Raw genomic sequence first — 54,017 nt, 5'->3', positions numbered from 1 at the left:
CGGACGTCGAAGCGACGATAGCGAGCATCCTCGAGCGACGACCGGACATCGACTTCGAGTTGAAGCCCGAGTGGTACGCGTCGATGCCGGCGGGCGCGACGCCGATACCGAACCCCGAGGGCCTCGCGCCGGGGTGCGTCGCGGAGAACGTGTACGTCCTCCCGGGCATCCCCGAGGAGATGCGGGCCGTGTTCGGGAACGTCGCGGACGAGTTCGGCGGCGACGTGGCGACGCGGACGCTGTACACGCCGGAACCGGAGGGTGCGGCCGCGGAACCCCTCGCGACGGTGGGCGGCCGGTTCGGCGTCCGCGTCGGGTGTTATCCGCGCAGGGACGGACACCGAACGCGCATCAAACTCACCGCGAACGACGAGGAGACCCTCGACGAGGCGGCGTCGTGGCTGATTGCGAACGCCGGAATCGAGATATTCGAGGATGCGGCGGAGACGGGGTAGGTCGGGCGGAGCGACGATTCAGCGCGCTTCGACCACGTCGGTCGGGTCGCGCGACCGGATGCTCGGGAGCGACCCCCGCGATTGGATGATGTTGAACGCGGTGACGAGGTCGGACCGGGAGATGAGGCCGACGAGTTCCCCCTCCCCGTCCACGACGGGGAGGCGGCCGACGTCTCGTTCCTGCATGGTCCCGATGGCGTCCATCGCGTCCGCGTCGGGGGTGATAGTCTGGAGTTCCCTCGACATCACGTCCTCGACGCGGTAGGCGTCGCGTTCGACTTCGTTCACCGTGCGCGCGTCGTTGAGCGTCACCATCCCAACGAGGCGGCCGTTGCGCATCACCGGGTAGCCCGTGTGCCGTTCCGTGAACATCCGGTCCATCAGTTCGGCGACGCTGGCGCGTTCGTCGATGGTGTCGAGTCGTTCGCGGGGCGTCATGATGTCTCGGACGGTCACGTCCTGGAACGCCGCCTTCATCACGGTCTGTTGGGCCTCCGACGAGGCGCCGATGTAGATGAAGAAGGCGAGCGCCACCAGAAACAGGTTCGCGAACAGGCCGACGATGCCGAGGACGAACGCGAACACCTTGCCGACTTCCGCGGCGATCTGCGTGGCTCTCGCGTGCGGGCGCGTCCGGGCGAGGAGGGCGCGGAGGACGCGCCCGCCGTCCATCGGAAAGCCCGGGAGCATGTTGAACGCCGCAAGCAGGACGTTCGTCAGCGCGAGGTAGCCGAGGACGAACTGAACCGACGGAATCGTGTTCGGGACGCCGCGGAAGGCGACGTACGAGACGACGCCGAGAAGGACGCTCACGATGGGACCGGCGACGGCGATGGCGAGCTCCTGCCGCCAGTCCTCGGGCATCTCCGCGAAGCTGGCGACGCCGCCGAACAACCAGAGCGTGATGGAGTCGATCTCGTAGCCGTAGTGCATGGCGACCAGCGAGTGGCCGAACTCGTGGAGGAGGACGCAGGCGAACAGCCCCAACGCCGCCGCCGTGCCGAGAACCCACGGCGTCGTCCCGGCGGTGAGTCCGGCGGCGTCGATACCAGCCCCGAACACCCCGTTTATCGCCCCGACGAGTTGTTCCACGTCCGACCCGATGAGCCACGCGAAAAGCGGGAGGACGAGGAGGAACGTAACGTCGAGCTTGATGGGGATGCCGAACACGCTCCCGATCCGAATTCCACGCATACCCTGATGTAGTCGCGGACGCCTCTTAAGTCCAATCGCGCAACAGGTCGTGTCGGGCGTGAGTTTCGATGGTGGCAACGCTTAGGCCGCCGGTGTGCGAACGGCGACGTATGAGCGACGCAGACTCCGCGTCCGACGCCGACGGCGCGTCGGACGCCGAACCGGTCGTGAAGCGAGCTTCCGAGGTGACGTACGACGAGGTGGACGCCGCCGAGGGGATGTCGAAGGGCGTCTTGCTGGACGCCTCCGACGGCGCGCCGAACTTCGCCGTGCGCCGATTCGTCCTCGAACCGGGCGCGTCCGTCCCGAAGCATACGAACGAGGTGGAACACGAGCAGTACGTCCTCTCCGGGCGGTACACCGTCGGCATCGAGGGCGAGGAGTACGAAGTGACGGCGGGCGACTCCCTCCTCGTTCCGGCGGGCGCGGTGCACTGGTACCGAAACGACGCGGCGGAGGAGGGGTCGTTCCTCTGTGCGGTGCCGAACGGCGACGACAGCATCGAACTCGTCGAGGAGTGAGCGGGTTCGCCGCCCGGTGGGGTCGCCCGGAGGTTGGCGAACGGTAGCACGCGACGACGGATAGACGAATCGCTGAAATACCCCGTCCGCGTACCACGAATCGTGTCTCAACAGGTCGGACGCGTCGACACGCTGTTTCTCCACCAGACGGGCGAGAACTACCTCGTCGTCGTCGAACGCGACGGAGAGCGCGTGTTCCGCGCCGTGCTCGAACTGAAGGAGACGAACGCCGGTCCCCGGCCCGCGAAGTTCCGCGTCAAGCGCGGGTCCAGCGACGAACCGCGGGACCCGAGCCAGTTCGTCGAACTCGCCCGTCGAGCGTCGCGTATCCGCATCTCCCAGCAGACGGCGCCGAGCGCCCGCGAGGAGTTGAAGGAGATGCTCGACGGCTACCAGTTGGAGGCGGTGGCGGTCAGGACGTGCCGATACTGCGCGTCGAGCGGTCGCTACTCGCCCATCACCGAGGAGACGGCCATCAAGGCAGACCGCGACCACATCTGCCCGGACTGCGCGAAGCGCGAACTCGAACGCGAACTCGACTTCTCCGGGGCGGGGTCGCTCACCGGCGCGGCGCAGGACCGCCTCGAAGACCTCCTCTTGGAGACGAAGGACTTAGACCGCATCGAGAACCTGCTGAAGGGCGGATTGGACCCCGACCTGACGCGCTTCGACACGGTGAGTGCGACGACGGACGACATCGACCTCGTTCCGACGTCGAGCCTCGACCTCCACCCGAAACTCCAGGGCCTCACCGAGGACCGCTTCGACACCTTGCTCCCGGTGCAGTCGCTCTCCGTCGACAACGGCCTGTTCGAGGGCCGCGACCAACTCGTCGTGAGTGCGACGGCGACGGGGAAGACGCTCGTCGGCGAACTCGCGGGGATAGACCGGGCGCTGAAGGGCGAGGGGAAACTGCTCTTTCTCGTCCCCCTCGTCGCCCTCGCGAACCAGAAGCACGAGGACTTCGAGGACCGCTACGGCGACCTCGTGGACGTGACCATCCGCGTCGGGGCCTCGCGCATCAACGACGACGGCAACCGCTTCGACCCCGGCGCGGACGTCATCGTCGGCACCTACGAGGGCATCGACCACGCCCTCCGGACGGGCAAGGACCTCGGCGACATCGGCACCGTCGTCATCGACGAGGTGCACACGCTGAAGGAGGGCGAACGCGGCCACCGCCTCGACGGGATGATATCCCGACTCAAGTACTACTGCGAGAACCGCGCGAAACGCCGCGAGAACTACGGCGGCGCGCAGTGGGTGTACCTCTCCGCGACGGTCGGCAACCCGGAGGTGTTGGCCCAGAGCCTCGAAGCGACGCTCATCGAGTTCGAGGAGCGTCCGGTGCCGATAGAGCGACACGTCACGTTCGCCGACGGCAGGGAGAAACCCGAGATAGCAGACAAACTCGTCACGCGGGAGTTCGACACGAAGTCCTCGAAGGGCTACCGCGGCCAGACCATCATCTTCACCAACTCCCGGCGGCGGTGCCACGAGATCTCCAGAAAGCTGCAGTACTCCTCCGCGCCGTACCACGCCGGCCTCGACTACGGCCAACGCAAGCGCGTCGAACGCCAGTTCGGCAATCAGGACTTGGCGGCCGTCGTCACGACGGCGGCACTCGCCGCCGGGGTGGACTTCCCCGCCTCGCAGGTGGTGTTCGACTCGCTGGCGATGGGCATCGAGTGGCTCTCGGTGCAGGAGTTCGAGCAGATGCTCGGACGGGCGGGACGACCTGACTACCACGACAAGGGGAAGGTGTACGTCCTCGTCGAACCCGACTGCGTCTACCACAACACGATGGAGATGACCGAAGACGAGGTGGCGTTCAAGCTGCTCAAAGGCGAGATGGAGGACGTGATGACCGTCTACGACGAGTCCGCCGCCGCCGAGGAGACGCTGGCGAACATCATCGTCGCCGGGAAGCGAGCAAAGCGCCTCAACGACCGGATGCTCGGCGACGTGCCGACGAAACACGCCGTCGGCAAACTGCTCGAGTGGGACTTCATCGACGGCTTCGAACCGACGCCGTTGGGTCGGGCGGTGTCCCGGCACTTCCTCTCGCCGACGGACGCCTTCCGCATCCTCGACAACGTCCGCAACGGCGTCGAACCGTACGACATCGTCGCGGACATGGAACTGGCCGACGAGGAGCGGTAAGCGCCGACGACTGCCCGGCGGGAGGCTCCGACTTCCGATGATTTTTCAGCCGACGGTGCGTCGCTCCCCGCGTGGTATCGATATCTCCGGGCGTCCTGGTCGTCTTCGCCGTCATCGTCGCCGCTCTCGCGTTGTTCGTGACGGAACCGGTCCCCGTGGACATCACCGCCATCGGCGTGATGATGGCGCTCATGCTCGCACAGCCGTTCTCGCAGTTGCTGGTCGGCAGCGTCCTCGCGGAACCGATCGTCTTCTTCGAGGACTATCCGGCGGACGCGCTCTCGGGGTTTTCGAGCACCGCGACGCTGACCGTCCTCGCCATGTTCGTCCTGAGCGACGGCGTCCAGCGGACGGGCGTCATCCAGTTGATCAGCGCGAAGATATCCCCGTTCACCGAGGATAGCCTCCTTCGGCAGTTGGGCGCGACCATCGGCATCGTCGGGCCGATATCCGGATTCATCAACAACACCGCCGCCGTCGCCATCCTCATGCCGATGGTGACCGACCTCGCGGAACGCGGCGGCACGTCGCCGTCGAAACTGCTGCTTCCGCTCTCGTACGCCTCGATGTTCGGCGGGATGCTCACGCTCATCGGCACCTCGACGAACATCCTCGCGTCGGAACTGTCGGGTCGCCTCATCGGGCGGACGTTCTCGATGTTCGAGTTCACCGCCCTCGGCGCACTCGTCTCCGTCGTCGGCGCGGCGTACCTGCTGACGGTGGGGCAGTGGCTCACACCCGAGCGGATCGAACCCCGGGCGGACCTGACCGAGGAGTTCGAGATGGCGGAGTACCTCACCGAAGTCGTCGTCCGCGAGGACTCGCCGCTGGTCGGCCAACAGGTCCAGCGCGCGCTGGTCGAGACGGATTTCGACGTCGATCTCATCCAACTCATCCGCGAGGGCGAGGTGTTCCTCGAACCCCTCGGCCCGAAGGAGATACAGGCGGGCGACGTGTTCGCCCTCCGGACCGACCGCGACACGCTCATCGAACTGCTCGACGTCGAGGGGTTGGACCTCGTCCCCAACGTGACCGTAGACGAGGAGGAACTCGAAGCGGCCGAGTCGGGCCAGAACCTCGTCGAAATCGTCGTCGCGCCGGGGTCGTTCCTCGTCGGCGAATCGCTCGTCTCCGCGGGGTTCCGCCAGCAGTACGACGCCACCGTCCTCGCCCTCCGGCGGGGTGGCGAGATTATCCGGCGGCGGATGGACAACATCCCGCTTCGCGTCGGCGACACCCTCCTCGTGCAGGCGACGACGAACAGCATCGAACGCCTCGACGTGAATCGGAACTTCATCGTCGCCCAGGAGATAGAGCGCAGCGACTACCGCGAGGAGAAGATACCCGTCGCGGTTGGCATCGTCGCCGCCGTCGTCGCCGTCGCCGCCCTCGATATCCTCCCCATCGTCGTCTCCGCACTCGCCGGCGCACTCGCGATGATAGCGACGCGGTGTCTGCGCCCCACGGAACTGTACGACGCCGTCCAGTGGGACATCGTCTTCCTCTTGGCGGGGGTCATCCCCCTCGGCATCGCCATGGAGACGTCGGGCGCGGCGGCGCTTCTCGCCGAGTTCGTCGTCCGGACGGGCGACGTGCTTCCGATGATAGGCGTCCTCGCGGTGTTCTACCTCGTCACCGCCCTGCTGACGAACCTCATCTCGAACAACGCCAGCGTCGTCCTCATGATACCCGTCGCCGTCGAGGCGGCGCAGACGCTCGAGTCGAACGCGTTCTCCTTTATCCTCGCGGTGACGTTCGCCGCCTCGACGGCATTCATGACGCCCGTCGGCTACCAGACGAACCTCTTCGTCTACGGCCCCGGCGGCTACCGGTTCACCGACTACCTCCGCGTCGGCGGGCCGTTGCAACTCCTCTTCGCAGCCGTCACGACGGTCGGTATCGCCGCATTCTGGGGGCTGTGATAGCGTCTCTCGTCCGATTCGACCGAACGAAACGTTTTACACCGGGACGGACCGAGGACTGTACGAGGGACCGTGGGTTAGCCTGGTATACTTCGGGCCTTGGGTGCCCGTGACCCCGGTTCAAATCCGGGCGGTCCCATACCCATTAAGGCAGAACCAGCGGCTCTTGCCGGTATTTTCGGGGCTTCGAGGTGGTCCGCGTGATGCTCCTCTCTACCGAGGCGCAGCTTCGGGAGTGCGAGTACTGCGGGTCCCACGTCACCCGCAACTTCCGCCGCGTCTACGGTGACGTAGACGGTGTTGTTCATCGGTGCCGCGAGTGCGATACTCTCGTTCGTCTCCAACAAGGTTCTGCGGCCGGACGTGACGTTCCGACGCCCGACCCGCAGAATACCCCCGGTCGTCACGGCGACGAACCTGCGAGGTGGTCGGAGTGAGGGCCGAGTTCGTTCGCGCCTCGGCACTCTACGACATCGCCAACGGGACGGTCATTCGTCATCCCGCGTTCGACGCAACTGACAAAGACGTTCGTCGCGCAGTCCGGGGTGGCGGGCGTTGAACCGTCCCGGTCTGGCCGTGGTCATAGGTCACGGCCTCGACGCGCTCACCACCGCGGTCGGAATCGCAATCGGCGTCCTGAAGGTCGCCGTCGCGGTCCTCGCGGCCATCGGTCTCATCGTCGCCGCTCGGTTCGTCGACGAGCGGTGCGTCTCGATATACGGTTATCTGCTCGGCGCCGTCGGTGCGGTGGTCGCTCTCGGGAATCTGGCGGTGATAGCGGCATGAGCCACGTCGCGCCGCATTTCCACGAGGTGGACATGTTCCTATGGTTCACCGATAATGGCCTCTCGCCGTACTGGGCGCTGTCGAACCTCTGTATTCGCGAGTTCGATGGTTACCGGAAGCTCACCTACGAGATCGGAGACGAGGTGTGGGTCGCACGGATGAACTATAATGCCGAGACAGGTATCGCCCCGCGCGACTCCGACCCAATTCAGTCTGAGCGCGCCTACGAGTTCAAGATTCACGCCGAGGGACCAGGCGAACAGAAGGCCGACTTCGTCTTTTCGCCGCGGTGGGATGGCCAGAAGAAACCCGACGGCGAGGAGATGAAACGCCCGTGGTGCGGTGGCGAAGGCGTTCAGATTCACGTTCAGGGGTCGAACCTGACCTACGACGAGTACCTGTTCATCCTTCAGCACACCCTCCAGGCGTTCGCCGAGGAAGCCCGCACCGACTTCTCTCGACGATACTTCAACCGGCCGCTCGGAGACTCGAACATTGCCACCACCGAACTGTACGTCCGGCTCGTCCGTGAGTATGCGAAGAAGCTCACTCGGTCGACCGGCGTGTTCTACAAAATCATGCACCTCCTCTCAGAGGAGAAAGACGCGCAGTGGGTGTACAAGGGCGACAACACCGACATCGTCGGGAAACGGCACGCATTTGCCCTCGACCCGCTCGCGTCGAGTAAGCTCGTAGAGAACCACTCGCTCGGAAAGCGGTTGAAGTGCTACCATCCGAAGTACGTCCGTTCGAAGGAGAGTCGAGACGACCCCCTCTCGTCACCGAAGTTCGCCGTCGCGTTTCACAAGTCGCTCAACACGACCGAAGGAATCGCCGGGGAGTACCGCTCGGGCGGGTCGGCGGTGAAGTGGCGTGACCGTGACCAACTCCTGCGCGAAGTCGAAGAGACGCTCATCAACGTCCTCCGCGGGGAAGTGGTGGTGAACGACAATGGCTTGGTTCGGTTCTCCTCGGAGAAGGTCCGCCAAGAGATCACCGCTATCGTCGAACGCGTCGAGTCGTTCGTGGAGGAGGGGGTGAACGCGGTTGCCCGTCTCGCGAACGTCGAGACGCGGTCTGCCGCGGACTCGGCTATCCAGCGGTGGATGAACAAGTACGGCGCATCGTTCGAGGAGATAGACGAGGACGGCGGGAAGATTCGCTTCGACACGGTCATGTCGACACTCGCCTCGTCGAAGGTTCCGACGCTCGAAGACGTCCTTCAGGAAGGCTTCGACGCGTGGTGTAACGCCGGTCGAGACCCGGCAGTGTTCACCTGCCTCAGCTACGTGGTGAAGAACCTCGACGGAACGGCAAACGTGGGCGGGAGCGTGGGGAAGAAAATCACCTGGTAACGCAGTGACTCGTGAGTGGCAACACTCGTCTGACCCTCTTTCTGTTATATGCGAACGTCCTGACGGGCGTCGCCGTCCGCTCACTCTCTCCAATATTCTTCTAAATCCGGCGTAAACGGCTCACTGAGCAGGTCTGCGAGCATCTTGGTCGATTAACTCACGGACTTGCTCACTCCTCAAGCTGACTTAATTAGACAGTACCCTTTATCTCGACATCTCATTTGGATGAATGAATGCGATTAAGATTCACTCATTCAACCACAATTGGCTTCGAAGGGTTGAAGCGACGTTAGTGAGGTGTACGTGTCCGAATATCGCCACAATCAGTGCTCCAACCGAGTTGAAGGTCAAATCCGCGATCGTATCGGCGAGACCGTGCTGAGCCAACGGCATCGTCAGTCCGGTTTCATCGGCGACGATATCGAGGCCGAACTCGAACAGCTCCCAGATGACTCCAAACGAGAGCACAACCACGAAAATATAGACGAAAAGGAACTTCCGGGGGATGATGATCTTCTCGTCATGGATGTCGATGGCCCGGGCGGCGGTGTATCCGACCGCTGCAACCAGGGAGGCCGACATCGAGTGGGTGAGGTGGTCCCACCAGTCGATCTGACCGTACAGCCCGGCTGACCCGAGCGTATGGAGAAATACGGCGGTCGTGACCCACAGTCCTAGCCACGGATCGAGCGGGAACCGATAGTTGCGCTCGAAGATAGCCGGAAGGAACGTCATGAGCAACGCAACCCCTCCGTTGACGATCGCCTTGGGTTGGCCTGCAACCACTCCATACGCAACGATACCAGCCAACACAAGCTGCATCCCCCGGGTCAGGCGAATCTGGTTCCGAGTCGAGGGGCGCGGTAGGAGACTCATCGTCGCACCACCTGCTGAATCGCCTGCCAGAGCTGGCGATCTCGACGGCTAAAGTACACGTCGAACAGAACGCCGGCCGTCAACCCAGCAAGTGTTACCCAGAGAAATTCGACCATGAGTACTTCGTTCGTCGAGAGGTAGGTGGTCTCGAACAGGCGGTCGAGGTGCCATCGGAGGATTCCCCAGGCTGCGGCCCACGCCATCGTGGTCAACACGACTAAGACGATGGCGAACCAGTGAGTGAGCTTGAGTGCGGTGAACATGTGTAGCTCAACAGTGACGAGCAACGCCAGTGCCGCCAGAGCGAGATACGAGGCGAAAATGCCGACGGTTCCGCCAAATAATCCGCGGACGAGAATCGGTAACAACGCGAGTAGCAGTAATTCCCAGGGAAGCATTACGCGCCAGTCACGGTAGACGCCCGGTGGCAGGAGAACAATGACGCCTGCTACCGCGACGAACACTATCCACTGGAGGTCGGAATCAAGGAGGCTCTCGACGAAAACCATCAAGAGAACGCTGATCAACAACCACGCGACGATTGCGTTCATCCGACCGCTTCGGAACAACCGTTCAAGAACGTCGTGAACGCTACCGTCGAAAATCCGTTCCCGGTCCTGGTCACTCATCACTCGTTCCGACGACTTAGACGGCTACTTAGTAAGTCACTCCGATGTCCTACTACAGAAGGACTAGGTCTGCGAGTAAGATCAGGCATACCTGTGAGAGAAAGTGAGGAGGGGGCCAACGCGAAATAGTCTCGGAGCTCTCTCGTCTCGTTTTCATAATCCCCTGCGTGATTCTCCCCGTCCATACGGTAGTCGTCGACATCCACGACGACTGGGAATCATAAGTCAGGGTGCAGTCAGTACGTGCTAATGGCGCGTTCCGACGAACTGCAAACCGATAGCAAAGTGAATATCGATGACGTGTTGACAAAATTGGCGGAGCTCGAGGCGATCGTCGATAGAGAGGAAGAGTTAGAACAAGTGCGGGAAACGATGCGAACCGCGCGACACGTTCGCCCCCACGGCGTGATCGGTCGATTCCAAGGCCAATTCGGCCCCCGTGATGCCGGGGAAGCGCTGGTCGGGAGTTTCGTCTTTGGGATGCCGATGATAGTCGAGGATGGCGCACTCGAAATTGGACGGTTCATTGCGGGTCGTCCGTCGTTTCTCTGCCTGACGGCCCTCCTGGGAATGGCTCTCGTTTTCGGTGTGTTGCACGCCGGTGAATTCGAACGGGTTGGCGAAGACCGGCTTTTGGGAGTCATGCCGTTACGGCCAGTTGCCATTATCAGTATCGCTGGAGCGTCGGCTATCGGCCTGATGACGATCTGGGGTCGGGTGTCGTGGAGTGAGCCGATGGTCGCGGGGAGTCAGACGTTGCTGATCGGTATCGTCATGAGTGTTGGTGCTTCTCTCGGTGATATTCTGCCAGAGTGATATTCAATAATGATGTACTTAAATTTTGATGCAAAGATGGGAATATAGGAGAGTAAGACACGTATCAAATCTATCTTCCGAGGTTGTGACAGAGATCCTGTCGTTTCCCTATGGCAATCACAGTAAGCGGTTCTCCGCAACTCGGGCAGTTGAGTTTGACTCGGGCGACGAACTCTTCATCATCTGAACTGGCTTCGACAGACGTCTCGGAGGAGTCGTATTCTCCAGCGAGTCCGTTGCCACAGGCTGGGCAGTCTAATGGATCCTCTCCCATGCTGTTGGGCTTTGCTAGCCCGTGGCATAATTTCACCTGCTAGACACGACGAGTGAACTCACGCTCGAAGCACCACCGTTATCTCGTCTACGATGTGGCCTACATGATCGGCAAGACGCAGAGCGACACTTCTACGCGAACTCACCACCGAGCACCGCGTAGCGTGTGCGAGGCCCGCGAGTCCGCGGTACGTGGGGTTACCACGGATTTGAACTAGGGAGTGGAGCGAAGCGGAACGACCGAAGTTCAAATCCGGGCGGTCGCATTTTCTGTGCGACGAACGCACGTGAGGAGCCAGAAATGAACAGCGGCCGGTTTGAGCCAGCGAGCGAACGGAGTTCTCGTGAGCCGGAGGCGAACGAGAGCACGGAAGAACGGAGTTCTTCCGGAGTGAGCGAGTGAGGTTCAAATCCGGGCGGTTCTCCCTCTTCCCGACGTAAAAACGGGGACGAGAGGACATACCGCGGCCTCTCGGGAGTCTTCCGATTCTCCGAACATCGGCAAATTTTATCTATATACTGAAACAATGTCCGACCCACACGTACATAGAGGACCCAAAACGGCCAAAATCCATTAATAGAGCGGCACTAGAGAGATAGTCCATGATTGATACGTTTGCGCGGCTGGCGACCGCGCTCGGCGTCCGTCCCTTGGCGGCGCGGGGGTACGGACTCGCCAAGGGCGTGGAGTACCGCCTCCACGGCGAGACGTACGCCGTCGAAGTCGGCGACGCCGCCGCGGAGTTTCGCATCCCGACGAGAAACGAGTTCTCCGACCTCGATACGCTCGAAGAACGGCCGGTGCTCGAAGCGCTCTTGGGCGAACTCCGCCCGGACGACGTGTTCTACGACGTCGGCGCGAACGTGGGACTGTACTCGTGTCTGGCCGCCGACGCGGTCGAACCGCCCGTCTTCGCCTTCGAACCCCACCCGGAGAACGCCGACCGGTTGGCGCAGAACGTCGCTCACAACGGCGCGAACGTCTCGCAGTACCGGTACGCACTCGCCGCCGAGGAGGGGACGGCCGAGTTGGCACTTGCGTTGGACAAGGTGGGGTCAGCGGGACACAGTCTCGTCGGCACGCCCGGAAAATCCGGATACGGGCGGGTGGAGGTGCGAAAACGCCGCGGCGACGAACTCGTCGAGTCGGAGGGACTGCCGGAGCCGACGGTGGTGAAGATCGACGTGGAGGGGGCGGAACACAAGGTTCTCGACGGACTGGCGGAGACGCTTTCTCGCCCGTCGTGCCGCCTCGTCTACTGCGAGGTGCACCCCGAACACCTCCGGATGGCCGGGTCGTCGGTGGCCGACGTTCGGGACCGACTGGAGGCGTTCGGGTTCGCCGTCGAAGACCGGTCGATTCGGTCCGGGCAACCGTTCCTCCGGGGCGAGAAGTGACGGCCGTACGTTCATAACCCATCGCGGGACCACACCCCGCGTGCCACCCGAGTCGATTCCGTTCTCTCACCTCGCCCGCGCGGCGTACTGTCCGCGGCAGTTGTACTACGCCGAGAAGTACGACGACCACGAACCGCCCGCGGAGGTGGAGTCGGTCCGCGAACTCGCGTTCCGATACCGCGAACTCGGCGACGCGTCCGCGGACGAACTCGCCTCCCTCCCCATCGACGTCTCGCCCGCCTCGTACCGCGAGCGTCTGGATTCGCTGGCCGCCCGCGACGACTGGGCTGAACTCGCCGACCCGACGACGCGGGACGCCTTCCTCTCCGGACGGGACTGTCACGGCGTCGCGCACAAACTCCTCGAAGTCGGGGACGGCCCGCCGATACCGACAGTCGTCTCGCCGGGGACGCCGCCGGAGAACGGCGTCTGGAAGCCCCAACGCGTGCGCGCGGTGGCGGCGGCGAAGGCGTTGGCGTGGGAGCGAGAGCGAGAGATACCCCGCGCACTCGTGGAGTACCCCGCCCACGGCATCGTGCGGACGGTTCGGCTGACGACCCGGAACAAGGGCGCGTACCGCCGGACGCTGTGGACCGTCCGTTCGACGGAAGGCGTCCCCTCGCGGGTGGAGAACAGAGAGAAGTGCCGCGAGTGCGCGTACCGAACGCGGTGCGGCACGAAAACCCGGTCGCTGAAGACGATGCTGGGGTTGTGAACCGTCTCGTTACTCCCGTTCGTCCTCGTGGGCGGCCAACCACGACTCCACCTCGTCGGCCATCGCGCCGCGCCGGTGGACGACGCCGCGCCCGGGGTCTACGACCGTGCTCGGGAGTCGTTCGTCCTCGTTTTCGTCGGCGGCGAGTTCGCCGATATCGCGAGACTGCGTCTCGCGGTTCGGTGGACGCAGTTCACCGATATCCACGACGGCCCCGACGGCCGACCGGAGTTCCTCGTCCAACCGGTCGGGGTGGGTGACGCTCGGTTCCCCGCTCACGTTCGCACTCGTCGCAGTCACCGGCGTCGGCGCGGCGCGGCGGAGGAGTTCGAGGGCGACGGCGTGGTCCGGGACGCGGACGCCCACCCGGTCGCCGCCCGCCGTGAGTTCGTCCGGCAGTTCGTCGCCGCGTTCGACGACGACGGTGACCGGGCCGGGGAGGAACTCGCGCATGAATCGCTCCTCGAACGGCGTCACCGAGACGTATCTGAGCGCCGCGTCAACGTCCGGAACGGCCATCGAGAGCGGTTTCTCCCGGGGGCGGTCCTTCGCCTCGAAGGCGCGTTCGACCGCCGCGGCGTTCGTCGCGTCCGCGCCGAGGCCGTACACCGTCTCCGTCGGGTAGACGACGAGTTCCCCGTCTTCGACGGCGGCGGCGGCGGCGTCGAGCTCCTCGTCGGTAGCCGTGGTGTCGTCGGTGGGCGGCATAGTCGTCGGGGACGAGGCGACGAACGAGAAAAAGCGTGCCGAAGCGGTCAGGCGTGCTCGGAGACCGCGTCTTCGAGTTCGTCGTAGTCGGGGAAGTCCGGCCACTCCGCGGCGACCCACTTGTACTGCACCGTTCGGTCCTCGTCCACGACGAACGCCGAGGGGCGGTGTTCCGTCACGCCGGCCATGCCGTCTAACTCGTTCTCGATGCCCCAGTCGGCGGCGACGCCGGCGTTCGGATCCGAGAAGAGGCGCGCGTCCACGCCGCGTTGCTCCAAGAACGTCTTGTGCTCGTACGGCGAGGAGATGGAGACGCCGACGGTGGTCAGCTCCTCGGGGAACCCCCTGTCGCGAATCTCGTTCCAGACGTACGTCGAGGGGAACGCGCCGTCGGCGGGGTGGAACACGAGGAGGACCGGTCCCTCCGCGGTGAGTTCCGACAGCGACGCGTCCTGCCAGTACTCGTCGTTCACCAACGGGCGCGTGAAATTCGGCGCTTCCTCGCCGACGTCCGGCGCGTCCGGGTCGGGGAGTTCGACCACCTCGAAGTCGGGCATCAGGCCGCACCCCCGTCGCCGTACGTCTTCTGGAGGTACTCCACGATGTTCGCCGACTCGGACATCGTGACGCCGGTGTTCTCGTCGATTATCGCCGGGACGGTCCGCTTGCCCGAGATGCGCTTGACCGCGTTCCGGTCGGAGTGCATCGGTTCGACGAACCGGGACTCATACGGAAGGTCGAGTTCCTGCAGGACCCGAACTACCCGCTCGCAGTAGGGGCACGCCTGCAGGCGATACAGCGTTATCGCCGGGTTGTCGCCTGCCATGGTCGCGTGTACGGACGACGCGTCCCTAAGACCTTCGCTCGCGGGAACCTACGCTGCGAGCGGCGGTACCCGCCAAAATCGTACGTTCGTGGACTCAGACCGAGGGTAAGCCTTAATTCCGGGGCCGGACAATGGAACGTAGTTGCATGGGTTTGCCGCCGCTATACACACACACCGCCGCCGGGGCTATCGTTCCGGGCGGTGCGAGTACGCCCGACACCGGATCTCTCGTCGGGATTGCATCGGCTACAGCATCGGTGCTCCAACCGGTGCTGCAGTCAGTCCCCGTCAACGATACGACCGTCACCGTCGCCGGTGCGGTCGCTATCGTGTTTCTCATCGGTCTCTCTGCGTTCTTCTCCTCCTCGGAGATAGCGATGTTCTCGCTGGCGAAACACCGCATCGACTCGCTGGTGGAGGAGGAGCTACCCGGCGCGAAGACGGTGCAGAGTCTCAAGTCTAATCCGCACCGCCTGCTGGTCACCATCCTCGTCGGGAACAACATCGTCAACATCGCGATGTCCTCTATCGCGACGGCACTGGTTGGCATCTACTTCGACCCCGGCACCGCGGTGCTCCTCTCGACGTTCGGCATCACGACGCTCGTGTTGCTGTTCGGCGAGAGCGCCCCCAAGTCCTACGCGGTCGAGAACACCGAATCGTGGGCCCTCCGAATCGCCCGCCCCCTGAAGTACTCCGAGTACGTCCTCTTACCGCTGGTCGTCTTCTTCGACTACCTCACACGCGCGATAAACAAGGTGACGGGCGGTCGGTCGTCCATCGAGACGTCGTACATCACCCGCGACGAGATACAGGGCCTCATCGAGACGGGCGAACGCGAGGGCGTCATCGAGGAGGAGGAACGCGAGATGCTCGACCGCATCTTCCGCTTTAACTCCACCATCGCCAAGGAGGTGATGACGCCGCGCCTCGACATGAACGCCGTCTCGAAGGACGCGACCATAGACGAGGCCATCGAGACGTGCGTGCAGGCGGACCACGAACGGGTCCCCGTCTACGACGGCAACCTCGACAACATCATCGGCATCGTCAACATCCGCGACATGGTCCGCGAGAAGTTCTACGGCGAGGGCGACGGCGAACTCGCGGACATCGTCCAACCAACGCTGCACGTCCCCGAGTCGAAGAACGTGGACGAACTGCTGACGGAGATTCAGGACCAACGGATGCAGATGGTCATCGTCATCGACGAGTTCGGGACCACCGAGGGCCTCATCACCCTCGAAGACATGGTCGAGGAGATCGTCGGCGACATCCTCGAAGGCGACGAGGAGGAGCCCTTCGAATTCCTCGACGACCGGACGACGCTGGTCCGCGGCGAGGTGAACATCGACGAGGTCAACGAGGTGCTCGAACTCGACCTGCCGGAGGGCGAGGAGTTCGAGACGCTGGCGGGGTTCATCTTCAACCGCGCGGGCCGGTTGGTCGAGGAGGGCGAGGAGATAGCGTACGACAACATCACCATCCGCATTGAGCAGGTGGACAACACCCGCATCATGAAGGCCCGAATCACCAAAGCGGAGACGCCGCCGGAGGACGAACAGCAGGAGTTAGAGAGCGAACCGTAGCGCCGGGTCGTCGAACGTCTCTTTCAGAGGACCGAACTGACGGCGAGGAACACGCCGTAACTGAGGGCGAACGCGAGGGCGAGCGACCCGGCCCACGCGAGAACCGTCTTCAGCATCTTGTCCCGGCTGACGCCGCTTCCCCCGGCGGCGTAGCCGCTTCCGATGATGGCGCTGACGATTATCTCGTTGAAGGAGACGGGGACGCCGAGGGCGACGGCGGCCTGGGCGATGGCGAAGGAGGGAATCATCGCCGCGATGGAGCGTCGCGGGCCGAGCGAGGAGTAGTCCTGCGCGAGCGCCTTTATCATCCGCGGCGCGCCGGTCCACGACCCCGCCAGGAGGCCGAGTCCGCCGCCGGCGAGGACGACGACGAGCGGAATCGTCACCGCGTCCAGGAGGGGAACGAGCGGTCCGATGGCGAGGCCGACTTGACTCCCGCCGGCGGAGAACGCGACGAGGCCGCCGAGAAAGAGGAGGAAGTGGCGCTGACCGGCGGCCGGTTCGCGCATGTCGAGCGAGACGACGGCGGCGGTGAGCAGAGCGAAGAGCAGGGCGACGCCGACGGTTCCGAGGTCGATTCCGCCGACGGTGACGGTCGGGAGGAAACTCGCGGCGTACCCCGCGAGCGACATCCCGCCGGCGTCCGCCGGGCCGAGGAGCGCGAATCGGATGTTGGCCACGAGGAAGCCGACGATGCCCCCCAAAACGGGGACGGCGACCCGTTCGGACACCGACTCGCTCCGGAGGAGGCGCGCGGTGGCGTAGGCGGTGCCGCCGCCGACGAACGGGGTCAAAACCCACAGGCTCACGATGACTTGGTACTTCTCCCACGCGGGCGCGCCCCCGTTGGCCAGTCCGACGCCGACGACGGCCCCGGTGACGGTGAACGCCGTCGCGATGGGGTAGCCGGTGAAGACGCCGACGGCGACGAGTGCGGCCGCGGTGACGAGCGCGACTATCGAGGCGGTGGCGGTGAGGACCGACCCGAGAACGAGTTCGTTGCCGACGGCCTGCGTGACGTTCGCACCCTGCAACACCGCGCCTGCGAACCCGAGCAGGCCGACGACGAACCCGGCGCGCATGATGGAGATGGCGTTCGCGCCGACGGCGGGCGCGAAGGGCGTCGAACCGGACGACCCGGCCCCGATGGCCCACGCCATGAACAGGCTCGCGAGAGAGGCGACGACGAGCGTCAGGAGGACTCCTGTTGCCACCATGGCGGCGGGCTACTTCCCCCGATATCCCTCGTCGAAGCCATCGCGGAGTCCGGTCAGCGTTCGGCGAACGAAGAGGTACATGAAGAAGACGAAGGCGAGAAGGACCACCACCAGTCCCACAAGGACGGGATTCCCCGCGACGAACTGGAAGAACCCATCGACGAGACTCTGCAGCGGACGGGCGAACATGGCCGGGGCTTTCCGGGGGAGAGGTATAGCCGTTTCGCCGCGGCGACGACGCCGCCGCCACCGAAAGAGAGAAGAGTAATAACATATGAGGAGGATGAACGTTCCAGATGGCGGGTATTCTTCCCTCCCGACCAGACCCGCCGGACGACGACGACAAGGAGCCTCGCGTGGTGGGGATAGACAGCGAGGGCGTCGAGGACCTACTCTCGGCCATCTCCTCGGACACCGCGCGGTCGATTCTGGCCGAACTCCACGAGGAACCCGCGACGCCCTCCGAGGTGGCCGACCGGGCCGGCACGTCCATCCAGAACGCCCAGTACCACCTCGAGAGGCTGACCGACACCGACCTCATCGAGGAGTCCGGGACGGCGTACTCCGAGAAGGGGCGCGAGATGACCGTCTACGCGCCCGCCGACCGCGCCCTCGTCGTCGTGGCCGGGCAGGAGGACGACGCCTCGGGACTGCAGACGGCGCTCTCGCAACTGCTCGGCGGCCTCGGCGTCGTCGCACTCGGGAGCGTCGTCGTGGACCGACTCGCGCGACGCGGCGGCCCCGCCTTCTCCATCGGCATGACACGCGGTGGCGGCGGGTCGGCGGGCGGCGCGGGAGGTGCGGAAGGCGGCGGAGGCACGCAGACGAACCTCTCCGGGCAGAGCGTCGAGACGAACGCGACGACGGGAACGGACGCCGCGGCGGCGACCACGGCGCGGAGCGGAACCACCCCCACGCCGTCTGGCGACGTCGACGAACAGGGCTCGTCGGCCCACCAGACCATGTCTGGTGACGTTGCCGAGACGCGAAACGCCTCGTCCGCCAACCGGAACGCTTCGCGTTCTGGTGACGACGGCTTCCACATCGCGGAGGTGACGGAGTCGCCCTCGGAGACGGCGACGGAGGCGGCGCGGACGGTTCCGGAGACGGCGGAGGCGACGCGGCAACCGACGGAGGCCGCCGCCTCGACGGCGACGCAGACGCCCGCGGAGACGGCGACCGAGGCGGCCCAGACGATCACCGACGCGGCGGCGGGGTCCGGCGACCCGGCGGCGGCGTTCGGCGCGGCCGTCGCGTCGCTCTCGCCCGGCGAGTTGTTCCTCCTCGGCGGGGTGGTGACCGTCCTCGCCGTCGGCGCGTACTGGTGGATGCGGGGGTGAGCGACGCTCCGCGGTCTTTTCGGCCGTCGGACGGGGGCGGCAGCGTACCGCTCACCGTTAGCTAAAACGGACGTTTCACTTTACGGAGCCTATATCGTACCGCGGACGGTACGTTGAATCGCAGGCGCACGGCGCTTCGGCCCTCCATCGTACCCGAACCGTGTCGAGATCACGCCATTCGGTCTCGCCGGGTTCGAATCGCCAGATTCGAACCGTCGTCCCCGACGTCGGGCGGCACGCCGGTTCCCCACCGGCGACGCGGGCGCGGACCCCACCCCCCTGCCCCGCCGCGCCCGCACCGTCCGCCCGCGACGCGACACCGTCCCCCGCTGACCCCCCGTTCCATCGTCGCGTCGCCGGGACGACCCGTGCGGCCTGTACCCTGTCCCGTTTCGCGGCCCTCCCCCGGGCCGCACGTGCCTCCCCCTGGCACGTTTTCCGTTCTCCGAGCGTTCGCCTCTCACTCCCCGGTCGGGGGTATCGTGAACGTCTCGAACGCGTCGCCGTCGGTTTCGACGAGGCGGCCGCGGACGCCGCCGTCCGGCAACGCCTCCAACTCCGCGTGCGCCGCCCGGTGGCCCCGCGGTTGGGCGTGACTTCCCGGATTGAGAAGCGCCACCTCGCCCGTGGCGTCGAACGTCGGGCGGTGACTGTGTCCGAACAGAACCACGTCCGCGCCGCGTTCCCGCCCGAACAGCGATAGCGCCGTCGGGCCGCCGCGTCGCGTGTGGGTCATCGCGAACGTGAGGCCGCCGTAGGTGAACGTCCGGGCCTCCGGGAGGCGTTCGCGGATTCCGGCGTCGTCGTTGTTGCCGAAGACGCCGAAGAAGCGGTCGGACTCCGCGACGAACTCGTCGAGGACCGACTCGCGCATGAAGTCGCCGGCGTGGGCGACGACGTCGGCCTCTCGGACGGCGTCTGCGGTGCGACCGGAGAGGCGGTGCGAGTCGGTGCTGTGCGTATCGGAGACGACGACGAGCATCGAATCGGTGTACGGGGGCGAGGTAGAGGTATCTTCCGACCCGCGGGCGGGGAAAACCCTCTTACCGCAGACGGGAGAGGTGGAGGACATGGCAGAGAGTAAAGGCGTCGTGATCGCCGCGCTCATCGCCAACGGAGCCATCGCGGTGCTGAAGTTCGGCGGCTTTCTCCTCACGAGCAGCCCGTCGATGCTGTCGGAGACGTACCACTCCATCTCCGACACCGGGAATCAGGTGTTCCTCCTCCTCGGCATCCGGTACAGCGAACGGAAGGCCGACAGGGAACACCCCTTCGGCTACGGGAAGGCGCAGTTCTTCTACTCGTTTCTCGTCTCCGTCCTCCTTTTCGGCATCGCCGGCTGGGAGTCTCTGAAACACGGCTACGACGCCGTCGTCCACGGCGGGCACGCCCTCGGCGGCACCGTCTCCGCCCTCGGGGCGACGTTCCCCGCGTGGTACGTGAACATCGCCGTCCTCCTCGGGGCCATCGGATTCGAGAGCTACGCGTTCAAGAAGGCGTCCGACGAACTCCACCGGCAGATACGCGAGTACGAGTGGAACGGCATCTACGACGCGTTCAAGAAGACCAGCGACGTGACGACGCTGACCGCGTTCACCGAGGACGCCGTCGCCCTCGGCGGAGCGATAATCGCACTCGTCGGTATCGCCCTCACGGAACTGACCGGCAACCACATCTTCGACGCGATGGGCGCGGTGTTCATCGGCATCCTGCTGATGGGGTTCGCCGTCGCGTTGGCGCTGGAGAACAAGCGCCTCATCCTCGGCGAGAGCCTCCCGGCGGAGGTGGAGACCGACCTCCGGCGGATCGTCACCGACCACCCCGGCGTCGTCGAACTCGACGCGTTCAGCACCGTCTTCGTCGGCCCGCAGGACATCCTCGTCACCGCCGACGTGAGTTTCGACGACGAACTCGACACCGGCGACTTGGAGGAGGACATCTCCGAGATAGAGCGGAAGTTGAAGGCCGAAGACGGCCGCGTCAACCACGTCTTCATCGAACCCGAACTGTAGTCGCGTCAGACCGCGACGCCTTCGACCGCTTCTCGGATCCGCTCTATCGCTTCCTCGACGTCCCCGCTACTCACGTCGAGGTTCGTACAGAAGCGCGTCAGGTACTCGCCGTGCGCGCCGCCGAGGACGCCCCGTTCCTCGCAGGCGGCGACGAACTCCTCGGCGGTCACGCCCGCGTCCCCGGTGGAGACTTGGACGATGTTCGTGTCGGGCGTCGGCGCGGAGAGGCCCTCGATTCCGTCGAGTCCGGCGGCGAGGCGGCGGGCGTTCTCGTGGTCCTCCGCGAGTCGGTCCACGTTGTCGAGAGCGAGGAGGCCCGGCGCGGCGATTATCCCGGCCTGCCGCATCCCGCCGCCGAACAGTTTTCTGACGCGGCGCGCCTCGTCGACGAACGCCTCGCTCCCGGCGAGCATCGACCCGACGGGCGCGCCGAGGCCCTTCGAGAGGCAGAACATGACGGAATCGACGTCGCGGACCATCCGTTCTGGTTCGACATCGAGGGCGACGCAGGCGTTGAACAGGCGCGCGCCGTCGAGGTGGACGGGGACGCCGAGTTCGTGCGCCGCCTCCGCCGCGGCGTCGATGTCCTCGGGTGGGACGGCGACGCCGCCGCGGGCGTTGTGCGTGTTTTCGAGGGACAGCAGACCCGTCCCCGGGCGGTGGAGGCTCTCTTCGACGTAGCCCTCGCGCACCTGTTCGGGCGTCGGAACCGCTCTCTCGCCCGCGTCGAACGTGCGGACCTGCAGGCCCGACAGTTGCGCGAGGCCGCCGAGTTCCCACCGGTAGACGTGCGACTCCCTCTCGACGAGAATCTCCTGCCCGCGTTCGGTGCGGACGCGCGCGGCGATTTGGTTCCCCATCGTGCCGGAGGGGACGTAGAGGGCGTCCTCGGTGCCGACGGCGTCCGCGGCGCGCGCCTCCAGTTCGTTCACCGTCGGGTCGTCGCCGTACACGTCGTCGCCGACGGCGGCGTCGCGGGCCGCCTCCCGCATCTCGTCGCTCGGGCGCGTCACCGTGTCGCTTCGAAGGTCGATGGGCATGGCTCACCCATTCCGAACGGGCGAAGAAATAGGCGGTGGTCCGGCGGTCACCGGGGGAAGGCCGCCGGAGCGTGCGGGGTCGAAGCGCGCCCCTCGACCGAGGCGGGAGTGCGAAAGGGGTTTGAACGCGACGAGAGTGAGAGGGGACATGGACCCGCGCATACGCGAACACGCACAGACCATCGCGGACCACTCCGCCGACATCCGGTCCGGCGACGACGTGGTGATAAGCGCTCCCGCCGTCGCCGAGGAGCTCGTCGTCGCCCTCCACGAGGCGTGCGCCGAACGCGGGGCGAACCCCGTCTACCTCAACAGCAGTTCCCGCGCCACCCGCGCGTTCCTGAAGAACCGCGACGGGGAGTTCGAGACGCCGGACCACCTGCTTTCGCTCTACGAGGAGATGGACGCCTTCGTCGCCGTCCGCGGAGACGTGAACGCGACGGAGCAGTCGGACGTGGACCCGGAGACGAACGCCGCGTACCGGCGGGCGATGCAACCCGCCCTCAAGGAGCGTCTGTCGAAGCGGTGGTGTCTCACGCAGTTCCCCGCCTCGGGGAGCGCGCAGTTGGCGGGCATGAGCACCGACGCCTACCAGAACTTCGTCTGGGACGCCGTCAGCCTCGATTGGGACGCCCAGAGGGAGCACCAAGCGCAGATGGTCGATATCCTCGACGACGCCGACGAGGTGCGGATCAGATCGGGCGAGGAGACGGACGTGACGATGAGCGTCGCGGGCAACTCGACGCTCAACGACTACGGCGAGAAGAACCTGCCCGGCGGCGAGGTGTTCACCGCGCCCGTCAAGGAGTCCGTCGAGGGCGAAGTCCACTTCGACATGCCCCTCTACCGGCAGGGGCGGGAGATAGAGGACGTCCGCGTCCGGTTCGAGGACGGCCGCGTCGAATCGTACAGCGCCGGACGCAACGAGGAGGTCCTCGACGGCGTCTTCGAAACCGACGAGGGGGCGCGCTACCTCGGCGAACTCGGCATCGGGATGAACCGCGCCATCGACCGGTTCACGTACAACATGCTGTTCGACGAGAAGATGGGCGACACCGTCCACATGGCCGTCGGTTCGGCGTACGCCGAGTGCGTCGGCGAGGAGAACGAACTCAACGAGAGCGCGGAGCACGTCGATATGATCGTGGACATGTCCGAGGACTCCGTCATCGAGGTTGACGGCGAAGTCGTCCAACGCGACGGCACCTTCGTGTTCGAAGAGGACTTCTGAGGCAACGGCGGCCGTTCCGTCCGAGTTCTCGGAGAGGTGAACCGACCGCTCTAAAGTTCAGATAACGAACACACCCGCCCGAAGAACTCGGAAATCGGAGGGTACGTCGCGCCGAGAGCGCCCTTATGCTGGTAATTGAACGGTCCAAATAATTTATGGCAATGTATCAGAAAAGCGGACCCACATGCCGAAGGTGAACTGCACAGAGTGCGGACGGGACGTGGGGATGCACGAGTTAGAAGCGAAGACGGTGACCCAACGGGACGGGTTCGACACGCGCTATCGGTGTCCGTACTGTCGGACGGACATGGAGGACGTGACGGAGCGTCTGGTGTAGGATCGACCGGTCCCGCCGGTCCCGCCGGTCCCGCCGCGGTTTCTCGGGAGAAAAGCGCCGGGAGCCGAGGCGTTACGCCTGGTCCCGGTCGAGGTCGAGGTCGAACTGTTCGTTCTCCACGACGGCGTTGAGGACGACGCTCGTGTTCGACTCGCGGATGTCCGCGTCGGTCAGCAGTTCCTTTATCTGGCGGTTCATCCCGTCCGTGTCGCGGAACTTCCCGACGGCGATGACGTCGTAGTCGCCGGTGACCTCGTACACAGATATCATCTGCTTCTGTTCTTCGAGTCGGTCGGTGATGTCGGGAAGCGCGCTCCCCTCGACTTTGAGTTGGATGACCGCGGTGACGTCGTAACCGAGTGCGTCGTAGTTCACCCGCGGCGTGTACCCCTCGATGACACCCTCGTCCTCCAAGTCGCGGAGGTGATTGGAGACGGTCGTCACCGAGACGTCCAACTCCTCGGCGAGACTCCGGAGACTCGCGCGTCCGTCGCCGAGTAGTGCGTTGATGAGTTTCGCGTCGAGGTTTTCGTACGTCATTACACCCACCCACTCGTGCGGGGCATTAGAATTTTACGAATATCCAATTCTGCAGCGCGGACGGGGGATTTGCGGTAAGCGATAACGTCTTTATACGGGAAGTGCACGACTCAGAGTGTCCAGGAACATGACGGACGAAAACACGACCAATCGCGAGGTAGCACCCGACGGCGGGTTGAGTTCGGCGGCCCAAGACGTCATCGACGAGATTGAGGAGAACGACGTCGACTTCCTTCGTCTCCAGTTTACCGATATTCTCGGCACGGTGAAGAACGTCGCCGTCCCGGCCACGCAGGCCGAGAAGGCGTTCGCCGAGGGCATCTATTTCGACGGTTCGAGCATCGAGGGCTTCGTTCGCATCCAGGAGTCCGACATGCGCCTCAAGCCCGACCCCGAGACGTTCGCCATCCTCCCGTGGCGCGACGGCCGGTCCGCGCGCCTCATCTGCGACGTCATCAACACGTCCACGGGCAAACCGTTCGAGGGCGACCCGCGGTACGTCCTCAAGAAGGCGATCGCGCGCGCGGAGGAGATGGGCTTCAAGGTCAACGCCGCGCCCGAACCCGAGTTCTTCCTGTTCGAGGAGGACGAGGAGGGCCGCGCGACGACGAAGACGAACGACGCCGGCGGCTACTTCGACCTCGCGCCGAAGGACCTCGCCTCCGACGTCCGCCGCGACATCATCTACGGCCTCGAACAGATGGACTTCGAGATAGAGGCCAGCCACCACGAAGTCGCGCAGGGCCAACACGAGATCAACTTCGAGTACGACGACGCCCTGACGACGGCCGACAACGTGGGGACGTTCCGCACCGTCGTCCGTGCCATCGCCGCGCAACACGACCTGCACGCGACGTTCATGCCCAAGCCCATCGCCCGCATCAACGGGTCCGGCATGCACACCCACTTCTCGCTCTTCACCGAGGACGGCGAGAACGCGTTCCACGACGAGGACGACGAGTTCAACCTCTCCGACACCGCCCACTCGTTCCTCGCGGGCGTCCTCGAACACGCGCCGGCCATCACCGCCATCGCCAACCCGACGGTGAACTCCTACAAGCGACTCGTCCCCGGGTACGAGGCTCCCGTCTACGTCGCGTGGTCCGACCGCAACCGCTCGGCCCTCGTCCGCAAGCCGGCGGCGCGCGTCCCGGCGGCCTCCCGCGTCGAACTCCGTTCGCCCGACCCGTCCTGCAACCCCTACCTCGCGCTGGCGGTCATCATCGAGGCCGGCCTCGACGGCATCAAGAAGGGCCTCGACGCGCCCGACCCGGTCCGCGAGAACATCTACGAGTTCGACGAGAAGAAACGCGAGGAGTACGGCATCGAGACGCTTCCGGGTAACCTCGGCGAGGCGGTTTCGGCCCTCGAAGAGGACGAGGTCGTCCGGGGCGCACTCGGCGAACACGTCTCCGAGAAGTTCATCGAAGCGAAGACGCAGGAGTACGACGAGTTCCGCGTGGACGTCAGCGACTGGGAACTCGACCGCTACCTCGAGACGTTCTGACGGCCGCCGACCCCAACTCTCTCCTTTCTTTCTTCGCTCGCGCACCGAGAGCGACGCCCGCGAACGGAGTCCGCGACCCGTCAGCGACGGATCACCGACGACGCCGCGAACGGTAGTGCGAGGAGGCCCGCGCCGCCGACTGCGCCCGCGACGACGACGAGGACGGCGACGGTGGACAGTTCCGCGACGGCGACCATCGCCCCGAGGAGAACCGGGAGTCCGACGCCGCCGACGACCGCGGAGGCGGCCGAACGGTCGAGCGTCGCCGCGTCCGCGCGGCGGCCGAGGTACCGCCACGTCGCCGCCGCGCCCGCCGCTGTCCCGACACCGAGGAGCAGTTCGCTCTCCGAGGGGGCGACGACGAGGGCCGCGGCGACGAGAGCGAAGGCGACGGCGAACGCGGCGGTCACCTGCGCCCGCGACGGGTCGAGAACCGGCGCGGCGGCGGACTCCCCCCGGTCCGACAGGCGCGCCATCGCCGCGAGGAAGGCGACGCCGACGGCGACGCCGGCGGCCACGTCCGCGAGGTAGTGGACGCCGAGGACGACGCGGGACGCGGCGACGAGAGGAATCACCGCGCCCACGACGGAGAGGCGGCGGCGTCGAGTGCCGACGCCAGTGAGGAGCGCGATTCCGCCCCAGAAGACGGTCGCACCGAGGGCGTGACCGCTCGGGAAGCCGAACCCGTCTTCGGCGGCGAGGGGCGGACGGGGCAGCGCAAACACGTGTTTCAGGCCGAGCGTGAGGCCGAGCGCCCCGAGACCGAGTGCGAGTGCGAACGCCGCGCCCCGACGCGAGAGACCGGACCGCGAGCCGACGACGTACGCGAGCGTCACGGCCGCGAGACAGATCCACGCGTTTCCGAGGTGCGTCACGAGGCCGAAGGCCGAGACGACGAACTCCGGGAGCGAACGCGCCGCCGCGAGTTCGCCGATTCCGCGCGCGGCGACGGGGAGTTCGCCGACGGGGAGCAACGCGCCGAGGGCGGGTTCGGAGGGGACGGTGCGAGACATATCGGTCCGGTGGCCGGTCGAGGAACATATACGTCCCGGAGACGGGCGGACGGGAGCGAGGAAGGGCGGACGGTGCGTCGGCGGTGCGGTGTCGAAGGCGGAGGAGCGTTCGGCGGTCAGGCGCGCTTGTCGCGGACCCAATCGACGAGGCGTCCGGGGAAGCCGACGGCGTTCAAGCCGACGCCGAAGATGACGAACAGGACGTACAGGCCGAGCGTCGAGAGGTAGATGATGAGCATGGCGGCCACCGAGAGCAGGTCGTCCTGCAGGAAGGCGAACGCCGCGATGGTCGTCACCGTCCCGTACAGGAGGACGAGATACGGGCCCCAACCGCGGGCTTTGCTGCGCCGCATCCGGCTTCTGACGTAGCGTTTCAACTCCGATTCGAGTTCGGGTTTCTCGACGGTCCGAGCGTCGACGTCGTCCTCGAAGCCGTCGAGGTCCGCGCGAAGCTCCTCGATTCGCCGTTCGAGTTGCTCGATGTCGGGGGCCCCGCGCGGGTCCACGTCGGCCTGACTCTCACCCTCGGTGGCGTCTGCGCGTTCGTCGTCGTCCACACTCATCGTTCTGTCATCACGTCGAACGCTACCGTGTTGTACTTGCCGGTCGATATCAGTTCGGTCATTCGGTTTCCCCTCGGTGGTAACCTTCCCCGCGAGGACGGCGTTTATCACCGCGCCGAACAGCACGAGGATGCCCGAGAAGTAGAACCACGTCATCAGAAGGAGGATGGCACCGAGCGCTCCGGCGACGGACGACCCCGCGACGGAGGCGTAGAGGCCGAACCCGACGCCGAGGGCCGACCAGCCGACGGCGGCGAAGACGGTTCCCGGAAGCGCCTGCCGCGGCGTGAGACCGACGTCGGGGAACACGTAGTACAGCGGGAAGAACGCCACGCAGAGGAGTCCCAACAGGAGGAGCGGGCTCAACAGGTCGAGTACGGGTACGTCGAGTGCGGCGATGGCCGCCGTGGCGGCGGCGACACCGAGCGTTCCGATTCCGATGGCGACGAGTGCGATTCCGCCGTCCTGCAGTTGATCGGCGATGCCGCCCGCGTTCGACCCGTAGATGCGCGAGAAGGCGATGTCGAGGCCGCGGAACAGCTTCAACGCGCCCCACGTGGTGATGACGAGACTCACGATCGAGAGCGCCCCCTGTCCGGCCGGGTCGCCGAGGGCCTCCGTGACCACCTGCGACCCCGCGGGGAGGAGATACTCGCCCGCGAGTTCCTGCACGAGCGTCTGCAGTTCCTCGCCGCCGACGTACGTCGCGACGACGATACCCAGCGTCAGAAGCGGAATGAGAGAGACGAGCGTGTAGTAGGAGATGCTCGCGGCGAGGAACGTCACCTCGCGCTCTTGGACGGTTTCGAACACCGACCGAACGACCGGGACTTGATTTCGAATCCGAACGCTCACGGGCGTACTTGGCCCGAGAGCCACAAGAATGTGCGTCCCGCCGACAGGAACCGGGACGCCCTCGCAGTCGGGGACGGGGTTTACTCCGCCGTCGCCTCGCGCATCTCGGCTATCGAGGCGTCGGTCTTGAACGCCGTCCCCGAGTAGTGCGCGCGCGTCGCCTCGAACCCCGCCTCGCGCAGTCGGCCGACGAACTCGTCCATGGCGCTGGCGGACCGCCCCCACTGCTTGCAGAGGCGGTGTTGGTCGTAGTGCGTGGGCCGGTCGAGTTCGCCGGCGAGGGTGTCGAGCATCTCCTTCGCGCGGCGTTCGGACCCCATCTCCTCGGTCACGCGCCCGCGCACCTCGCGGGCGAAGTCGGGGTCGCAGACCGGGCCGAGCCATATCGGTCCGGCGACGAGGAGGCGACCGCTCCCGCAGACGGAACACTCCTCCGGCGGGTGCGCGACGAGGCCGAACTCGTGGTCGCGGGCGAGGCAGTCCTCGCAGTGGTAGACGTGGCCGAGGTTCTCGACGGCCTCGTCGGCTTTCGTCGCCCGCGCGTCGAGTTCGAGGTACGTCCGGGCGTAGTGGCGGGTCACGTGCGAGAGAATCGGCACCGCCGCCTTGTCGTATCGCGCCGCGGTGCGGACCATCGCCGAGAGGAGGACCCGGAGGCCCATCTCGGAGTGGTAGTCGGTGTTCTGCGGGACGCACCCGTACTTACGGATGCCGCTCTTCTGGTGTGCGCCGCAGAGCGGTGCGGTGTCCGTCGCGGTGACGCAGACCAGATCACGGGTGTTCGCGAACGCCGCGTCGGCGAACGGGACGGGCGTTCCGAACGGGTCCAAGTCCACCACGTCGAACACGGAGTCGTGCATGAGTGCGTTCGCGTCGCGGAGGACCGCCTCGCCGGGCAGGTCGTTCCGGTCGAAGTTGCGCCGCGCGAGTTCGACCGCCTCCTCCTCGACGTCGGCGCAGGTCACGTCGAACCCCGCCGCCGCCGCGCGGACGCCGCGGATTCCGCTGGCGGCCATCGCGTCGAGGTACGTCTCGGCGCGGGGTTCTCGCTCTCTGTACGCCCGGAGCACCGCGACGGTCACGTCGCGGTTGAGTTCCTGCGTCGGGTTGTAGAAGACGTCGTCGCCGGCCCCTTCTGACGCGCCGTCTCGCGCGCCGGGGACCTCGACCGCTATCTCTCCCTCGCGAACGTCCATACAGTGACGCCCGCGCCGCGCGGCGAAAAAGGGACTGATGACGGACGAGGACGCCGAACGGAGCCCGGCGCGCCGCGAGACTCCGCCCCGCGAGGCTGGCATCGGTGCCGTTTTGTCCCGCAGTGGCCAAGTCACAGTCGTGAGAACGGTGGGCGACGACCACGACTCCGAGGGGGACGACGGACCCGACCCGGAGACCGAACCGGACGGGGGCGGCGCGGCGGCCGACGCGTCCGACTCGGCGACCGAACCGGCCGAGAGCGACGGTGACGAGTTCGTCGTCCCCACGGACGCGGAACTCGAACGGGAGGCGGACTGGCGGGCGGAGTTGGCCGACGCCGGGCGACTGACCGCCTCGGCGGTCGATACGCTCGTCACCCTCCACGGCGCGCGCGGCAGTCGCGCCATCGAGGCGGTCTCCGAGAAACGGGTGAAGCGCTACCGCGATTTCACCGTCGTCGTCGGCTACGAGGAGGAGTACGTCGTCGAGGACGGCGGGTGCACCTGCAAGGACAGTTCGTACAACCTCGACACCGAGGACCCGAACCAGCGGTGTTGGCACGTCCTCGCCGCCGCCGTCGCCGAGCGAATCGGCGAGGTGGACCACCACGACATGTGGTACTCCGACGTGCGCGAGTTCCTGTAACCTCCGTTCGACGCGCCCTCTCGACCGACCCCCGAATCCGTCGGGCACTCCGGTATACTTTCGTCGCTACTCCTCGAACCCGCGAGCGAGATGCCAACCATCGACGAGAAGCGCGTCTACACCGACAACACCGGCACGGAGACGGTGTTCGTCGCCACGAGCGTCGGCCTCGTCTCGGTGTCGGTGTCGGACGACTTGGTGGGCGGGTTCGGCGTCGCCCACCGGTGTTCGGCCCGCGACGTGGCCGTCGAACGCGGGACGGCCGACTCGACTGTCGCCGTCGCGGCGGACGAGGGCGTGTTCGCGGCGACGGCGGCCGAGGCGAACCCCGAATCGCCGGAGTCGGCGACGTTCGAGGAGACGGGGTTCGGCCCCGCCTCGGCCGTCGGGTTCGACGGTTCGACGCTCCTCGCCGCCGACGAGGACGGACGCGTCGCGCGGTTCGAGGCGGACGAGGACGCGGCGGGAGACGGCGGAGATGTCGGCGACGGGGAGTGGGAAACGGTCGGAACGGCCGGGGCGGTTCGCGCCCTCGACGGCGACTTGGTGGCCGCGGCGGACGGCGTCCACCGGGTGACCGACGACGGACTCGCCCCGGCGGGACTCGACGACGCGCAGGACGTGGTGGTCGGCGCGGACGCCGCCGTCGCGCCCCTCGCGGCGACCGGAGCCGGCCTGTTCAAACTCGGAAACGGCTGGATGGAGGAACTGACGGGCGCGTTCGACGCGGTGGCGGCGTCCGCGGACGGCCGCCGACACGCCGTCTCCGAGGGCGACCTGTTCGCCCGGGGAGACGACGGCGAGTGGGCCGTCGCGCCCCTCCCCGTCGAGGAGGACGTCGCCGCCGTCGCCCACGGCGTCGCCGCGACGTACGCCGTCACTGACGCGGGCACGTTCCTCGTCAAAGCGGACCGGAGCGAGGAGGCAGAGAGACCGGAACTGTCGTGGCGACACCAGGTGCTCGGCCTGCGCGACGTCGGCGGCGTCGCGGTCCGCTGAGCGTCCAAACGGCGACCGTTCGGCCGGAGCGTCGGAACCGCTCTCGGGGCGGAGCGACCGCGACGAGACGAAAACGGGTTTAACGCGCGGCGAAGATGCTCGCACATGATCGTACCCGGCGCAGCTTCGCAAGGGTTGGCGGCGGCACTCGCGGAGGAACTGGGCGAACCGCTTTCGGCGGCGACGTACGACCGCTTCCCGGACGGCGAGACGTTGGCCGCCGTCCCGGAGTTCGAGGGGGGCGAACGGGCCGTCGTCGTCGCCACCACCGACTCGAACGACGCGTGGGTCGAACTGCTGCAACTGCAGGACGCCGTCCGCGAGGCCGGGGCGTCGGAAGTCGTCACCGTCCTCCCGTACATGGGCTACGCGCGGCAGGACGAGGCGTTCGAGGACGGCCACCCCGTCTCCGCCCGCGCGATGGCGCGGGCCGTCTCGGCCACCGCCGACCGAATCGTCCTCGTGAACCCCCACGAGGAGAAAGTCGCGGACTTCTTCGACGCGCACGTGACCGTGGTGGACGCCGCCTCCTGCCTCGCGGACCCCCTCCCGGACGACTTGGAGGACCCGCTCTTTCTGTCGCCAGACGCCGGCGCGATCGAACTCGCGAGCGCCGTCCGCGACGCCTACGGGCGCGGCGAGACGGACTACTTCGAGAAGGTGCGCCACTCCGGAACCGACGTGGAGATCACGCCCAGCGACGCCGACGCCGCGAACCGCGACGTGGTCATCGCCGACGACATCATCGCCACCGGGTCGACGATGAGTCAGGCCATCGGCCACCTGGACGAGGGCGGAGCGAACCGCGTCTTCGCCGCCTGCGTCCACGCCCTCCTCGTGCGGAACGCGCGGACGAAACTCGAACGCGCCGGCGTCGAACGCGTGTTCGGCACCGACACCGTCGAACGCGACGTCAGCGCGGTCAGCGTCGCGCCGTTCGTCGCCGCCGCCGTCGATTCGGTCGAAGTGACCGAGTGAGCGTCTCGCGCGTCGCTGGATCCCCGCTGGGAGATTGGAAACGCTCATGTGGACCGGACGGCGAGTCGTTCGATATGGGACAGTACGGTTCACTCGACTACCCCCGCATGACCAAACTCGGTGTCGCCCTCGGACTCAGCCTGTTCGCCGTCGGTGCGGCGGGCAACATGGTCGTTCCCGCCCTCCTCGGTCCGCTTCCCGGCTGGGAGCGGACGCTGTTCTTCGACGCGGAAGCCATCGGCGTCGCGCTCACACTCCTCTCGCCGTTCGTCTTCGGCATCGCCCTGCCGCTTACGGAGTGACGCGGTGACCGACGCCGACCCGTTGTTTCCCGACGCCGACTCGCGGTTCGTCGTGGAGTCGGACTGTAAGCGGTGTCCGGCGCTCGCGGCGTGCCGAAACCGCATCTCGTGGGGTAACGGCTCCCGCGAGGCGGACGTGTTCGTCGTCGGGGAGGCCCCCGGCGCGGGCGAACCAAACGCCGACCGCTGGCGCGGCGGCAACCACACCGGGTTGGCCTACACCACCCGCCACTCCGGTCGGCGCGTCCGCCGACTGCTGGCCGCCGTCGGCCACCCGGACGCGTACTACACGAACGCCGTGAAGTGCTTCCCCCGCGCCGAGGACGGCGAGACGAACCGCGAACCGACCGCAGAGGAGCGTGCGAACTGCCGCGCGCACCTCGAAACCGAACTCGAACGGGTCGAACCGGAGGTGGTCGTCGCCACCGGCAAGCACGCGACGAAGACGATGCTCGCGTTCGACGGGAAGTCGCTCGACGGGTTCGTCGATTCGGTTCTCGAACCGGTCGAACTCGACGCCTTCGACGCGACGCTCCTGCCCGTACTCCACCCCTCCTACCAGGACGTGTGGGTGTCGCGGTTGGGCTACTCGCCGGCGGAGTACGAGGCGGCGATACGCGAACGGTTGCCCTGAGAACCGACCGACCGACCGTCGGAACCGAAGCGTCCGACGGCACCCGAACGTTCTTTGAGCGTCCGAGAGACGAACCGCACATGAGCGACGACGAGACCATCTTCGAGAAGATAATCGCCCGAGAGATACCCGCCCGTATCGTCTACGAGACGGACGCGGTTCTCGCGTTCCTCGACGCGAACCCGTTGGCTCCGGGGCACACCCTCGTCGTCCCGAAGGAGGCGTACGAACGCGTCGGCGAGATGCCCGACGACGTGGCGTCGGAGGTGTTCGCCGCGGTACACGAACTGACGCCGAAGGTGGAGGACGCCGCGAACGCCGACGCGGTGACCGTCGGTATCAACGACGGCGAGGCCGCCGGGCAGGAAGTCCCGCACGTCCACGTCCACCTCGTCCCCCGGTTCGAGGGCGACGGCGGCGGGCCGATACACGCCGTCGCGGGCGACCGACCGGACCTCTCCGACGAGGAACTCGACGCCATCGCCGACGAGATATCCGACGCCGAAGCCTGAACGACCGACGCGTCGCTTTCGACGCTCGGATGCGCTCGGCCCTTCTCGTCGACGAAGTTTCGACTGATTGACGCGAGCGTCCGCCGACCGGTGGTTTAAATCGGAAGCCCGGACCACGGCAGAGTATGTCGAACGACGAACCCTCGGCGGTCGCTCTCGTCGGGACCACCGGCGGGGCGGGGACGACGCGATGCGCAGTCGAGACGGCGGCGGCCCTCGCGGCCGACGGCCGAGACGTCGCGGTTCTCGACGCCGCCTTCGCCACGCAGGGACTCTCAGACTACGTTTCCGGGTCGTTAGACCCCGACCTGACCGCGCTTCTGACCGACGAGGCGGACGCGCCGCTTTCGGAGGGTCTCGTCGAACTCGGACTCGACGCGCCGGGCATCGTCGCGTGTTGTCCCGCGAACGCCCCCTTCGAACGACTCGCGCGGGCGAAGTCCGCGGACGCCGCGCGTCGGTTCGAGGCGCGGATCGAGGAGGCCGCGGCGGCGTACGACCACGTGGTCGTGGACGTACCGCCCGTCGCGGCGAATCAGGCCGTCGCCGCCGTCAACGCCTGCGACCGGGTGTGTCTCGTCGCGCCGGGTACCACGCGGGGCGCGGACGCCGTCCAGCGGATGCGCGGCCGACTCACCGACCTCGGGGCGGAGACGGACTTCGTCGTCGCGACGCGCGGCGAACTCCGGACCGCGGACGCGTCCGTCCCCGAGAGCGACGCGACCGAACCCGCTTCCTGTCCGTCCTGCCTCGACGGCGACGACGACTCGTTCGCCGCCGGCGTCGGACGCCTCGCCGCCGCCGCGTTCGAGACGGAGTTAGACGACGCTTTCGGGGGCGGCGGACTCCTCGAAAGCGTCGGTCGGTACGTGCGAGGGTAAGCGGGGCGAGAGAGCGAACCGGCGGAGAGGAGAGAGAAGAAGCGTACCCGTCAGAACGTCTCGCCTGGGGCGCTCATCGTCTCCGCGAGGGCCTCCCGTTTCTCCACGAGCGCGTCGCCCGAGAGCGGTGCCGCCGCGTCGCGCCGCGTCGCCTCGGCGAGTTCCGTCACCGGGTCGTGCGTCTCCACGTAGGCCGCGAGTGCGAACTCCGCCTCGTCCGCGCCGGAGAGTTCCAACGCGTCCGCGCGGGAGAGTTCACCCGTCAACCAATCGCGGAGCACCCGCCGCGCCATCGGGGCCAACGGCGTCACGCCCTCCACGCCGCACCGGTGGAGCACCTTCGCCGCGGTGACGGAGGCGACGGACGCCGCCCGCCCGGCGTCGCCGACGCTGTCTCCCTCCCCGTACCGTTCGAGGACGGTCAGCGCCGCCTCCGGCGTGCAGGGGAGTTTCTCAGCGTGCGCACGGAGGCGCGCCGCCACGTCCACCTCCGTGTCGTCTACGGTCGCGACGCCGCGTTCGACCTGCTTCGTGGTCACTTCCAGACCCGCGGCGATGTCCGATAGTCCCATTGCGGCGACGTACACCCTCACTAAGTTAAACAGTTTCGTGCGAGTATCAAGAGAGATAACTGAAGCGTACCGGTCACCGGTACGTTCACCCGGCCGAACGGGGGTCGAAACGGACCGTCCGTCCCTCCTTTAAATACTCCTTCGGAACCAAGTTTCAGATGTGATGAGCAAGGCACGCTCGACGCAGACCGAATCCGCGCGGACGAACCGAACGCAGACGAACGAGACGGACGAGACGGACGAGACGCAGGCCGGCGAGGCGGCCCGAACCGAGGGCGAGAGCGAACGGGCGCGGGAGGGGGCGACCCGGACGTGTCCCGAGTGCGGCGGGCGGCTTCACGCCGAGGACGGGGAGACGGTCTGCGCCGACTGCGGCCTCGTCGTCTCGGAGTACCGCATCGACCACGGCCCCGAGTGGCGGTCGTTCGCGGACGACGACCGGAACCCCAAGCGCACCGGCGCGCCGTTGACGCGTTCGCGCCACGACAAGGGCCTCTCGACCGAAATCGGCCGTTCGACGCGCGTGAAGGGGCGGAAGCGCCGCCGCCTCGCCCGGATGCGCCGCCAGCACAACCGCGCCCGCATCTCCACGAAACGCGAGCGGAATCAGGTGTACGCGTTCACGGAGATTCACCGCCTGACGGGCGCGCTCTCGCTCCCGGACCGCATCCGCGACCACGCGTGTTCGCTGTTCACGTCGGCGCAGAAGGAGGACCTGCTCCGCGGGCGGTCGCTGGAGGGTTTCGCCGCCGCCTGCGTCTACGCCGCCTGCCGCGTCGCCGGCGTCTCCCGGACCACCGACGAGGTGACTGAGGCGGCCAAGGCGACGGCGGACGAGCAGTCGGCCGCCTACGACGCGCTGAACCGCGAACTCGGCCTGCCGGTCGGCCCCATCGACCCCGCCGAGTACATCCCGCGGTTCGCCTCGGAACTCGACCTCCGCGGCGAGGCGGAACGCCGCGCCCGCGAGTACGCCGCGGAGGCGTCCGAGCGCGGCCTGTCGGTCGGGCGAAATCCGAGCGGCGTCGCGGCGGCGTGCCTCTACACCGCCGCGCGCGATACGGAGGCCGGAGTGACGCAGAAGGAGGCGGCCGACGTGGCGGGCGTCACGCCGGTGACGCTCCGGAGCACCTACACCGACCTGCGCGACGCCGACGGCGACGAGTAACCCGACGAAGATTCGACGCGCGTACCGCCGACCGCCGATTGACGGCCGACGACCAACCGCCGACTACTGACGACCGTCGATTGACGACCGACGACCGACTGCTGCCCGTTCTTCGTCGACGCGAGAAGGAGAGCGACGCGACCGTTTCGTTCAGACCCGCCGACACCGAGCGACGGCCGAGGCCAGTTCTTCGACGGCGCGCCCGGCCCGACTCGACGGCGCGCACCGCGTGACGGGGCGGCACTCGGCGACGGCGCGTCCGACGCGGGGGTCGGCCGGGACGACCACCGCCGGCGCGCCGAGAACCTCCTCGAACGCCTCCGTCGGCGGGTCCGCCACCGCGCGGTTCACCGCGACGGCGACGAGGCCGGCGTCGAGTTCCCGCGCGAGTTCCCGCGTTCGAACGGCGTCGGCGAGTGCGTACGGGCGCGGCGACGCGACGACGACGCACGCGTCCGCGACGGCGAGGGGCACGCCCGCGTCGGCTTTCATCCCCGCCGGGCAGTCGACCACCACGTCCCCGTACGCGCGTTCGACGGCGCGGAGGGCGTCGTCGAGGCGGGTCACGTCGGCCGCGCGTGCGCCCGCGAGGGAGCGTCCGCAGGGGAGAATCGTGACGGGACCGACGCCGTCTCTGACCGCCTCGACCGGGTCGGCCCGCCCCGCGAGGACGTCGTGGAGGTCCGGGCCGCGGCCGGTCGGCAGGTCGGCCATCCCCAAGTCGGCGTCCACCACCGCGGCGTCGAGGGCCGCGCCGAGTTCGAACGCCAGCGTGGACTTGCCGACGCCGCCCTTCCCACCGGTGACGGCGAGAATCACGCCATCCTCCCGACGCCCTCGACGACCGGTCCGGCGTCGGCGTCGGCCGCCCTGTCCGCGAGTCGTTCCGCACTCGCCGCGAACGCTCGAAGCGCCTCCTCGTCGGTCGCGACGCGTTCGGGGAGCGACGAGACGCCCTCGTACCCGCCGCTTGCTTCGAGGACTTCGGCGGCATCCGCGGCGGAGGCGTCGGTCAACCGTTCGGCGCGGACGACGCGCGCTCTGACCTCGGCCAACCACGAGGCGACGGACTCGGGAACGCCCGTCGCGGCGGCGGACGACGGTCGGGGAGCGACCGCCGGTTCGGTCGCGGCGTCGAGTCCGAGTTCGGCGTCGTCGCCCGGAGGGGATTCGATATCGCCGTCGGCGGTGCATCGAGCGTCGATGGCCGCCGGGCCGGATTTCGGCCCGTCGTCGGGTTCTGCGTCGTTCTCCGGATCGTCTTCGTCCCCGCCGAGGCGGTTCGCGGCGTTCCGCGGGGTCGTATCGCCGAGTCCGGGTACGGCGTCGGCCGGCGGGCGGGCGCGGCCGAGTGATCGAACCGCGTGCGCGACTCCATTTCCCTCGTCGCCGTCCTCTGCGCGGCCGAGCGATTCGACGGCGACGGGCGCCGAATCGTCTCGTTCGTCGGTTTCGACGGGACAGGCGTAGCCGACGGCGACGGTCCCCTCGGCGGGGACGACGCCCTCGTACCCCTCGTCGTCCCACCCCGACTCCGCGACGCCCTCGCGGCGCGGCGGACAGACGGGGCCGTCGAGCACGTTTCGGACCCGAACGCGGCGCGCGACGGGCGCGTCGTTGTGAACGCGGACGGAGACGAGCGTCGCCCCCGCGACGGATTCGACGGAGCAGTCGTGGTACACGGGGTGGTTGGCCGCCCGACCCTACATAAATCACCGGACGACGACGGGTGCGCGGAGGAAGTCGCCCGCGGAGTCCGGACCGCCGAACGCGCCGGCGACGGCGGGGGAGACGACCACCGGGGCGCGAACGTCCGCGAGGCGCGCGACGGCGAGTGCCGCCGCCACCGCGGGGCCGTCGTAGTCGCCCGGTTCCGCGCCCGCGTCGGCGTCGAACGCGTCCGGGACGGCGGCGACGGCGGCGGCGAACTCCCCGTAGACGAACCCCGCCAGCGACCGCCGGACGGAGCGTTCGAGGTTCCCCACCCGGTCTTGGAGCCTCAGTCGCTCCTCCCTCGCGTCGCGCGCCTTCCGGGCCTCGGATTCGAGGAGTTCGAGGCGCTGACGGGCGGCGATTCGGTCGGTGGCGACTTCCGAGAGTCGAGTCATCGTCTCCGAGAGTTCCGCCTCCGCCTCGGCGACTGCCTCGCCGGCGCGCCCATCACCGTCGCCGATATCGTCGCGTTCGCGGTGGGCGGTGAGACGCCCGCGGAGCGTCGCCACTCGCTCTCTCAGACGCTCCGTCTCCGCGCCCGCCTCGGCGGCGCGGCGGCGGGCCGCCTCCACGTCGGCGGGCGACGGCGGCCGAACCGACGCCAGTTCTTCTCGAACGGCGGCGAGTTCGTCGGACGCGGGCGCGGCGTGACCGCGAGTTCGCGCGAGTGCCACGAGTGCCCCCCGTCGGTCGAACGACGCCTCGGGGTCGATTCGTGCGACGTACTCGTGGACCGGCCCCGGCGGCGGGCAGACGACTTCGGGTCCGTCCGCGGGGGCGGGGCGTCCGACCCGAATCGCGCGGCGAACCGCCTCCGCGGAGACGGACGCCTCTCGAAGGTCGAGTACGCTCCCCGAGAACGTCTCGCCGGAGGGGAGGCGCACGCGCGGCGCGTCGCGTCCGGTCGACGCCGGTCGCTCGGCGGTCACAGGTCGCGGGCGCGCATCGCCGCCGAGTCGGGATGGTCAGTGCCGGCGGCGAACTTGTCGTACGGCGTGCTCTTGGCCTCCCGGGCCTCGTACGCCGCGGCGGCCTCCCGAACCTCGTCGCGGACGGCGGCGTACTCGTTGAACGGTTCGGTTCGTTCCACCTGCACGTCGTGGCCGTGCTTCTCGCGGAGGCGGCAGGCGAGGAACGCGCCGAACTCCGTCTCCTTGAACAGGGCGGCGCGCCCGAACCGACGGACGACCACGTCCTCGTGCGTTCGACAGGCGTTCCGAAGCGTCTCGCGCGCGTCCCGAGCGTAAGTCACGACCAACAACACGGATATCTTGAAAGTAACGTCTGCTGAGAAAAATCCCCCGAAGCGTCGTCGGGCGTCACCGGACGTCGTCCGGTGGGTCGTCGAGGCACCCTCGACGGCGGTTACAGTCGGTTCACGTCGAACTGGAGCGTTCCCGATTTCTCGTCCAACAGGTCGTGGACGCGTTCGCGGGCGTCGGACTCGCTCTCGGCGACGACGACGAGTCCGTGCGCGCGGCCGTCGCCCGTCGCTTGGTACGGCCGCACCCCGTCCTCACCCTCGAAGTCCGTCGCGTACGTCCGGAGGACGGTGACGACTCGCTGTTCGGTCGCCGCGAGGTCCGACTCGCCGGACTCGAAGTCGCGGAGGGCCTCCTCGACGTTGCGGAGGGCGGAGATGCGGTCCATCTTACGTCGTCCGCAGGTGGTTCGTCCGCGGTTCGTACACCTCGCCCTTCCGGCGGAGGCTCTCTATCTCCTGTTCGGCCTTGCCCTCCTTCAGGTCGAGTTCCTCCTCGGCGCGCTTGAGGACCTCTTCGACCGGCGCGCCCTCCTCGTACTCCTCCTCGATGTCGCTGATGAGGGCCTTGAGGTTCTTGATACGGTCGCGTTGGTTCTTCGAGGTGCCCGTCTCCACGATGTCGGCGTCGAACTCGCCCGTCTCGGGGTCCATCCCGATGTCGCGCAGGCAGGACTCGACGATGGTGGTGACGCGGTCCGCGTCCTCCTCGGTCACCTTGTCGGAGAGGCGGACGCGCGCGGACGCCTCCGCGAGGCGGACGAGGGCTTCGAGTTTCCGGGCCGTCACCGGCACCGGGGCGTCCTCGTCGGCCCCCTTCGCGCGGAAGTTCACGTAGAAGTCGCGGATGACCTCCTTCGCCTCCTCGGTCATCGTCGGGAAGCAGGTGCGCTTCGCGTACGCGATGTACTTCCGCAGGAGTTCGGCCTCGATGTCGGGGGCGACTTCCTGCGTGACGTTGTCGACTTCCTCCTCGGTGAACTCGGAGTTGGTGATGCTCGTCCGTTGGGTGTGGAGTTCGCCCGCGTAGTTCGTGTTGATGATGTGCTCCGCGAGTTCGGCGTCGGACTCGGGGTCCGGGTCGTCCGTGACGGTGAAGATGAGGTCGAACCGCGAGATGAGGGCGGGTTCGAGGTCGATCTGCTCGCCGATGGACTCGTACTGGTCGAAGCGGCCGTACTTTGGGTTCGCCGCGCCGAGGAGCGAACACCGCGACTTCAGCGTCGCGTTGATGCCGGCCTTCGACACCGAAATCTGCTGCTGCTCTAACCCTTCGTGCATCGCAGAGCGGTCCTCGGGGCGCATCTTGTCGAGTTCGTCCACCGCGGCGATGCCCTTGTCCGCGAGGACGAGGGCACCGGCCTCCAGCGTCCACTGTTGGCCGTCGCCGAAGTCGTCGCGGACGGCGGCGGCGGTCAGACCCGCCGAGGAGGAACCCTTCCCCGACGTGTAGACGGACCGCGGCGCGATGTTCCGGATGTACTGCAGCATCTGGGACTTCCCGGTACCGGGGTCGCCGATGAGGAGCATGTGCAGGTCGCCGCGGATGCGGGACCCGTCCGGGAGGTGCTTGGTCACGCCCGAGAACAGTTGGAGAATCATCGCGAGTTTCTCCTGTTCGTAGCCGTAGATGGAGGGCGCGACGGAGGCGATCATCTTGTCGTAGATGTCGTCGGCGTTCGACAGTTCGACGATTTCGGCCACGTCCTCCTCGGAGATGTCCATGTCCTCGAACTCCTCGTCCTCTATCTCGACGGCGACGCCGTCCATGTAGAGGTCGAAGATGGGCGTCTTCTCCTGACCCGACGTCTGCTGTTCGATGTGGAGGACGCCCGTGACGGTGACGTGGTCGCCCGCGGTGACCTTCCCCGTCACGTCGTCCTCGATGTCGATATCGATGCTCTGCGGCGTCTCGCCGCCCCGCAGGCCCTCGGGGCTCTCTTGGACGCGGAGTTTCTGCGAGTCGATGAACTCGGACTGGTCGAAGTTGACGTGGAACGGTCCCTGTCGCTCGCAGCCCTGACACTCGTGCGGTTCTTGGAACCCGCTGTCGGTCTGCGGGATGTACGTCATCGTCCCGCAGCGTTGGCACTCGAACGCCGCCTCCGTGATCTTCGGGCGGACGTCCGTCGCCTTCCGGACGATGCCCTGCACGGCGACCATCCGACCGATGTGGTCGTCGTGGACGCGGATGTTGCGGATGTCGACCGTGTCGGGGAGGTTCCGGAGGCGGACGTGCGCCTGCCCGAGTTTGACGTCCGCCGGGAGGTCGTACAGGCGGAGGCCCTCCTCGGCGTACTCGCGTATCTGATCGGGCTTCTTCCGGTAGTCCTCCGCGAGGTCGGCGTCGAACTGGTACAAGTCCTCGTAGTCGACGTACAGCGAACGCTGCTCGTTGGGGTACTTCTGGGCGAGTTTCCCTATCTCGTCCCGGTAGTACTTCCGGTAGAACTGTATGAACCGGTCGGTGAGGTCTGTGTTCGGGTCCTGCGGGGCCTGCGCCATCGATAGAGGCTACGTCCTGCATCGAATAAGAGTCTTCGCCACGCGCGCGACCCCTCCCCCTTATCGGGGGAGTCCGAGCGGAAGGTACGGGCGCGCACCGGCGGGTGAGACGAGAGGCCGAGATGAGGGAGAGAGCGGTCGAGACGGATCAGAACGAGACGTTCGTCTCGATGTCCTCGGTGGCGTCGCGGAGTCCGTCGTGGTGGGCGTCCACGTCGAGGCGCGAGGAGAGTTCCGCGTCGGTGAGGAGTTCCTCGAACTCGTCGCGGAAGCGGTGGTTCGCGCGCGTCGCCTCCGCCGTCGCCTCGACGACGCGGCGGTAGCGCGCGACCGTCTCGGCGTCGGCGTCCAAGTTCGCGGCGCACGCCTCGTCGTCCGCGCCCTCGGCGACGAGCGAACGGAGGTCGTCGAACTCGAACGGCGCGTCGCGGTCCGCCTCGCCGACGAGGTGGAGGTCCATCCGGGCGCGGAACACCGTCTCCGCGTCGGCGTCGGCGTCGAGTTCCGCGGCGATTTCGTCGTCGTCCGCCCCCTCGTAGAAGCCGAAGACGACCCGCTTGAGGTCGGCGTCGCCGAGACCGCTCTCGAACTCGTAGCGGTCGCGCATCCGCGAGACGAGTTCGCCCACCCGTTCGGTCACCCGCCGGTCGTCGCCGTCGTCCACCAACGACCCCGGGCCCTCCTCCTGCGATTCCGTCACGGTGTCCGAGCCCGTGGCGTCGATGAAGATGTCTCGGAGTTTGGCCGTCTTCTCGTCCATAGGTAGATCTCTCAGGGCGTGAAGCACGAAAAACTTACTGGGGCGACGCATCCAAATACCGGACTGTCGGCCGAATCCGCGTCGTACGAGGACCGCCGCCGATGTTCGTCAACCGAACGATTCATTGTGGTTTACGAGACACGGAGGTACATGGCGACTGAAACGGAGTCGGTCGAACTCGTCGGCGACGAGTCCGCGCGGAATATCGCGCGCGCGGTGCTCTTCGCCGCCGTGACGAGTGCGACCGCGCCCGTCGATCTAGTCCACCCCCTCGTACCGAACGTTCCGATAACGCTCCAGACGCTGTGGGTCTTCCTCGCCGGCGTCGTCCTCGGTCCCCTGTGGGCGGGCGTCTCCTTCGTCCTCTACGCGGTGGGCGGGGTGATCGGCCTCCCGGTGTTCGCCGGGGGGTCGAGCGGTCTCGGCGTCCTCCTCGGGCCGACCGGCGGGTTCATCGTCGGATTCCCCGTCGCCGCCTCCGCGGTGGGCCTCGTCGCGCACGGCACCGGTAGTCTCTCCGCGCCGGGCGACATCCCCCTCCCGCGAATCGTCGCGGCGATGGTCGCCGGGTCGGCGGTCATCTACGCCGTCGGCGCGGTTGGGTTCTCCGTCGTCCAGGGCATCGGTCTGCTGGCCGCCGTCTCGGCTGTCGTGATACCGTTCCTCCCCGTCGCGGCCGTGAAGATAGCCGTCGCCGCGGCGGTGACGCGAAGCGACGCCATCGTCGCGCGGTGACGTCGTGAGGCGAACGCGATGATCGCCGTCCGCAACCTCACCCACCGCTACGGCGAGGTGACGGCCGTCGACGACGTGAGCCTGACCGTCGAAGACGGGTCGTTCGTCCTGCTCGCGGGGGCGAACGGGTCCGGGAAGACGACGCTGGTGCGCCACTTCAACGGCCTCCTCTCGCCGGACGAGGGGGCCGTCGAGGTGAACGGCCGCCCCGTCGCCGAGGACGTGGTGACCGCCCGAACCGCCGTCGGGATGGTGTTTCAGGACCCCCGCGACGGGTTCGTCGCCTCGACGGTGCGCGCGGACGTGGCGTTCGGCCCCGAGAACCTCGGCCTCGAGAGGGCGGAGATACGTCGGCGCGTCGAGTCAGCGTTGGCGGCCGTCCGCATGGCCGACCGGGGCGACGCCCGCATCGAGGAACTCTCGGGCGGCGAACGCGAACGCGTCGCCATCGCGGGCGCGTTGGCGATGGAACCGGACCACCTCGTGTTGGACGAACCGTTCACCGGACTCGACTGGCCCGCGCGGACGGCCGTCCTCGACAGACTCGAACACCTGCGCGACGCCGGCACCGGCGTCGTCGTCGTCACGCACGACCTGCGGGACGTGTCGGAACTCGCCGACCGGACGGTGGTGATGTCGGAGGGGCGAGTCGAACTCGACTCGTCGGACCCCTCACCCGACCGCCTGCGGGAACTCGGCGTCCGCCCGCCGCCCGAAGCCGGATCGGAGTCGGCGTCGGAGGCAGAGACGGGGACGGACGCCGCGTCGCGCCGGCGCGCGAACGAGCGACGATGATCTCCTACGCGCCGGGCGACTCCGCGGCCCACCGCCTCGACCCGCGGACAAAACTCGGGTTTCAGGCGGCGTTCGCACTCGCGGCGTTCGCGCACACGACGCCCCGCGGACTCGCCGTCCTGACCGTCGTCGCCCTCGGCGTCCTCGCGGCGTCGCGGACGCCCCTCCTCGGGACGGTGCGGGCGTACCGAGCGTTTCTCCCCTTCCTCGTCGCCGGTCCCCTCTTGGCGGCGGTGACGCTCCGGCCCCCCCACGTCGTCCCCGCGGCGGCCGTCTACCCCGCACTTTCGAGTTACCGTGTCGTCCTCGTCCTCCTCGTGAGTACCGCGTACATCCGGACGACGCCCGTGCGGGACTCGCGGGCGGCCATCCAACGCGTCGTCCCCGGGCGCGTCGGCGTCCTCCTCGGGGCGGGCGTGGGGTTCGTCCTCCGCTTTCTCCCCCTCCTGAAGCGCGACTTGGCGACGATTCGCTCGGCGACGGACGCGCGACTCGGCGACCGGCGCGGCCTGCGCGAACGGATGCGCCTCGTCGCGGAGACGGGCCTCCGACGCCTGTTTCTCCGGTCGGACCGCTTCGCCCTCGCGCTTCAGGCCCGCTGTTTCGCGTGGAACCCGACGCTCCCGGAACTCTCCTTCTCGCGGGCGGACGCGGCGGGCCTCGCGGCGACGGCGATGCTGGTCGCCGCGGCGTTCGTCTGACCGCCGGGCGACGGCGACGCCCGCCCCGTCTCTCTGATAAGCGGGTCGGTGGTGGCAAGATTTAATCCCGCGCTTCCCGCCGTATCGACCATGACACTCTTGCAGGCGGAACCGACCCGAGAGACGTTCTGGACCGTCGGGCCGGTCGGCGAGGCGGTCTTCTACGGCCTCGCGGCGATGGCTATCTTGATCTTCTGCTACGGCGTCTACGAACGGTTCGCGCGGTACGCCCGTGGCGGGGCCGACCCCTTCGACAGAGTCAACGACCTGCCGGGGCGAGTCGTTCGCGCGTCCCGGGTCGTCCTCTCGAACGAGAAGCAGTTCGACCGGGACCTGTTCGCCGGGGTGATGCACGCGTTCATCCTTTGGGGCTTCCTGACGCTCCTCATCGGGACGACCATTCTGATGGTCGATATGGACATCTACCGCCGCCTGACGGGCACCTCGTTCTTCACGGGCGACTTCTACCTCTCGTACTCGTTCGTGATGGACGCCCTCGGGTTCCTGTTCGTCGTCGGCGTCGGCATGGCCATCTACCGTCGGTACGTCGTCCGCCAAGAGCGACTGTGGGGGAAACACACCGGCTTCGAGGACGACGTGTTCGTCTGGACGCTGTTCGTCCTCGGCGTCGGCGGGTACGTCATCGAGGGCCTCCGCATCGTCGGCACGGAGTTCCCCGCGTGGGAGACGGTGTCGTTCGTCGGCTACTTCGTCGCCCTCGCCTTCGACGCCGCCGGGGTGACGCCCGGACTCGCGGCGACGCTCTACTGGGTCGGGTGGTGGTCCCACGCCCTCGTCGCCCTCGGGTTCGTCGCGTTCCTCCCGTACGCGAAGCCGTTCCACATGATCTCCTCGTTCGCCAACGTCGTCGCCCGCGACGAGAAGGCGGGCAAGCGCCTCCCGGGCGTCCCAGAGGACGCCGCGCCCGACGAGATAGGCTACACCGGAATCGAGGACCTCTCGTGGAAGCAACTGCTCGACACCGACGCCTGCACCAAGTGCGGCCGGTGTTCGTCGGTCTGCCCCGCCAAGGAGGCGGGACGCCCCCTCGACCCGCGCGACGTGATTCTCGACCTGAAGTCCTACCGCGAGAGCCTCGACGCCGGGGAGACGGAACCGGTGGACATCGTCGCGGACGGCGGGCGGTCCGTCATCGCCGCCGAGACGATGGAGTCGTGCGTCGCCTGCATGGCCTGCATGGACTCCTGCCCCGTCGATATCGAACACCTCAGCCACTTCACGGAGATGAACCGCCGCCTCACCGAGACGGGCCAGATGCAGGAACCCGTCCAGGAGGCGATGATGAACGTCTTCCAGAACGGCAACGCGTTCGGCGACCCGGCCCGCAAGCGACCGGAGTGGACCGAGGAACTCGACTTCGAGGTGCCCGACGCCCGCGAGGAACCCGTCGAGTACCTCTGGTACGTCGGCGACTACCCCTCCTACGACGAGCGGAACCGCCGCGTCGCGCGCTCTCTGGCCCGCCTGTTCGAACTCGCCGGCGTCTCCTACGGCATCCTCTACGAGGACGAACAGAACGACGGCAACGACGTGCGGCGCGTCGGCGAGGAGGGCCTCTACGAGATGCTCGTCGAGGACAACGCCGCCGCGTTCGACGCCTGCGAGTTCGAGACGGTGGTCTGCACCGACCCCCACTCGTACAACACGTTCGAGAACGAGTACCCGGAGATGGCCCCCGACTTCGACTACCCCGTCTACCACTACACGCAGGTGGTCGAATCGCTGGTGAAGGAGGGCGAGATCGAACTCGACGGGACGGAGCTCGACTACACCGTCACGTACCACGACCCGTGTCACCTCGGTCGGTACAACGACGAGTACGACGCCCCGAGGGAACTCGTCCGGGCGACGGGCGCGCGGTTGGCCGAGATGCCCCGCAACCGCGAGGACTCGTTCTGTTGCGGCGGCGGGGGCGGCGGCCTCTGGATGGACCACGACGAGACGAAAAAGCCGAGCGAGGAACGACTCCGCGAGGCCCTCGAAGATACCGAGGCCGGGCGCGCAGTCGAGAAGTTCGTCGTCGCCTGCCCGATGTGCGGCACGATGTACGAGGACGGCCGCAAGACCGGCGACTTCGAGGAGGACATCGAGATTATCGACGTGGCGGAACTCCTCGTGGAGGCGTTGGAGTCGAAACGGGGGGGCGTCGCGGAAACCGAGACGGGGTCGGACGACGGCACGACGCCCGCGTCGGCGGACTGAAGCGTCGACGCCGGAGGACCTCGCCGCCTCAGGAGTCGGCGTCCCCGCCGTCTCCCTCTTCTTTCTCGTGTCGCCGCCGCAGTTGGTCCACGAGGTTGAGGTGCATGAGGTGCAGGTGCATCCCGATGCCGAACAGGAGCAGTCCCATGCCGACGAAGATGAGGGGGAGGAGGACGGCGTTGACTGCGCTCGGAACGCTGTCGAGGTTGTACGGGAGTCTGCCGACGAGAGCGAGGAGGAACGCGGCGAGGATGACGCCGAACCCGGCCCTGACGAACCGGGAGTACCGCCCCAGTTGGTCGATTCGGTCCTCTATCTCGCCGGTGTCGAGTGCGCGTTCGTCGTCTGTCATCGTGAGGGGTGGCCGCTGAACCGCGCTATCTGAACGTGAACCCTCCGTCCTTCGGTCGCCGAGGTGCGGACCGGCGGCTAGCGGAGGGATAAAACGGAGGAGTAGCGAGGAGACGGCCTCAGTTCATCGGGTACTCTTTCTGGAAGCCGCGGAACTCCGTGCGGTGGGCCTCCTCGTCGGCGAGGATGGTGACCGCGAGGTCCTCCGTCACGGGGTCGTCCGCTTCGCGCGCGGCGTTGACGAGCGACCGGTACGTCTCGATGGCGTCCTCCTCCGCCGTGAGGACGCCCTCGATGACCGAGACGACGTCCGTGCTGTCTTCCGGCGGTTGGAGATCCATCTGGTTCGCCTCGAACTCGGCGGACCCCGGCGGCTTCGCGTCGAGTTGCTTCAGGCGGTTCCCCAACATCTCGGCGTGGTTGAGTTCCTCTTGGATGTCCTCCTGAAGCGACTCTTTGACCTCCTCCGCGTGGACGCCGTCGAGGACGATGGAGTTGGTCAAGTAGTTCATCACCGTCTCCAGTTCGTCCAGATACGCCTCTTTGAGTATAGACGTGATTTGGTCTGCCATCTCGGTAAGATGTTGGCCCGCCGAGAACTAATAACTACCCGCCGCGGGGCGTCTCTCGGCTCTCAGTCCAGAAATCCGACCAGTTCGACGGCGTAGCCGTCGGGGTCCTCGACGAACGCGGCGCGGGCGTTCGCCTCCTCGATAGTCATCGGTTCGTGGACGACCGGACAGCCCGTCTCCTCGACGACGCGTTCGAACTCGGCGTCCACGTCGTCCACCTCGACGGCGACGTGGTCCACGCCCGAGGGGTCCACCGACTCGTCGCTCTCAGGGTCGTACTTGAACTGCAGTTCCAAGCCGTCTTCGCCGCCGACGTACACGTTGCGGACGCCGTCGAGGGTGAACTCGTGGGCGAATTCGAGTCCGAGCGTCTCGTAGAAATCGAGCGTCGCGTCCACGTCCGACACGTCGAGCGCCGTATGGATGAGTCGCATGGCGGTCAGACGACCGCACTCGTGAAATATCGGTCGGTCAGGCCCGGGAGGCGTCCACGTCGATGGCGTCCACGGGGCAGATATCGACGCAGAGCATGCAGTCGATGCACTGGTCCTCGCGCGTCGGTTCGACCTTCCTCTCGCTTTCGGGGTGGTCGGGCGTGTCCACCCACGTGAACACGTCCACGGGGCAGTTCTCCAGACACGCGCCGTCGGCGACGCAGATGTCGTAATCGACGGCGACGTGCGTGCCGTGGATGCCGAGTTTCTCCGGCGGGTCCACGGGGCCCCAGACGGCCACCCCGTTCTCCTCGCCGACGTTCTCGCGGTTCGCATCGAAGTTCGGATCGATTCCCATTTGGCGGCAGTAATCGCCCGGCCGTACTAAAGCGTCCGACTCGGAGATCGGCGACTCGACGCGGGCGGAGGCGCGACTCGGGCCGCCTCGCGTGACACCCAAGTGATCGACGCGCGTCCCCGTACTCATGCCGCGCGTCAACGAGTCGGACGTCGAGTGGACGGAGAACGAACGCGGAGAGACGCGGTTCCGCCGGAAGCAACTCGGGGCCGCCGCGGACGCGGACCGCCTCGGCGCGAGTCTCTACGAACTCCCGCCTGGGGCGTCGTCGTGGCCTTACCACTACCACGCGGGCAACGAGGAGGCGGTGTACGTCCTCTCGGGGACGGGCGTCCTCCGGACACCGGAGGGCGAATCGGCCGTCGAACCGGGCGACTTCGCCGTCTTTCCGGACGGCGAGTCCGGCGCGCACCGCCTGCGGAACGACGGCGACGAACCGCTTCGCTACCTCGCCGTCTCGACGATGAGAGACCCCGACGTGACCGTCTACCCCGACTCCGAGAAGGTGGGCGTGTTCGCCGGGTCGCCGCCCGGCGGACGCGAGGAACGGACCGTCTCCGGCTACTTTCGGCGCGAGGACGCGGTGGACTACTGGGTCGGCGAGGAGGAGTCGGAACGCGACGGGCGAGAATAGACGAGGCGACCCGGTCGCCCCGTCGGATACGGGACGCTCACGCGAGGGCGGTCTGGACGCTGTCGAGGACGTCTCGCGCCGGACTCCGGTCCCGCGGCGGTACGCTCCCGTCGATGTACGACCGGAGCACCGACGTCAGGTACTCCAGTTGCTCGCAGTCGAAGTCCTTCCCCTCTTCGAGGCGGAAGAGGAGGGTGAGCGCCCGTTCGGCGTCGTTCCCCTCGTCCAGTTCTCGTTCCACGGTGTCGAGGAGTGCGGTGTGCAGGACCCAGGCCTCCTCGCGGTTCAAATCGAGCGTCGTCGGGCAGTCGTGTGCCGGAGCGGTCATTGTCTTACTCCGGGCGAAACTACACCCCGGACGGTATAAAGGTGTGTTTGGTATTAGCACACTGCGCACACTAGCGGCAACAGATGCGGTTCGTCGGGTAGGACGTCCGGTCTTCTCCCCCGAGGCGGAATCGGTCGTCTCGGCGGGAGATCAGTCGGCGTCCCGGGTGAAGTTCCGGAGGAGGCGGTCGCCGAACAGGAGCACGAACAGTGCGCCGAGGAGGTCGAACAGGAGGTCTTCGACGGTGTCGCGGCGACCGTAGTAGACGAGTACGGGTTCGATACCGAGGCGGTCCGACAACCGGTGGACCGCGTACTCCATGATCTCCCAGAGGAGGCCGCCGCCGACGATGGATGCGAGAACGTCTCGTCGGGGGTTACGTCCGAGATGGTCCGCGGCGACGTGGACGAACCCGCCGAGGAGCGTCGCAGAGAGGACGTGCGTGACGTGGTCCCACCACCACGTGTCGTCGTAGGGGCCGAGGATTCCGACGGCGTGCGCGAGCATCGAAATCTCCGTGTACACTCGCTGCCACGGCCGGAACTCGACGTCGAACAGGCGTTCGGCGACGCTCGGGAGGTAGGTCGCCGCGAACATGAGAACGGCGTTCACGACCGCGTCGGGGTCCCGTTGGCGAAGTCCCTCGACGAACACGGCGAGAGTCGCGCCCTTGATACCTCGCTCGGCCGTCTGCTCCGTCGGAGTTCGCGTCGGTTCCGTCATAGATGCGGCTCACCGAGACGAAGGGGGCCAGAACGGATAGGCGTGTGGTCCGTTTCGGACGAGAACCCCGTGTCGAGCGAACGGAGTTACTCGAAGGCGCGATGCCCGTCGCTAACTGCGATTCCACCGTATCGAGTGACCGAAGTCACTCGAAGGCTGCAATCCCAGTTAGATCCTCCCCTAACACGAGCGTGTGGATGTCGTGGGTGCCCTCGTACGTGTACACCGTCTCGACGTTCGCCAGGTGCCGCATCGGCGAGTAGTCCGTCGTGATGCCGTTGCCGCCCAGCATCTCTCGGGCGGTTCGCGTCACCTCGCGCGCCATGGCGACGTTGTGTCGCTTCGCCATCGAGACGTGTTGGGGGCGGAGTTCGCCCCGTTCTTTCAACTCCGCGAGGCGATACGCCATCAGTTGCCCGTTCGTGATCTGCGTCGCCATCTCGGCGAGTTTCTGCTGTTGTATCTGGAAGCGCGCGATGGGGCCGCCGAACTGCTCTCTGTCCTTCGCGTACTCGCGGGCCGCCTCGAACGCGTCCCGCGCCGCGCCGACGATACCCCACGAGATGCCGAACCGCGCCTGCGTGAGACAGGAGAGCGGTCCCTTCATCCCCTCGACGTTCGGGAGGACGTTCTCCTCGGGCACCCGAACGTCGTTGAGACCGATTTCGCCCGTGACCGACGCCCGCATCGAGAGTTTGTCGTGGATCGGGTTCGTCGTCACGCCGTCGCGGTCCGTCTCGACCAGAACGCCCCGGACGGGCGACCCCTCGGCGGAGACGTCCCGCGCCCAGACGACGGCCACGTCCGCGATGGGCGAGTTCGTTATCCACGTCTTCGACCCGTTCAGGACGTATCCGTCCGCGTCCTTCTCCGCCCGCGTCTCCATCCCCGCGGGGTTCGAACCGTGCTCGGGTTCGGTCAGACCGAAACAGCCCACCGCCTCCCCCCTGCCGAGGGCCGGAAGCCACCGCTCCTTCTGTTCTTCGGACCCGTAGGCGTGGATGGGGTACATGACGAGTGCGCCCTGCACGCTCGCCATCGAGCGAATCCCCGAGTCCCCGGCTTCGAGTTCCTGCATCAGGACGCCGTACGCCCTTTCGCCGACGCCCGGGAGGCCGTACCCGTCGATGGTCGGCGCGTAGAAGCCGAGTTCGCCCATCTTCGGTACGAGTTCCTCCGGGAACGTCCCCGCCTCGAAGTGGTCGCCGACGTCGGGTTTGACCTCCTCCTCGACGAACCGGCGCGCCTCGTCGCGTATCATGCGCTCTTCGGGCGTGAGGTCCGACTCCAATTCGAGATAATCGAGCATGAACGACTCTTGCGCGGTACGGCGACAAAAGCGTTCGCTCGCGTCCCGTCGGGCGACGAAAGCGGGGAGAAAGCCGCGTCAGACCGTCAGTTCGGCGTCCGGTTCCTCGGTGACGTCCGCGTCGACGTCCGCGTCCGCGGCGACGTGTTCGGCGTACGCCACGAAGTTGTCGAACAGTCGCTTCGCCTCGCAGGCCGCCTCGTAGTTCTCGGCGTCGATGCCCGCGACGACGGATTCGATTCGTTCCTCGGGGAGGTCCTTCCCCCGGGTGACGGATTCGGCCGTCTGCGGGTCGTACTCGGGGTGGAACTGGACGCCCCACGCGCGTCCCTTCCGGAAGGCGTGGACGCCGTAGTCGTTCTCCGCGACGAGTTCCGCCCCCGGCGGGAGTTCGACGACGGCGTCCGAGTGCGTCGTGAAGGCGGTGAACGTCTCGCCGATGCCCTCGAACAGGGCGTCGTCGCCGGAGTGCGCCACCTCGCGGTAGCCGAGTTCGTACTCGCCCATGCCCTCCACGCGGCCGCCGAGTGCGGTCGCGAGCACCTGATGGCCGTAACAGACGCCGAGCATCGGCAAGCCGGCGTCGTGGGCGTCGCTCACGTAGTCCACCAGCGGTTCTATCCAGTCTTCGTCCCAGTAGACGGACGACCGCGACCCGGTGACGACGACGCCGTCGAAGTCGAAGTCGTCCGGCAGTTCGCCGGCCGTCGCGTCGAACTCGGAGAGGTCGGCGTCGAGTTCGCGCCGGAAGTTGCGCCGCGTGTTCGGGTCGCGGTGCGACGCGTCGAGAAGTGCAAATCGGAGGCGAGAGTGGCCCGTACTCATCACTGCGTGCGAACGTTTCCCGCGAAGAAGTGTCTTGCGCACGTGGCGCGTCGTGCCGGTCTTCCAGACGCCGCCGCGCGGACCGGTGGCGCGTCGCCGACAGTCGCCGCCGAACCGACGGCGCTACCGCGGCGCCGACTGCTCGTCGAGGAAGCGCAGGAGTTCGTCGTTGACGACTTTCGACGCTTCGACGTGCGCGAGGTGGCCCGCGCCCTCGACGGGGACGAACTCGCCGCGGGGGAGGTCCGCGGCCAGTTCCTCGCCGCGTTCGACGGGCCAGACGGCGTCCTCGGCGCCGTGGACGACCAGCGCCGGGGCGGTGATCTCGTAGAGGTCGTCCGCCTCGAATCGCTCGACTGCGGCGGCCTGCGCCTCCCACGCCGCCCGCGAGGCGTCCTCCTCGGCGCGCCACTCGACGATCTGTTCGAACGCCTCGGGTTGCGCCCCGACGAATCGCTCCGAGACGGCGGCCCGGAGCGATCGGTCGAGGGCCGCCCGGTCGTCGGGCGCGCCGAAGAGGGGTTCGAGGTCCAGGCCGCCGTCGGACCCGTGGTCCGACGTGCTCCCGACCGCGTCGGGACCGCCCCCGGACGCGGCGGTGCCGAACAGGGCGAGACTCCGGACGCGCGAGGTGGACCGCGCTGCCCGCAAGGCGACCATGCCGCCGAGTCCCGCACCCACGACGTGCGCCTTCCGGACGCCGTGGTCAGCGAGGACGGTCACGAGGTCGTCTACGAGCGTTCCGACGGCGTACGGGCCGGGCGGCGCGTCGGACCGCCCAGTGCCGCGAAGGTCGAGGACGAGGCTCTCGTACGGTCCGGCGACGGCGGCGTGTTGCCACCCCCACTGCCACGCGCCGTAGCCGACGTCGCCGACGAAGGCGACCGTCTCGCCCTCGCCCTCGGCGTCGTAGTACAGGTCGACGCTCCCGTTCGATGCGGTTGGCATGGTCGTCACTCTCGGCGGCGGCGTCTTTACGGCACCGACGCGTCGAGCGTCGGAAGAAGAGACGACCGACGCTCGGGGGCCCCTACGCGTTCAGGACCGTCCGGAGGACGTCCGGGGCGGCGTCGAGCGTCTCGTCGAGTTCGTCCACGTTCGGGCCGCCGCCCTGCGCGAAGTCCGGCGGGCCGCCGCCGCCGCCGCCGACGCGGCCGGCGAGTTGGCCGACGACTTCGCCGGCGTTGATGCCGACGCCCTCGGGGACGCCGACGACGAACTGCGCGCTCCCGCCCGTGTCGGAGCCGAGAACGGCGACCTTTCCCTCGTCCACGATAGCGTTGGCCGTCGCGCGGAGTTCGTCGGCGTCGCCGTCGAGTCGTTGGACGACGGCGGGCGTGCCGTCGATGTCGACCTCCTCGGCCTCCGCGGCGGCGCGCGCCTCCGCGAGTTCCGTCTTCAGGCGGTCGATTGTCTTGCCCCGTTCCTTCCACTCGGTGAAGAACCGCTCGGCCGTCTCCGGCACGTCCTCGGGGTTGACGTCGAGGACGTCCGCCGCCTCGTAGAGGGCGTTCTCGGTGCGGTGGGTGGCGTCGATGGCGGCGTCGCCCGCGGCGAAGACGATGCGTTCGATGCCGTCCTGAACGGGTTCGGTGTTCAGAATCTTGATGGTCCCGATGTCGCCGGTGTACTTCACGTGCGTCCCGCCGCAGGCCTGCACGTCGTCGCCGACGGTGATGACGCGGATGTTCTGTCCCGGCGGGATGCCGCCCTGATACAGGTCGAAGCCGTACTGCTCTTCGGCCTCGTGGCGGTCCGGCCACTCCTGTTGCACCGGCACGTTCCGCATCACGATGTCGTTGGCGAGGCGTTCTATCTCCTCTACCTCCTCGCGGGAGATACGTTCGTAGTGCGTCACGTCGAAGCGCGCGCGGTCGGTCCCCTTCTGCGCGCCCGCCTGCCGGACGTGGTCGCCGAGAACCTCGCGCGTCGCGTGGCCGACGACGTGCGTCGCGGTGTGGTGCCGCATCAGGCGACGGCGGCGTTCCGAGTCGACCTTCCCGCGGACGAACTCGCCCTTC

The 54,017-nt window shown here is 67.3% G+C and carries 61 protein-coding genes and 1 tRNA gene (2 of these 62 only partly in view); 30 read left to right on the top strand and 32 right to left on the bottom strand.

Going from position 1 to position 54,017, the window contains the following annotated elements; translation table 11 throughout:
- Positions 1-455, top strand: the 3' portion of a protein-coding gene (locus ACZ522_RS12590; protein WP_379698973.1) for a competence/damage-inducible protein A. It extends 289 nt beyond the left edge of the window; 455 of the gene's 744 nt are visible here — the last part of the coding sequence; its start codon lies beyond the left edge, outside the window; the stop codon is at positions 453-455.
- Positions 456-473: 18 nt separating this feature from the next.
- Here ACZ522_RS12590 and ACZ522_RS12585 read toward each other — a convergent pair whose 3' ends face one another.
- Positions 474-1,649, bottom strand: a complete 1,176-nt coding sequence (locus tag ACZ522_RS12585) for a CBS domain-containing protein (RefSeq protein WP_379698975.1) — start codon at positions 1,647-1,649, stop codon at positions 474-476.
- A gap of 110 nt (positions 1,650-1,759) precedes the next feature.
- Here ACZ522_RS12585 and ACZ522_RS12580 point away from each other — a divergent pair, with 110 nt between their 5' ends.
- The 7 genes from ACZ522_RS12580 (at position 1,760) to ACZ522_RS12550 (ending at position 8,396) form a co-directional block, all read left to right on the top strand.
- Entirely contained in the window at positions 1,760-2,170 is a 411-nt protein-coding gene (locus ACZ522_RS12580) for a cupin domain-containing protein (RefSeq protein ID WP_379698977.1), read from the top strand.
- A 102-nt stretch (positions 2,171-2,272) separates the two neighbouring features.
- Positions 2,273-4,333 (top strand): DEAD/DEAH box helicase, encoded by a 2,061-nt coding sequence (locus ACZ522_RS12575; RefSeq protein ID WP_379698979.1) that lies wholly within the window; start codon positions 2,273-2,275, stop codon positions 4,331-4,333.
- Positions 4,334-4,404: 71 nt separating this feature from the next.
- Complete coding sequence (locus tag ACZ522_RS12570) at positions 4,405-6,255, top strand: SLC13 family permease (RefSeq protein WP_379698981.1); 1,851 nt, start codon at positions 4,405-4,407, stop codon at positions 6,253-6,255.
- A 66-nt stretch (positions 6,256-6,321) separates the two neighbouring features.
- Positions 6,322-6,394, top strand: a tRNA-Pro gene (locus tag ACZ522_RS12565).
- 64 nt (positions 6,395-6,458) lie between these two features.
- The gene (locus ACZ522_RS12560; protein WP_379698983.1) at positions 6,459-6,692 is read left to right on the top strand and encodes a DUF7563 family protein; all 234 of its coding nucleotides are present in this window, start codon (positions 6,459-6,461) and stop codon (positions 6,690-6,692) included.
- 139 nt (positions 6,693-6,831) lie between these two features.
- The gene (locus ACZ522_RS12555; RefSeq protein WP_379698985.1) at positions 6,832-7,041 is read left to right on the top strand and encodes a hypothetical protein; all 210 of its coding nucleotides are present in this window, start codon (positions 6,832-6,834) and stop codon (positions 7,039-7,041) included.
- Positions 7,038-8,396, top strand: coding sequence for a DUF7845 domain-containing protein (locus ACZ522_RS12550; protein ID WP_379698987.1), 1,359 nt, complete (start codon positions 7,038-7,040; stop codon positions 8,394-8,396). The genes ACZ522_RS12555 and ACZ522_RS12550 overlap by 4 nt, the downstream gene beginning before the upstream one ends.
- Positions 8,397-8,642: 246 nt before the next feature.
- Here the strand turns inward: ACZ522_RS12550 and ACZ522_RS12545 are convergent, their stop codons facing one another.
- On the bottom strand, positions 8,643-9,272 hold the full coding sequence (locus tag ACZ522_RS12545) for a DUF2238 domain-containing protein (RefSeq protein WP_379698989.1): 630 nt from the start codon (positions 9,270-9,272) through the stop codon (positions 8,643-8,645).
- Complete coding sequence (locus ACZ522_RS12540; protein WP_379698991.1) at positions 9,269-9,901, bottom strand: hypothetical protein; 633 nt, start codon at positions 9,899-9,901, stop codon at positions 9,269-9,271. The genes ACZ522_RS12545 and ACZ522_RS12540 overlap by 4 nt, the downstream gene beginning before the upstream one ends.
- Before the next feature lie 249 nt (positions 9,902-10,150).
- Here ACZ522_RS12540 and ACZ522_RS12535 point away from each other — a divergent pair, with 249 nt between their 5' ends.
- From ACZ522_RS12535 to ACZ522_RS12525, 3 genes are all read left to right on the top strand, one after another.
- Positions 10,151-10,717, top strand: a complete 567-nt coding sequence (locus tag ACZ522_RS12535; RefSeq protein WP_379698993.1) for a hypothetical protein — start codon at positions 10,151-10,153, stop codon at positions 10,715-10,717.
- 876 nt (positions 10,718-11,593) lie between these two features.
- Positions 11,594-12,388: an FkbM family methyltransferase gene (locus tag ACZ522_RS12530; protein ID WP_379698995.1), complete on the top strand. Its 795-nt coding sequence runs from the start codon at positions 11,594-11,596 to the stop codon at positions 12,386-12,388.
- 40 nt (positions 12,389-12,428) lie between these two features.
- Positions 12,429-13,103: a CRISPR-associated protein Cas4 gene (locus tag ACZ522_RS12525; RefSeq protein ID WP_379698997.1), complete on the top strand. Its 675-nt coding sequence runs from the start codon at positions 12,429-12,431 to the stop codon at positions 13,101-13,103.
- A gap of 9 nt (positions 13,104-13,112) precedes the next feature.
- Here the strand turns inward: ACZ522_RS12525 and ACZ522_RS12520 are convergent, their stop codons facing one another.
- Genes ACZ522_RS12520 through ACZ522_RS12510 form a run of 3 tightly spaced genes read right to left on the bottom strand, consistent with a single transcriptional unit; the run spans position 13,113 to position 14,637 of the window.
- On the bottom strand, positions 13,113-13,811 hold the full coding sequence (locus ACZ522_RS12520) for an L-threonylcarbamoyladenylate synthase (RefSeq protein WP_379698999.1): 699 nt from the start codon (positions 13,809-13,811) through the stop codon (positions 13,113-13,115).
- Between the two features lie 47 nt (positions 13,812-13,858).
- Positions 13,859-14,368, bottom strand: coding sequence for a redoxin domain-containing protein (locus ACZ522_RS12515; RefSeq protein ID WP_379699001.1), 510 nt, complete (start codon positions 14,366-14,368; stop codon positions 13,859-13,861).
- On the bottom strand, positions 14,368-14,637 hold the full coding sequence (locus ACZ522_RS12510) for a glutathione S-transferase N-terminal domain-containing protein (protein ID WP_379699003.1): 270 nt from the start codon (positions 14,635-14,637) through the stop codon (positions 14,368-14,370). The genes ACZ522_RS12515 and ACZ522_RS12510 overlap by 1 nt, the downstream gene beginning before the upstream one ends.
- Before the next feature lie 146 nt (positions 14,638-14,783).
- Here ACZ522_RS12510 and ACZ522_RS12505 point away from each other — a divergent pair, with 146 nt between their 5' ends.
- Entirely contained in the window at positions 14,784-16,226 is a 1,443-nt protein-coding gene (locus tag ACZ522_RS12505) for a hemolysin family protein (RefSeq protein ID WP_379699005.1), read from the top strand.
- A 23-nt stretch (positions 16,227-16,249) separates the two neighbouring features.
- On the opposite strand, the gene ACZ522_RS12500 is transcribed toward ACZ522_RS12505, so the two are convergent.
- A complete protein-coding gene (locus ACZ522_RS12500) occupies positions 16,250-17,443 on the bottom strand; it encodes an inorganic phosphate transporter (RefSeq protein ID WP_379699007.1) in 1,194 nt (397 codons plus the stop codon).
- A 9-nt stretch (positions 17,444-17,452) separates the two neighbouring features.
- The gene (locus tag ACZ522_RS12495) at positions 17,453-17,632 is read right to left on the bottom strand and encodes a DUF7859 family protein (RefSeq protein WP_379699009.1); all 180 of its coding nucleotides are present in this window, start codon (positions 17,630-17,632) and stop codon (positions 17,453-17,455) included.
- 107 nt (positions 17,633-17,739) lie between these two features.
- Here ACZ522_RS12495 and ACZ522_RS12490 point away from each other — a divergent pair, with 107 nt between their 5' ends.
- Positions 17,740-18,783, top strand: coding sequence for an ArsR/SmtB family transcription factor (locus ACZ522_RS12490; RefSeq protein WP_379699011.1), 1,044 nt, complete (start codon positions 17,740-17,742; stop codon positions 18,781-18,783).
- Between the two features lie 460 nt (positions 18,784-19,243).
- Here the strand turns inward: ACZ522_RS12490 and ACZ522_RS12485 are convergent, their stop codons facing one another.
- Entirely contained in the window at positions 19,244-19,765 is a 522-nt protein-coding gene (locus ACZ522_RS12485; RefSeq protein ID WP_379699013.1) for a metallophosphoesterase, read from the bottom strand.
- Between the two features lie 88 nt (positions 19,766-19,853).
- Between ACZ522_RS12485 and ACZ522_RS12480 the strand changes: the two genes are divergently transcribed.
- A complete protein-coding gene (locus ACZ522_RS12480; RefSeq protein WP_379699015.1) occupies positions 19,854-20,795 on the top strand; it encodes a cation diffusion facilitator family transporter in 942 nt (313 codons plus the stop codon).
- Positions 20,796-20,800: 5 nt separating this feature from the next.
- On the opposite strand, the gene ACZ522_RS12475 is transcribed toward ACZ522_RS12480, so the two are convergent.
- Complete coding sequence (locus ACZ522_RS12475) at positions 20,801-21,835, bottom strand: threonine aldolase family protein (RefSeq protein WP_379699017.1); 1,035 nt, start codon at positions 21,833-21,835, stop codon at positions 20,801-20,803.
- Positions 21,836-21,983: 148 nt separating this feature from the next.
- Here ACZ522_RS12475 and ACZ522_RS12470 point away from each other — a divergent pair, with 148 nt between their 5' ends.
- Together ACZ522_RS12470 and ACZ522_RS12465 are read left to right on the top strand one after the other, a co-directional pair.
- Positions 21,984-23,066 (top strand): aminopeptidase, encoded by a 1,083-nt coding sequence (locus ACZ522_RS12470; RefSeq protein WP_379699019.1) that lies wholly within the window; start codon positions 21,984-21,986, stop codon positions 23,064-23,066.
- Positions 23,067-23,250: 184 nt separating this feature from the next.
- Positions 23,251-23,403 (top strand): hypothetical protein, encoded by a 153-nt coding sequence (locus ACZ522_RS12465; RefSeq protein ID WP_175454452.1) that lies wholly within the window; start codon positions 23,251-23,253, stop codon positions 23,401-23,403.
- 72 nt (positions 23,404-23,475) lie between these two features.
- On the opposite strand, the gene lrp is transcribed toward ACZ522_RS12465, so the two are convergent.
- Positions 23,476-23,943, bottom strand: coding sequence for an HTH-type transcriptional regulator Lrp (gene lrp, locus ACZ522_RS12460; RefSeq protein WP_379699021.1), 468 nt, complete (start codon positions 23,941-23,943; stop codon positions 23,476-23,478).
- 127 nt (positions 23,944-24,070) lie between these two features.
- Here lrp and glnA point away from each other — a divergent pair, with 127 nt between their 5' ends.
- The gene (gene glnA / locus ACZ522_RS12455; RefSeq protein ID WP_379699023.1) at positions 24,071-25,450 is read left to right on the top strand and encodes a type I glutamate--ammonia ligase; all 1,380 of its coding nucleotides are present in this window, start codon (positions 24,071-24,073) and stop codon (positions 25,448-25,450) included.
- An 80-nt stretch (positions 25,451-25,530) separates the two neighbouring features.
- Here the strand turns inward: glnA and ACZ522_RS12450 are convergent, their stop codons facing one another.
- The 3 genes from ACZ522_RS12450 to ACZ522_RS12440 form a co-directional block, all read right to left on the bottom strand.
- On the bottom strand, positions 25,531-26,463 hold the full coding sequence (locus tag ACZ522_RS12450) for a phosphatase PAP2 family protein (RefSeq protein WP_379699025.1): 933 nt from the start codon (positions 26,461-26,463) through the stop codon (positions 25,531-25,533).
- A gap of 116 nt (positions 26,464-26,579) precedes the next feature.
- Entirely contained in the window at positions 26,580-27,881 is a 1,302-nt protein-coding gene (locus ACZ522_RS12445) for a YihY/virulence factor BrkB family protein (protein ID WP_379699027.1), read from the bottom strand.
- An 80-nt stretch (positions 27,882-27,961) separates the two neighbouring features.
- On the bottom strand, positions 27,962-29,077 hold the full coding sequence (locus ACZ522_RS12440) for a tRNA (guanine(26)-N(2))-dimethyltransferase (RefSeq protein WP_379699029.1): 1,116 nt from the start codon (positions 29,075-29,077) through the stop codon (positions 27,962-27,964).
- 328 nt (positions 29,078-29,405) lie between these two features.
- On the opposite strand from ACZ522_RS12440, the gene ACZ522_RS12435 reads away from it, so the two are divergent.
- The 7 genes from ACZ522_RS12435 (at position 29,406) to ACZ522_RS12405 (ending at position 34,029) form a co-directional block, all read left to right on the top strand.
- Positions 29,406-29,723 carry a hypothetical protein gene (locus tag ACZ522_RS12435; protein ID WP_379699935.1) on the top strand — a complete coding sequence of 106 codons (318 nt, stop codon included), beginning with the start codon at positions 29,406-29,408 and terminating at the stop codon, positions 29,721-29,723.
- Positions 29,724-29,813: 90 nt separating this feature from the next.
- Positions 29,814-30,722 carry an HVO_0234 family beta-propeller protein gene (locus ACZ522_RS12430; RefSeq protein ID WP_379699031.1) on the top strand — a complete coding sequence of 303 codons (909 nt, stop codon included), beginning with the start codon at positions 29,814-29,816 and terminating at the stop codon, positions 30,720-30,722.
- 105 nt (positions 30,723-30,827) lie between these two features.
- Positions 30,828-31,700 carry a ribose-phosphate diphosphokinase gene (locus ACZ522_RS12425; RefSeq protein ID WP_379699033.1) on the top strand — a complete coding sequence of 291 codons (873 nt, stop codon included), beginning with the start codon at positions 30,828-30,830 and terminating at the stop codon, positions 31,698-31,700.
- Between the two features lie 74 nt (positions 31,701-31,774).
- Positions 31,775-32,002 (top strand): DUF7860 family protein, encoded by a 228-nt coding sequence (locus tag ACZ522_RS12420; RefSeq protein ID WP_379699035.1) that lies wholly within the window; start codon positions 31,775-31,777, stop codon positions 32,000-32,002.
- Between the two features lie 4 nt (positions 32,003-32,006).
- On the top strand, positions 32,007-32,636 hold the full coding sequence (locus ACZ522_RS12415) for a uracil-DNA glycosylase (RefSeq protein ID WP_379699037.1): 630 nt from the start codon (positions 32,007-32,009) through the stop codon (positions 32,634-32,636).
- Positions 32,637-32,716: 80 nt separating this feature from the next.
- The gene (locus tag ACZ522_RS12410; RefSeq protein WP_379699039.1) at positions 32,717-33,148 is read left to right on the top strand and encodes an HIT family protein; all 432 of its coding nucleotides are present in this window, start codon (positions 32,717-32,719) and stop codon (positions 33,146-33,148) included.
- A 125-nt stretch (positions 33,149-33,273) separates the two neighbouring features.
- Entirely contained in the window at positions 33,274-34,029 is a 756-nt protein-coding gene (locus ACZ522_RS12405; protein WP_379699041.1) for a ParA family protein, read from the top strand.
- 50 nt (positions 34,030-34,079) lie between these two features.
- On the opposite strand, the gene ACZ522_RS12400 is transcribed toward ACZ522_RS12405, so the two are convergent.
- The gene (locus ACZ522_RS12400) at positions 34,080-34,601 is read right to left on the bottom strand and encodes a DUF7858 family protein (RefSeq protein ID WP_379699043.1); all 522 of its coding nucleotides are present in this window, start codon (positions 34,599-34,601) and stop codon (positions 34,080-34,082) included.
- 163 nt (positions 34,602-34,764) lie between these two features.
- Here ACZ522_RS12400 and ACZ522_RS12395 point away from each other — a divergent pair, with 163 nt between their 5' ends.
- The gene (locus ACZ522_RS12395) at positions 34,765-35,769 is read left to right on the top strand and encodes a transcription initiation factor IIB (RefSeq protein WP_379699045.1); all 1,005 of its coding nucleotides are present in this window, start codon (positions 34,765-34,767) and stop codon (positions 35,767-35,769) included.
- Positions 35,770-35,919: 150 nt separating this feature from the next.
- Here the strand turns inward: ACZ522_RS12395 and ACZ522_RS12390 are convergent, their stop codons facing one another.
- From ACZ522_RS12390 to ACZ522_RS12360, 7 genes are all read right to left on the bottom strand, one after another.
- Complete coding sequence (locus tag ACZ522_RS12390; protein WP_379699047.1) at positions 35,920-36,588, bottom strand: MinD/ParA family ATP-binding protein; 669 nt, start codon at positions 36,586-36,588, stop codon at positions 35,920-35,922.
- Complete coding sequence (locus ACZ522_RS12385) at positions 36,585-37,451, bottom strand: DUF7857 domain-containing protein (protein WP_379699049.1); 867 nt, start codon at positions 37,449-37,451, stop codon at positions 36,585-36,587. The genes ACZ522_RS12390 and ACZ522_RS12385 overlap by 4 nt, the downstream gene beginning before the upstream one ends.
- Positions 37,452-37,481: 30 nt before the next feature.
- A complete protein-coding gene (locus ACZ522_RS12380; protein WP_379699051.1) occupies positions 37,482-38,366 on the bottom strand; it encodes a DUF7856 family protein in 885 nt (294 codons plus the stop codon).
- Between the two features lie 41 nt (positions 38,367-38,407).
- Positions 38,408-38,746 carry a DUF7855 family protein gene (locus ACZ522_RS12375; RefSeq protein WP_379699053.1) on the bottom strand — a complete coding sequence of 113 codons (339 nt, stop codon included), beginning with the start codon at positions 38,744-38,746 and terminating at the stop codon, positions 38,408-38,410.
- A gap of 101 nt (positions 38,747-38,847) precedes the next feature.
- Complete coding sequence (locus ACZ522_RS12370; RefSeq protein WP_379699055.1) at positions 38,848-39,132, bottom strand: DUF7854 family protein; 285 nt, start codon at positions 39,130-39,132, stop codon at positions 38,848-38,850.
- A 1-nt stretch (position 39,133) separates the two neighbouring features.
- On the bottom strand, positions 39,134-41,248 hold the full coding sequence (locus ACZ522_RS12365; RefSeq protein ID WP_379699057.1) for a minichromosome maintenance protein MCM: 2,115 nt from the start codon (positions 41,246-41,248) through the stop codon (positions 39,134-39,136).
- Positions 41,249-41,396: 148 nt separating this feature from the next.
- Positions 41,397-42,008: a conditioned medium-induced protein 4 gene (locus tag ACZ522_RS12360; protein ID WP_379699059.1), complete on the bottom strand. Its 612-nt coding sequence runs from the start codon at positions 42,006-42,008 to the stop codon at positions 41,397-41,399.
- Positions 42,009-42,158: 150 nt separating this feature from the next.
- On the opposite strand from ACZ522_RS12360, the gene ACZ522_RS12355 reads away from it, so the two are divergent.
- From ACZ522_RS12355 to ACZ522_RS12340, 4 genes are all read left to right on the top strand, one after another.
- A complete protein-coding gene (locus ACZ522_RS12355) occupies positions 42,159-42,743 on the top strand; it encodes a biotin transporter BioY (RefSeq protein ID WP_379699061.1) in 585 nt (194 codons plus the stop codon).
- A gap of 18 nt (positions 42,744-42,761) precedes the next feature.
- Positions 42,762-43,538, top strand: a complete 777-nt coding sequence (locus tag ACZ522_RS12350) for an energy-coupling factor ABC transporter ATP-binding protein (RefSeq protein WP_379699063.1) — start codon at positions 42,762-42,764, stop codon at positions 43,536-43,538.
- Positions 43,535-44,239 (top strand): energy-coupling factor transporter transmembrane component T family protein, encoded by a 705-nt coding sequence (locus ACZ522_RS12345; protein WP_379699065.1) that lies wholly within the window; start codon positions 43,535-43,537, stop codon positions 44,237-44,239. Before ACZ522_RS12350 ends, ACZ522_RS12345 begins: the two co-directional genes overlap by 4 nt.
- Before the next feature lie 90 nt (positions 44,240-44,329).
- Entirely contained in the window at positions 44,330-46,462 is a 2,133-nt protein-coding gene (locus ACZ522_RS12340) for a (Fe-S)-binding protein (RefSeq protein WP_379699067.1), read from the top strand.
- A 28-nt stretch (positions 46,463-46,490) separates the two neighbouring features.
- Here ACZ522_RS12340 and ACZ522_RS12335 read toward each other — a convergent pair whose 3' ends face one another.
- From ACZ522_RS12335 to ACZ522_RS12320, 4 genes are all read right to left on the bottom strand, one after another.
- Positions 46,491-46,814, bottom strand: coding sequence for a hypothetical protein (locus ACZ522_RS12335; protein WP_379699069.1), 324 nt, complete (start codon positions 46,812-46,814; stop codon positions 46,491-46,493).
- Positions 46,815-46,932: 118 nt separating this feature from the next.
- Positions 46,933-47,385 carry a ferritin-like domain-containing protein gene (locus ACZ522_RS12330; RefSeq protein ID WP_379699071.1) on the bottom strand — a complete coding sequence of 151 codons (453 nt, stop codon included), beginning with the start codon at positions 47,383-47,385 and terminating at the stop codon, positions 46,933-46,935.
- A gap of 62 nt (positions 47,386-47,447) precedes the next feature.
- Positions 47,448-47,819: a VOC family protein gene (locus ACZ522_RS12325; protein ID WP_379699073.1), complete on the bottom strand. Its 372-nt coding sequence runs from the start codon at positions 47,817-47,819 to the stop codon at positions 47,448-47,450.
- A gap of 37 nt (positions 47,820-47,856) precedes the next feature.
- Positions 47,857-48,177 carry a 4Fe-4S dicluster domain-containing protein gene (locus ACZ522_RS12320; RefSeq protein WP_379699075.1) on the bottom strand — a complete coding sequence of 107 codons (321 nt, stop codon included), beginning with the start codon at positions 48,175-48,177 and terminating at the stop codon, positions 47,857-47,859.
- 127 nt (positions 48,178-48,304) lie between these two features.
- Here ACZ522_RS12320 and ACZ522_RS12315 point away from each other — a divergent pair, with 127 nt between their 5' ends.
- Positions 48,305-48,811, top strand: a complete 507-nt coding sequence (locus ACZ522_RS12315; RefSeq protein WP_379699077.1) for a cupin domain-containing protein — start codon at positions 48,305-48,307, stop codon at positions 48,809-48,811.
- Between the two features lie 37 nt (positions 48,812-48,848).
- On the opposite strand, the gene ACZ522_RS12310 is transcribed toward ACZ522_RS12315, so the two are convergent.
- From ACZ522_RS12310 to alaS, 6 genes are all read right to left on the bottom strand, one after another.
- Positions 48,849-49,139 (bottom strand): DUF7853 family protein, encoded by a 291-nt coding sequence (locus tag ACZ522_RS12310; protein WP_092538296.1) that lies wholly within the window; start codon positions 49,137-49,139, stop codon positions 48,849-48,851.
- 150 nt (positions 49,140-49,289) lie between these two features.
- Positions 49,290-49,862 (bottom strand): DUF2238 domain-containing protein, encoded by a 573-nt coding sequence (locus ACZ522_RS12305; protein ID WP_379699079.1) that lies wholly within the window; start codon positions 49,860-49,862, stop codon positions 49,290-49,292.
- A gap of 145 nt (positions 49,863-50,007) precedes the next feature.
- The gene (locus tag ACZ522_RS12300; RefSeq protein WP_379699081.1) at positions 50,008-51,171 is read right to left on the bottom strand and encodes an acyl-CoA dehydrogenase family protein; all 1,164 of its coding nucleotides are present in this window, start codon (positions 51,169-51,171) and stop codon (positions 50,008-50,010) included.
- Positions 51,172-51,249: 78 nt separating this feature from the next.
- Entirely contained in the window at positions 51,250-51,996 is a 747-nt protein-coding gene (locus tag ACZ522_RS12295; RefSeq protein WP_379699083.1) for a type 1 glutamine amidotransferase, read from the bottom strand.
- 123 nt (positions 51,997-52,119) lie between these two features.
- Positions 52,120-52,944, bottom strand: a complete 825-nt coding sequence (locus ACZ522_RS12290) for an alpha/beta fold hydrolase (protein ID WP_379699085.1) — start codon at positions 52,942-52,944, stop codon at positions 52,120-52,122.
- Positions 52,945-53,026: 82 nt separating this feature from the next.
- A protein-coding gene (gene alaS, locus ACZ522_RS12285) for an alanine--tRNA ligase (RefSeq protein ID WP_379699087.1) crosses the window boundary here: on the bottom strand, positions 53,027-54,017 show its 3' end. It continues 1,778 nt past the right edge of the window; only the last 991 of its 2,769 coding nucleotides appear in the window; its start codon lies off the right edge, out of view; it ends in the stop codon at positions 53,027-53,029.

This window comes from Halopelagius fulvigenes (assembly GCF_055398025.1).
Note: the sequence above shows the minus strand (reverse complement) of the source record. Positions and strands in the feature narration are given on the sequence as shown.

What these genes read in the sequence shown, in the direction of transcription:
- ACZ522_RS12585 (WP_379698975.1), bottom strand. Translation starts at nt 1,649, where the DNA reads ATGCGTGGAATTCGGATCGGGAGCGTGTTCGGCATCCCCATCAAGCTC.
- ACZ522_RS12580 (WP_379698977.1), top strand. Translation starts at nt 1,760, where the DNA reads ATGAGCGACGCAGACTCCGCGTCCGACGCCGACGGCGCGTCGGACGCC.
- ACZ522_RS12560 (WP_379698983.1), top strand. Translation starts at nt 6,459, where the DNA reads ATGCTCCTCTCTACCGAGGCGCAGCTTCGGGAGTGCGAGTACTGCGGG.
- ACZ522_RS12550 (WP_379698987.1), top strand. Translation starts at nt 7,038, where the DNA reads ATGAGCCACGTCGCGCCGCATTTCCACGAGGTGGACATGTTCCTATGG.
- ACZ522_RS12545 (WP_379698989.1), bottom strand. Translation starts at nt 9,272, where the DNA reads ATGAGTCTCCTACCGCGCCCCTCGACTCGGAACCAGATTCGCCTGACC.
- ACZ522_RS12540 (WP_379698991.1), bottom strand. Translation starts at nt 9,901, where the DNA reads ATGAGTGACCAGGACCGGGAACGGATTTTCGACGGTAGCGTTCACGAC.
- ACZ522_RS12535 (WP_379698993.1), top strand. Translation starts at nt 10,151, where the DNA reads ATGGCGCGTTCCGACGAACTGCAAACCGATAGCAAAGTGAATATCGAT.
- ACZ522_RS12530 (WP_379698995.1), top strand. Translation starts at nt 11,594, where the DNA reads ATGATTGATACGTTTGCGCGGCTGGCGACCGCGCTCGGCGTCCGTCCC.
- ACZ522_RS12520 (WP_379698999.1), bottom strand. Translation starts at nt 13,811, where the DNA reads ATGCCGCCCACCGACGACACCACGGCTACCGACGAGGAGCTCGACGCC.
- ACZ522_RS12515 (WP_379699001.1), bottom strand. Translation starts at nt 14,368, where the DNA reads ATGCCCGACTTCGAGGTGGTCGAACTCCCCGACCCGGACGCGCCGGAC.
- ACZ522_RS12510 (WP_379699003.1), bottom strand. Translation starts at nt 14,637, where the DNA reads ATGGCAGGCGACAACCCGGCGATAACGCTGTATCGCCTGCAGGCGTGC.
- ACZ522_RS12505 (WP_379699005.1), top strand. Translation starts at nt 14,784, where the DNA reads ATGGGTTTGCCGCCGCTATACACACACACCGCCGCCGGGGCTATCGTT.
- ACZ522_RS12500 (WP_379699007.1), bottom strand. Translation starts at nt 17,443, where the DNA reads ATGGTGGCAACAGGAGTCCTCCTGACGCTCGTCGTCGCCTCTCTCGCG.
- ACZ522_RS12495 (WP_379699009.1), bottom strand. Translation starts at nt 17,632, where the DNA reads ATGTTCGCCCGTCCGCTGCAGAGTCTCGTCGATGGGTTCTTCCAGTTC.
- ACZ522_RS12490 (WP_379699011.1), top strand. Translation starts at nt 17,740, where the DNA reads ATGGCGGGTATTCTTCCCTCCCGACCAGACCCGCCGGACGACGACGAC.
- ACZ522_RS12485 (WP_379699013.1), bottom strand. Translation starts at nt 19,765, where the DNA reads ATGCTCGTCGTCGTCTCCGATACGCACAGCACCGACTCGCACCGCCTC.
- ACZ522_RS12480 (WP_379699015.1), top strand. Translation starts at nt 19,854, where the DNA reads ATGGCAGAGAGTAAAGGCGTCGTGATCGCCGCGCTCATCGCCAACGGA.
- ACZ522_RS12475 (WP_379699017.1), bottom strand. Translation starts at nt 21,835, where the DNA reads ATGCCCATCGACCTTCGAAGCGACACGGTGACGCGCCCGAGCGACGAG.
- ACZ522_RS12470 (WP_379699019.1), top strand. Translation starts at nt 21,984, where the DNA reads ATGGACCCGCGCATACGCGAACACGCACAGACCATCGCGGACCACTCC.
- ACZ522_RS12465 (WP_175454452.1), top strand. Translation starts at nt 23,251, where the DNA reads ATGCCGAAGGTGAACTGCACAGAGTGCGGACGGGACGTGGGGATGCAC.
- lrp (WP_379699021.1), bottom strand. Translation starts at nt 23,943, where the DNA reads ATGACGTACGAAAACCTCGACGCGAAACTCATCAACGCACTACTCGGC.
- glnA (WP_379699023.1), top strand. Translation starts at nt 24,071, where the DNA reads ATGACGGACGAAAACACGACCAATCGCGAGGTAGCACCCGACGGCGGG.
- ACZ522_RS12450 (WP_379699025.1), bottom strand. Translation starts at nt 26,463, where the DNA reads ATGTCTCGCACCGTCCCCTCCGAACCCGCCCTCGGCGCGTTGCTCCCC.
- ACZ522_RS12440 (WP_379699029.1), bottom strand. Translation starts at nt 29,077, where the DNA reads ATGGACGTTCGCGAGGGAGAGATAGCGGTCGAGGTCCCCGGCGCGCGA.
- ACZ522_RS12430 (WP_379699031.1), top strand. Translation starts at nt 29,814, where the DNA reads ATGCCAACCATCGACGAGAAGCGCGTCTACACCGACAACACCGGCACG.
- ACZ522_RS12425 (WP_379699033.1), top strand. Translation starts at nt 30,828, where the DNA reads ATGATCGTACCCGGCGCAGCTTCGCAAGGGTTGGCGGCGGCACTCGCG.
- ACZ522_RS12420 (WP_379699035.1), top strand. Translation starts at nt 31,775, where the DNA reads ATGGGACAGTACGGTTCACTCGACTACCCCCGCATGACCAAACTCGGT.
- ACZ522_RS12410 (WP_379699039.1), top strand. Translation starts at nt 32,717, where the DNA reads ATGAGCGACGACGAGACCATCTTCGAGAAGATAATCGCCCGAGAGATA.
- ACZ522_RS12405 (WP_379699041.1), top strand. Translation starts at nt 33,274, where the DNA reads ATGTCGAACGACGAACCCTCGGCGGTCGCTCTCGTCGGGACCACCGGC.
- ACZ522_RS12400 (WP_379699043.1), bottom strand. Translation starts at nt 34,601, where the DNA reads ATGGGACTATCGGACATCGCCGCGGGTCTGGAAGTGACCACGAAGCAG.
- ACZ522_RS12395 (WP_379699045.1), top strand. Translation starts at nt 34,765, where the DNA reads ATGAGCAAGGCACGCTCGACGCAGACCGAATCCGCGCGGACGAACCGA.
- ACZ522_RS12370 (WP_379699055.1), bottom strand. Translation starts at nt 39,132, where the DNA reads ATGGACCGCATCTCCGCCCTCCGCAACGTCGAGGAGGCCCTCCGCGAC.
- ACZ522_RS12365 (WP_379699057.1), bottom strand. Translation starts at nt 41,248, where the DNA reads ATGGCGCAGGCCCCGCAGGACCCGAACACAGACCTCACCGACCGGTTC.
- ACZ522_RS12360 (WP_379699059.1), bottom strand. Translation starts at nt 42,008, where the DNA reads ATGGACGAGAAGACGGCCAAACTCCGAGACATCTTCATCGACGCCACG.
- ACZ522_RS12355 (WP_379699061.1), top strand. Translation starts at nt 42,159, where the DNA reads ATGGCGACTGAAACGGAGTCGGTCGAACTCGTCGGCGACGAGTCCGCG.
- ACZ522_RS12350 (WP_379699063.1), top strand. Translation starts at nt 42,762, where the DNA reads ATGATCGCCGTCCGCAACCTCACCCACCGCTACGGCGAGGTGACGGCC.
- ACZ522_RS12345 (WP_379699065.1), top strand. Translation starts at nt 43,535, where the DNA reads ATGATCTCCTACGCGCCGGGCGACTCCGCGGCCCACCGCCTCGACCCG.
- ACZ522_RS12340 (WP_379699067.1), top strand. Translation starts at nt 44,330, where the DNA reads ATGACACTCTTGCAGGCGGAACCGACCCGAGAGACGTTCTGGACCGTC.
- ACZ522_RS12335 (WP_379699069.1), bottom strand. Translation starts at nt 46,814, where the DNA reads ATGACAGACGACGAACGCGCACTCGACACCGGCGAGATAGAGGACCGA.
- ACZ522_RS12330 (WP_379699071.1), bottom strand. Translation starts at nt 47,385, where the DNA reads ATGGCAGACCAAATCACGTCTATACTCAAAGAGGCGTATCTGGACGAA.
- ACZ522_RS12325 (WP_379699073.1), bottom strand. Translation starts at nt 47,819, where the DNA reads ATGCGACTCATCCATACGGCGCTCGACGTGTCGGACGTGGACGCGACG.
- ACZ522_RS12320 (WP_379699075.1), bottom strand. Translation starts at nt 48,177, where the DNA reads ATGGGAATCGATCCGAACTTCGATGCGAACCGCGAGAACGTCGGCGAG.
- ACZ522_RS12315 (WP_379699077.1), top strand. Translation starts at nt 48,305, where the DNA reads ATGCCGCGCGTCAACGAGTCGGACGTCGAGTGGACGGAGAACGAACGC.
- ACZ522_RS12310 (WP_092538296.1), bottom strand. Translation starts at nt 49,139, where the DNA reads ATGACCGCTCCGGCACACGACTGCCCGACGACGCTCGATTTGAACCGC.
- ACZ522_RS12305 (WP_379699079.1), bottom strand. Translation starts at nt 49,862, where the DNA reads ATGACGGAACCGACGCGAACTCCGACGGAGCAGACGGCCGAGCGAGGT.
- ACZ522_RS12300 (WP_379699081.1), bottom strand. Translation starts at nt 51,171, where the DNA reads ATGCTCGATTATCTCGAATTGGAGTCGGACCTCACGCCCGAAGAGCGC.
- ACZ522_RS12295 (WP_379699083.1), bottom strand. Translation starts at nt 51,996, where the DNA reads ATGAGTACGGGCCACTCTCGCCTCCGATTTGCACTTCTCGACGCGTCG.
- ACZ522_RS12290 (WP_379699085.1), bottom strand. Translation starts at nt 52,944, where the DNA reads ATGCCAACCGCATCGAACGGGAGCGTCGACCTGTACTACGACGCCGAG.